A 57,050-nucleotide genomic window follows, 5' to 3' on the forward strand; every position below is an offset into this window, starting at 1 on the left:
CAGGCCGGCTCGTCGGGGATCAGCGCCGATTCCATCCGGGCGATGCAGTCCTTGAGTCGCAGCTTGCGCTTCTTCATCCGCTTGACCGCCAGTTCGTCCATGGCGATGTCGGCCTGCAGGCGCGCGATCGCAACGTCCAGGTCGCGGTGTTCCTGCCGCAACATGGCCAGGCGGCCGGGCAGATCGGGATCCAGCGGCTCCATGCGCGGAGCATACATCCGCCCGCGGACGGCCGGAAACGGCCCGCTCCGGCATCGTGACAACGTCCGATCGGACCAGCGCGTGCACCGCGTCCACGTGCGGACGCACACGACATGTGGTGAACGTCGGCACATCGACGCTGCATCGATCCAACACGGATGCGCCCGACGCTGCCGGTACACTAGCGATCCGATGAGCACCGTCCTGCCCCTGCCCGAACCGGTCCTGCGCCGCCGCGAACGCGATCCGCGTGCGCAACGCCATGAAGCCAACCGGCTTGCCAAGCGCCTGCGCCACCAGGTCGGCCGTGCGATCGCCGACTTCGCGATGATCGAGGACGGCGACCGGGTGATGGTGTGCCTGTCGGGCGGCAAGGACAGCTACACCCTGCTCAACATCCTGCTGCAGCTGCAGAAGAAGGCGCCGGTGTCGTTCTCGCTCACCGCGGTCAACCTCGACCAGAAGCAGCCCGGCTTCCCGGAGCACGTGCTACCGGAATACCTGCGTTCGATCGGCGTGGACTTCCACATCATCGAGCAGGACACCTATTCGGTGGTGTCGCGCGTGGTGCCGGAGGGCAAGACGATGTGCTCCTTGTGCTCGCGGCTGCGCCGTGGCGCGCTGTACACCTACGCGGCCGAGCACGGCTACACGAAGATCGCGCTCGGCCACCACCGCGACGACATGGTGGCCACGTTCTTCCTCAACATGTTCTTCCACGCAAAGCTCAGCGGCATGCCGCCGAAGCTGCTGTCGGACGACGGCCACCACGTCGTGATCCGCCCATTGGCCTATGTGCGCGAGGACGACATCGCCGCCTATGCGCAGGCAAAGGAGTTCCCGATCATCCCCTGCAACCTGTGCGGCTCGCAGGAGAACCTGCAGCGCAAGCAGGTGCAGAAGATGATGCGCGAGTGGGAACACGAGTTCCCCGGCCGCATCGAAACCATCGCCCGTGCGCTGGGCGACATCCGCCCGTCGCAGCTGGCCGACCCGTCGCTGTTCGACTTCCTCTCACTCGGACGCGCAGGACGCGCCGCGCCGACCGATGCCCGCGCATGGCTGGCCGACCCCGGACCCATGGACGACGCCGGCGACAGCGCCTGAGCGCGGTGCCCGCCCGCCCGGCGTGTCCATGTCCGCGGATGCACGACCCGTCGCCGCCATCGTGCGCGTGACGCCCCCCCTCTTCTTCCGGTAATGCTTCCCGATGTTCTTTCGCAATATCACCCTGTTCCGCTTCCCCGTCTCGCTTGATATGGGCACCCTCGACGCGGGCCTGGCCGAAGCCGCGCTCAAGCCGGTCGGCCCGCTCGAACTGTCCTCGCGCGGGTTCGTGCCGCCGTTCGGCCGCGAGGCCGAGGCGCTGTCGCACCGTGTCGACGAGGCACTGTGGCTCACCGTCGGTGGCGAGGACCGCCTGCTGCCGGGCGCCGTGGTCAACGACATGCTCGCGCAGAAGATCGAGGAGATCGAAGCGCGCGAAGGCCGCAAGCCGGGCGGCCGCCGTCGCAAGCAGCTCAAGGACGATCTGGTCCATGAACTGCTGCCGCGCGCGTTCGTGAAGCCATCGCGCACCGATGCACTGGTGGACCTCAAGCTCGGTGTGTGCGCGGTCGACACCTCCAGCCGCAAGACCGGCGAGAACGTCGTCTCGGAGATCCGCCGCGCGCTGGGCAGCTTCCCGGCACTGCCGCTCAACGCCGAGGTCGCGCCGCGTTCGGTGCTGACCGGCTGGATCGCCGGCGAGGCGCTGCCCGACGGCCTGTCGCTGGGCGAGGAATGCGAGCTCAAGGATCCGGCCGACAATGGCGCGATCGTGAAGTGCCAGCGCCAGGACCTCAGCTCCGACGAGATCGCCCGTCACCTGGAATCCGGCAAGCAGGTGACGAAACTCGCGCTGGTGCTCGACGACCATGTGTCGTTCGTGCTCGGCGATGACCTGGTGGTGCGCAAGTTCAAGTTGCTCGACGGCGCCGTCGACCAGCTCGAGCACACCGAGGCCGACGACATCGCCGCCGAACTCGATGCGCGCTTCGCGCTGATGAGCGGCGAGTTCCGCCGGCTGTTCGCCGTGCTCGAGCCCGCGCTGAAGTTCAGTCGCGCCGAGGCCTGAAGACCCTCGCCGGCGCCGCCTGCTGGACGCACCCATGTCCCCGTCCCTGCGTCGTCTGCTCGGACCCCGCCTCGCGTGCACGCCGGTGCAGCGCGACACGATCCCGCTCGCCTGCGACGACGGCCGGGTGATCGACGTGCTGCGCGTGCGTGATCCGCGCGCCAAGCGCATGCGCCTGTCGGTGGCAGAACGCGGCGCGCGCCTGACCCTGCCGCCTGCCGCGAGTGATCTCGCCGGCGAACGCTTCCTCCATGAGCACCGCGCTTGGCTGGTGGCGCAGCTCGACGCCCAGCGCGGCGACGGCATCGAGCCGCTGGTGGCGCATGCCAGCACCCGGCTGCCGCTGCGTGGCTCGATGCATGCGCTGGCCTGGGGCGAAGGCCGCTATGCGCGCATCGAACACGATGGCGACGTGCTGCGCTTCAGCGTGCCGGCGCGCGCCACCGCGGCCACGCTGCGCCGTGCGCTGCGCGACTTCTACGAGACCGAGGCGCGTGCCGATGTCGGCCGCTGGCTGCCACGCTACCTGCCCGGCCTTCCGTCCGCGCCGGCGCGCATCCGCATCCGCCCGATGTCGTCGCAGTGGGGCTCACTGGCGCCGAATGGCGTGCTCGCGCTCGACCTTGCCCTGGTGCTCGGTCGCCCAGCGGCATTCGAGTACGTGCTGGTGCACGAGCTCTGCCACCTGATCCACGCCGACCATTCCAAGGCGTTCTGGCGCGAGGTCGAAGCGCGCTTCCCGGCATGGCGCGAGGAGCGCGACTATTTCCACGCCGAGGGCCGCCGGCTCAAGACCGCGCTGCACCTGCTGCTGGCCGGCTGAGGCCGACAACGGCGTTTTCGGAGGCAGGTGCTTCCGGACTCCGCCATGCGTCGAAGCTGCATCCTTGCGATCTGCCTGTGCCTGGCCGCTGCCGGCTGCCAGCGTGGCCTCGACGGCACCGGACCGGCACCCGGACCGGTCGCGGCGTCGCTGGCCGTCCCGGCCCCGCAACCGCTGACGCTGCCCGAGGATTTCCCCGCCGATCTCTACCTGCCGCCGGGCTACGAGCTGCGCAGCATGATGGATGTCGATGGCACCCGCGTGGTCGGCATGCAGCTCGACGGCGACATGGCGACGCTGTTCGCCGATGCCCGCGCGGGCATGCAGGCCCTGGGCTGGCGGCAGACGCTGGCGCTGCAACGCGCCCCGGACGGCGCGATGCTGTCGTTCGAGAAGGGCCCGCGTGCGGCGGTGCTGTGGCTGCGTCCGGTGTCGCCGGACACGGTGCAGCTGCAACTGCAGCTGCGCGAGGACATGCGCGTGGCGACGCGGTAGGCCTGCCGTAGTAACCGGCCAGGTCCGACGGTCGGCCAGTCGCGTCCCACCTCGGGTACGTCAGCCGTGGAAGAAGCGCCCGATCGCTTCGGCCACCGCCTGCGGCGTTTCCATATGCAGGTGATGTCCACCCGGCAGCACCACCAGCTCGGCCTGCGGCAGCAGGCGCGCGCGGCGGCTGCGGTCGGGCTCGGGCAGATAGGGCTGCGGCGGATCGGCGTAGATCACCCGGGTCGGGCATTCGATACCGGCGACGAGGTCGTCCACCTGCGCATCGGTCATGCGCACCATCGTCGGCACCGTGAGGCGCGGGTCGCTGCTCCAGGTGTGGCCGCCCTCGACATCGGCCAGCCCGCGCTCGACCAGCAGCCGCGCGACCGGCTCCGACAGCGCATTGGCATGCATGCGTGCACGCACCGCGGGCTGCGGGTCGACGAACACGCGCAGTGCCTTGCCGCGCAGCGCGCGCGTCGCCGACACCGACTCGCGCAGGCGCGCGGTGGTGCGTTCGGCCGTCTCCGGCAATGCGCCGAGTGCCTCGATCGCCACCAGCCGCTCCACCCGCTGCGGGCATGCCGCCGCCACCAGGCTGGCGATGCCCGCCCCCATCGAATGGCCGAGCAGCGCGAAGCGCTCCCAGCCCAGCGCATCGGCGATGTCGAGCACGTTGTGCAGTGCCCCAGGGAAGGTGTATTCGACGCCCGGCGGCAGGTGGTCGCTGCGTCCGTGACCGGGCAGGTCCACGGCGACCAGGTCGATGTCGCCCAGGTACGGCGCCAGCGGCACGAAGCTCGCCGCGTTGTCGAGCCAGCCATGCAGGGCCAGCACCTTCGGGCCGTTGCCGCCATTGCGCAGGCCGCGGATGCAGCCGGCGGCGATCTGCAGTTCGAATTCCCGCATGGTCAGCGCGCGTCCATCGTCCAGCCGTCGAGCTCGCGCGCCACCAGCGCGGCGAGCGCATCGGCATGGCCGGGATCGGCATTGAGGCAGGGGATATAGCGCAACGTCTCGCCGCCATGTTCGCGGAACAGCTCGGCGTTCTGCAGCGCGATCTCCTCCAGCGTTTCCAGGCAGTCGACGGCGAAGCCCGGGCAGACCACGTCGATGCGCTTGACCCCGCTGTCGCCCAGCGCGCGCATGGTGGCGTCGGTATAGGGCTGCAGCCACTTCTCGCGGCCGAAACGCGACTGGAAGGTCAGCATGATGCCGTCGTCGGCAAGCCCCAGCGCACGTGCGATGGCGACGGTGCTGGCGCGGCACTGCAACTCGTAGGGATCGCCGGCATCCACCACCCGCTGCGGGATGCCGTGGAACGAGAACAGCAGCTTCTCGCCGCGAGGCTGCACCTGCCAGGCCGCGCGGATCGAAGCAGCCACCGCTTCCACCCAGCCCGGGTCGAGGTGGTAGTCCTGCACGACGTGCACCGGCAACGCGGCACGTCGTGCAACGTCGTCGACGGAAGCCGTGGTGGTGGTCGAGTACTGCGGATACAGCGGCAGCACCAGCACCCGGCGCGCGCCCTCGTCCTGCAGCCGCTCGAGCTCGCGGGCCAGCGACGGCGTGCCGTAACGCATCGCGTGCGCCACGCGGATGCCCGGCATGCGCTCGGCGACGCGTTCGGCCAGGCCGCGCGTATGGACCAGCAGCGGCGAGCCGCCCTCCATCCAGATATCGGCGTACAGCGCGGCCACGCGCTTGCAGCGCAAGGGCAGCACCGCACCGCGCAGGATCGGCTGCCACAGCAGCGGCGGCAGCGACACCACCCGGCGGTCCGAAAGGAACTCGAGCAGGTAGCGGCGCACCGCATCGGGCGTCGGCGCTTCCGGCGTGCCGAGATTGACCAGCAGGACCGCGTCGTGGGCGCGGGAAGACGGTGGCGTCGTGGCGGACGCGGAGCTTGGCTGCGACATGCGCATAGGATGACAGCTTCATCCACGGCGGACGTTCCAGCCGCGGATCGCAGCGGTCACCCGGGACAGCGATCGAAGGGCCATACCGCGGACGTTGCATCCGCCGCTCCGGCGGAGCCCGGGAATCCTCAGACCCGATTCATTTCTGCGATCCTACCTTCACGTGTCGCGGAACCCCGGTTCCGCCCGCCAACGCACCCGGAGCTTCCCGATGACCCAGTCCCGCCGTCCCGTCCGCCTGCTGCTTGCCGCCACCCTCGCGCTGTCGCTGGCGGCCACGGCCGCCCATGCCGGCCCGCGGGAGGACGAGCGCGCGCTCAACGCGGTGCGCGTGCTGACCGAAGTGCAGGCGATCCCGGAAAACGCGATTCCCGACAAGCTGCTCGACGAGGCCCGCGCGATCGTCGTGGTGCCCGACACCATCAAGGCCGGGCTGGTGATCGGCGGCCGCCGCGGCCATGGCGTGATGGCGGTGAAGTCCCCCGACGGCACCTGGTCGCAACCGGCCTTCGTCACCCTGACCGGCGGCAGCATCGGCTTCCAGGCCGGCGTGCAGTCCGCCGACGTGGTGCTGGTGTTCCGCAACGACCGCAGCCTCGACAGCATCGTCAACGGCAAGATCACCCTGGGCGCCGATGCCGGCGTCGCCGCCGGGCCGATGGGCCGCAACGCCGCCACCGCCACCGACGGCCAGCTCAAGGCCGAGATCTGGTCGTGGTCGCGCGCGCGCGGGCTGTTCGCCGGTGTGGCGCTGGATGGCGCCGTGCTCAGCATCGACGACCAGGCCAACCAGGCCGTCTACGGCGGCGGCACCACGCCGCGGATGATCTTCGAGAACCGCACCCCCAACCGCGCCGCGGGCCCGGTGGTGGACTTCCGCGACCGCCTCGAGGAAGCCACCGCCATCGCCCGCGCCAACCGTGGCACCGAAGGTGCAGGCCAGGTCGCCTCGCAGCGCGCGCGCGCGCCCGCGCCGGCGCCCGTGCAGGACACCGCGACGCAGGCACAGCCGCAGGCGCTGGATCCGGCCCGCACGGAACCCGCGCCGTCCGCATTCGAGCCGGTCGGCGAGAGCGAGATCCGCGCCGAACCGCTCGACGGCACCTGGTAGCCGCGCGACTGAACGCGGCCACCCGCAACCGGCAACGCAGCCATGCGATGGCTGCTATCCTGCAGCCCAATACGTATCAGGCAGGCGCGTCATGGGTAGTTTCAGCATCTGGCACTGGATCATCGTCGCCCTCGTCGTGCTGCTGGTGTTCGGCACCAAGAAGCTGCGCGGCGCCGGGCGCGATCTCGGCGAAGCCATCAAGGGCTTCAAGCAGGGCATGAGCGACGACGACACACCGTCGGCCCGCATCGAACAGCGTCGCACGGAGACCGTCGCCGACGGCGACCGCAAGCGCGACCGGGACGACGCCGCTCGCTGACCGCGCGCGTCGCGCCGCCCCATGTTCGACCTCAGCTTCGCCGAAATCCTGGTGATCGCCGTCATCGCCCTGGTGGTACTGGGGCCCGAGCGGCTGCCGCGCGCCGCGCGTTTCACCGGCCTGTGGGTGCGCCGTGCGCGCGGCCAGTGGCAGTCGGTGCGTTCCGAGTTCGAGCGCGAGCTGGCCGCCGAGGAGCTCAAGCGCAACCTCGACCAGGCACGCAGCGCGATGCGCGACGCCGACCGCGACATGCGCGGCGCCGAAGCCGCGGTGCGCCGCGAAGCGCAGGAGCTGCGCGACGGCCTGACCCCGGGCACGGCCACGACCGCAGCGAAGCCTTCCGACGCCGGCACCGCATCGACGGCACCCGACGTGGCATCACCCACGGTCGCGACGGCCGTGGACAGCGCCAGCGGCACGGTGGCCGAGCCGTCCACTCACCCCAGCGAAACGACCGCGACCGATGGCCAACGACGCTGAGTCATCGGCCGACGCCAGCCTGCTCGACCACCTGATCGAGTTGCGTTCGCGGCTGCTGCGCGCGATCGCCGGCCTGATGCTGGTGTTCGTCTGCCTGCTGCCGTTCGCCAACCGGCTGTATGCCTGGCTGGCGCAGCCGCTGCTCGACAAGCTGCCGGAAGGCGCGACCCTGATCGCGGTGGAAGTCGCATCACCGTTCTTCGCGCCGTTGAAACTCGCGTTCTTCGTCGCCCTGATCACCACCATGCCGTGGCTGCTGTACCAGCTGTGGGCCTTCGTCGCGCCCGGGCTGTACCGGCGCGAGAAGCGCCTGGCGATGCCGCTGCTGGCCTCCGCACTGCTGCTGTTCTATGCCGGCTGCGCGTTCGCGTTCTTCCTGGTGCTGCCGGTGGTGTTCGGCTTCCTCACCGCGGTTACCCCCGACGGGGTGGCGATGATGACCGACATCCACGCCTACCTGAATTTCGTGCTCGTGATCTTCCTCGCCTTCGGCCTCAGCTTCGAGCTGCCGGTGGCGATGGTGATCCTGGTGCTGATGGGCTGGGTCACGCCCAACCAGCTGCGCGAGTCCCGCGGCTACGCCATCGTCGGCGTGTTCGTGATCGCCGCCGTGGTCACCCCGCCCGACGTGGTCTCGCAGCTGATGCTGGCGATCCCGATGTGCCTGCTCTACGAGGCAGGGCTTATCGCCGCGCGCATGCTGGTGCCGGCCGACGGGCGCGCCGCCGAGGAATCGTGACCGCCGCGCGGCCACCGATGCCCGCGCCGATACCCGCCACTGCCGTTCCTGCTCACCCGGCGCCGCTGCTGCATCGCTGGGCCGCATGGTCGCTGGATGCGTCGCTGGTGGCGGCGGTTTCACTGGCGCTGGTCGCCACGCCGCTGGCTGCGCGCGTAGGCGTGCTGGACACGGCGCTCGCGGTCCTGCTCGACGCGATGCTGCAGCCGATGCTCGCCGCACTGCCCGGCCTGCCGACGCCGGCACAGCTGCTGGCGGATGACGCCATCCGCGTCGCCGTCAGCCAGCTCGCCTCGGCGCTTGGCAGCGTGCTGCTGCTACCGCTTGCCGCGTTTGTGCCGCTGTTCTGGCTCTACGCCAGCGCCTTCGAATGCCGGCATGCAGCGACGCCCGGCAAGCGCGCACTGCGATTGCGGGTGGTCGATGCGCAGCGCGTCGGTCCGGTGCGTTGCCGCCGCCACGCACTCCGACAGGCCGCCGGCCTGCTGTCGTGGCTGAGCGTCAACCTCGGCCACCTGATGGCGGTGCTGCCGCCGCGCCACCAGGCGATGCATGACCGCATTGCCGGGCTGCGCGTGGTGACAGAGACGGATGCGGCGCTGTCGCGCTGGGCACAGGCATGGCTGTGGCTGCAGGCGGCGCTCGTCTGCGCCGTACTGGCCATGTCGATCGTCGCGCTTCAGGCGCGGGTCGATGCGGCGCTGGTCCGCGCGCTGGGTTGACGCACGGCGGCACTGCGGCCGCCACCTGCAATCAGAGTTCGATGCCGGAACTCGCGGTGCTGCGGTCGATGGCGCCACCGGCGCCCGGGGCCAGCATCTGCGACCAGGCGGTGTAGATCGAGCCGATCACCACCGGCATCAGCACCGCCATCAGCGCGATCTGCCCGATCAGTGCGCCGACCAGCACGCCGCCGACCAGCCCGAACAGGGCGCCGACGACCTGCGCGGCCACGCTCATCAGCACCGCCACCACGAGCGTCAGCAGGATGAACACCAGCATCGCCGGCAGGTTGCGCAGGCAGGCGCGGAAGCTGCGCGCCATCGCCGCGAACGCGGGGCGGCCCTCGAGCATGATCTGCGGCGAGGCGACGAAGGTGTAGAAGTACACCGCGATCACCAGCGCGATCACCAGCAGCATCCACAGCAGCAGGCGCCCGGCCGGCAGGCCGGCGAACACCTCGGGGTCGGGATTGGCCTGGCCCTGCGCGGCCTCCATTGCCGCCGCCAGCGTCTGCAGCTGGTCGATGCCGACCATCAGCACCAGCAGCAACACCGCGGCGATGCCGAATGCGATCTGCGGCACCAGCTGCGCCATCAGCGGCAGGGTGCGGCCGTTGCGGAAACCTTCCAGCAGGTGCGCGGGCGACGCGGCGCCATCGCGGTCGACCTGGTGCATGGCGAAGACGAACCCGCCCAGCAGCACCGGCGTGAGCAGCATGATCAACGCCTGCAGGCCCAGGAACATGCCCGGTGCGGCCTCCGCCAGCAGCAGCGGCAGCCCGGTCACCAGCCCGAGCACGGCGCCGGTTGCCAGCAGCCCGGCCGGTGCCTTGCGCAGCAGCCCGAAACCGCCCAGCAGCCATTCCGCGCCGGCCCCTGCGGACACCTTGCGCACGTCACTCATCGCCTGTTGCTCCCTATCGTCCGCCTGGCACCGTGCCGGCACGACCGCGCACAGTGTACGCGTGGCGCACGAACCGACGCAGCACATCGCGCGCATGCGGCGCGGCCGACACCGACTGCGCCAGCACAACCGGATCGGTACCTTCCGCGCGCAACGCATCGGCACGCGCACGGATGTAGCCGCGCATGTGCATGGCGGAGAATTCCGGATGGAACTGCACGCCCCAGGCCTGGTCGCCGAAGCGGAAGGCGTAGTTCGGGTCGTGCGCAGCGGTGGCCAGGCACTGCGCACCCTCGGGCAGGCGGCGCACGCTCTGCAGGTGGGTCGCCTGCGCGGCGAACGGCGACGGCAGGCCGGCGAACAGCGGGTCCGTGGCGGCGCCTCCGGTGGTTTTCACCTGCACCGTGCCCATGCCGCGCCCTGCCGGGTTGTCGGTGACCTCGCCGCCCAGCGCATGCGCCAGCAGCTGGTGGCCGTAGCAGATGCCGAACACCGGGACGCCCAAGTCCACTGCGTCCTTCAACCACTGCGCGGCGCGTTCGCTCCACGGTTCGCGGTCGCTGACCATCGCCCCGGAGCCGGTGACGATCACGCCGATGCGATCGGCAGGATTGGGCAGGGTGGCACCGGATTGCGCATCCACGGTGTCCACCGCACTGGCACGCAGGCCGGCGGCCACGCGGATCCAGTGGTCGAAGCCGCCATGGCGGCGCATGGACGCGATCGGACGTCCGGTCTCGAGGATCAGGAAGGAGGCGGTCATGTGCGCCGCATGATACTGGCGCCCCATGATGCGATTGCATGGTGTGCGGGGACGCTGCGATCGCGTCTGCGGAACGTAGCCGTTGATGACCTTCAAGAAAGCGCTGATGCATCCGGCGGTGGCATCGGTGGAGGCGAGCAGTCGCGTGGTGGCGCCCCGCCGGGTATTTCCCCGGGCCGACCGCGTTCGTCGGCGTCAGACCCGGTTCCTCTCCACCTCCAGTCGTGATGGGGACAGCCGGACTATCCGGGCGCTCGTGGAGGGCTTCGTTGATGTTGCGCGCTGCCCGTCTCGCGCACCGCGGCGTGTGCTCCCCCGGCCGGAGTCCGCGTCCAGCTACCACGGCCGGCCGCCGGCCATCCATGGCCGGCTGGGAGCACACGCCGCGGTGCACGCGACGGGCTCCGACGCTCGTCGGCTTCGGTGTGGAGGGCAGCAGCGGTGCCGCTCACGAGGCCGTGGCACGGGCGGCGGCCGGCCCAGCCGCCGGTTCCGGTTGTGACCGCCTGTGCTCGTGCCTCCAACAATTGCGGATGGAGATGGACAACGGCTCAGCCGAAGTCGTCGGTTGCCATGGCGACCTGACGTTCTTTGACGTTCTACGACGTTCTTCGCTGTTGCTCTTCGTCCCGACGCGACGACAGCTTGGAGCCCGCCGCGGACGCAGGGGGATGTCCAGAGCCGGCCATGGATGGCCGGCGGCCGGATGTGGGAGCTGGACGCGGAGATATCCGGCTGGGCATCCCCCTGTGGCCGCGGCGGGCAGCCGGGACTCTCGACGAGCCGCATCTCGATCGGCGAAGAACCACGCACTGCAGGCGCTTGGAAGGACCGTCAGGCTCTGATCGCGAACGGGAGGCCCCGGACATCCCCTCACCCGCCTGCGGCGCAACCTCTCCCGCGCGCGGGAGAGGGGTACGGCGCCTATTCCCGCGGCGGCAGCACCGTCAGCACTTCCTCGACCGTGGTCAGCCCCTGCGCGACCTTTTCCGCGCCGGCACGGCGCAGCGTTCGCAGCCCGCCGCCAACCGCTGTACGGGCGAACGTGGCCAGTTCCATGTCGGGACGGATCATCGCGCGCAGCTGCGGGGTGACCGGCATCAGCTCGTACAGGCCGACCCGGCCCTGGTAGCCGGTGTTGCGGCACTCCAGGCAACCCACCGGCACGTGTGGCTGGCCTGGCGGCACCGGCTCGCCGGGATCGAGCAGCGCCATCCAGCCGCCTTCGGGCACCTCGCCCGGGCGTTTGCAGTGCGCGCACAGCGTGCGCACCAGCCGCTGCGCGAGCACGCCATTGAGGGTGGAAGCGATGAGGTAATGCGGCAGGCCGAGGTCGAGCAGGCGGGTGACCGCGGAGGGCGCGTCGTTGGTGTGCAACGTCGACAGCACCAGGTGGCCGGTCAGCGAGGCCTGCACCGCCATCTGCGCGGTATCGAGGTCGCGGATCTCGCCGATCATGATGATGTCCGGGTCCTGCCGCAGCAGCGTGCGCACGCCCTGCGCGAAGGTCAGGTCGATCGCCGCATGCACCTGGGTCTGGTTGAGTTCGGGCGCAACCATTTCGATCGGGTCTTCGACGGTGCAGACGTTGACGTCCGGCGTCGACAGCCGTCGCAGCGTGGAATACAGCGTGGTGGTCTTGCCCGAACCGGTGGGCCCGGTGACCAGCACGATACCGTGCGGGCGCTGCACCAGTTCCTCCCACGCCGTCGCCTCGCCGGCGTCGAAGCCCAGCTGCCCGATCGGCTTGAACGCGGTGTCCGGGTCGAAGATGCGCATCACGCACTTCTCGCCGAATGCGGTCGGCATGGTGGACAGCCGCATCTCCACCTCGCGCCCACCCGGCGAACGGGTCTTGATGCGGCCGTCCTGCGGGCGCCGGCGCTCGGCCAGGTCCATGCGGCCGAGCACCTTGATCCGTGACACCACCGCGGTCATCACCGGTGGCGGCATCTCGAACACCTTGTGCAGCACACCGTCGATGCGGAAACGCACGCGGCCGAGGTCGCGCCGTGGCTCGAGGTGGATATCGGAGGCGCGCTGTTCGTAGGCGTACTGCAGCAGCCAGTCGACGATATGGACGATGTGGTGGTCGTCGGCATTGACGTCGCCGGACTTGCCCAGCTCCACCAGCTGCTCGAAGCTCGGCGCCTCGCCACCGCCAGCTGCGCCGTCGCGCTGCTCGCGCGCGCCGCGCAGCGAGCGGGTGACGCCGAAGAACTCCATCGTGTAGCGGTTGAGGTCGAGCGGGCTGGCGACCTCGAGGGTGATGTCGCGGCGGAGCAGGCGCTGCAGGTCCGGCAGCCAGTCCAGTGCCAGCGGTTCGCTGGTGGCGATCAGCGCGCGATCGGGGCCGACTTCCAGCGGCAGGATGCGGTGGCGCCGCGCGTACGCATGCGAGATCAGATCGGTGACGCCGGCGACATCCAGCCGGGTCGGGTCGATGCGGCGGTAGCTCAGCCCGGTGCGCGCGGCCAGCCATTCGGTCAGTGCCTCCAGCCCCAGCTCGGTGCCGGCACGACGGGCCGAGGCCAGCTTGAGATTGGCCAGCAGCACCAGCGGATGCACGGTGTCCACGCCGCGCAGGTGACGGCTGCCGGCATGCGCGCGCGCGGCTTCCTCGGCGCCGATCAGTCCATCCGCCGCAAGCGCATCGATCAGCGGCGCGATCGCCAGCCGTCCGGGCGGCAGCGCCGCGGGGGCCTGGGGGCGTTCGGTGCGTGCTTCGCTCAAGGACCGGCTGCCGGGAGTGCGGAGGGTGCGCCGTATACTAGCGCGCCCCATTCGCGAGCCTGCCGACGATGTCCGCACCCACGTTCCAGGAGCTGATCCGGCGCCTCAACGCCTACTGGGCGGACCAGGGCTGCGTGCTGATCCAGCCACTGGACCTCGAGGTCGGCGCCGGCACCTTCCACCCGGCCACCTTCCTGCGCTCGCTGGGGCCCGAGCCGTGGAACGCCGCCTACGTGCAGCCCTGCCGCCGCCCCACCGACGGCCGCTACGGCGAGAACCCCAACCGCCTGCAGCGCTACTACCAGTACCAGGTGGCGATGAAGCCCAGCCCCGACAACATCGTCGAGCTGTATTTCGAATCGCTCAAAAGCCTTGGCATCGACCCGCAGGTGCACGACCTGCGCCTGGTCGAGGACAACTGGGAATCGCCGACGCTCGGCGCCTGGGGCCTGGGCTGGGAGGTCTGGCTCAACGGCATGGAAGTGACCCAGTTCACCTGGTTCCAGCAGGCCGGCGGCCTCGAGTGCAAGCCGGTGCTGGGCGAGATCACCTACGGTCTCGAGCGGCTGTGCATGTACCTGCAGAACTGCGACAACGTCTACGACCTGGTGTGGACCCATGGCCCCGACGGCGCGCCGGTGCACTACGGCGACGTCTACCACCAGAACGAGGTCGAGCAGAGCCGCTACAACTTCGAGGTCGCCGACGTGCCGGAGCTGTTCCACCGCTTCGACGCCTGCGAGGCCGAGGCGCTGAAGCTGGTGGAGCTCGACCTGCCGCTGCCGGCCTACGAGCAGGTGATGAAGGCCAGCCACAGCTTCAACATGCTCGACGCACGCCGGGCGATCTCGGTCACCGAACGCCAGCGCTACATCCTGCGCGTGCGCCGGCTGTCGCAGGCGGTGGCGCAGGCCTACTTCGCCCAGCGCGAGAAGCTGGGGTTTCCGGGGCTGAAGCAACCGCGGGCGGCCGCAGCCTAGACGATTCTTGACCCTTCTCCCGCCTGCGGGAGAAGGTGCCCGAAGGGCGGATGAGGGCAGCCCCCGGCCCAGGCCGGCACACCGGCACGCCACATCCGCGCCCTCATCCGGCGCTGCGCGCCACCTTCTCCCTCCCGCGGGAGAAGGGTCCAGACACGAATGCGAAGGCTCCATACATGACCGACATGCGACCCCTGCTTATCGAACTCGGCACCGAGGAACTGCCGGTCAAGGCGCTGCCCGGCCTGGCGCAGGCGTTCTTCGATGGCGTGGTCGGCGCGCTGGAAAAGCGCGGCATCGCGGTCGAGCGTGGCGATGCGAAGCCGCTGTACACGCCGCGGCGGCTTGCCGTGCTGCTGCCGGGCGTGGCCACCACCCAGCCCGAGCAGCGCTCGGAAGTGCTGGGGCCGTACCTCAACATCGCGCTGGATGCCGAGGGCCAGCCCACGCGCGCGCTGCAGGGCTTCGCGCAGAAGGCCGGGGTCGAGTGGACCGCGCTCGAGCGCACCAGCGACCAGAAAGGCGAGCGCTTCGTGCACCGCGCGGTGAGCCCGGGCGCACGCACCGCGGCACTGCTGCCGGCGGTGCTGGCCGAGGCGATCGACGCGATCCCGGTGCCCAAGCCGATGCGCTGGGGTGCACACGGGTGGGCGTTCGCACGCCCGGTGCACTGGCTGGTGCTGCTGCTGGGCGACGAGGTCATCGCGGCCGATGCGTTCGGCTGCACGGCCGGCCGCGACAGCCGCGGCCACCGCTTCATGCATGACGGCGCGGTCGTGATCGCGCGCCCGGACGACTATGTCGATGCCCTGCGCGCGGCAAGCGTGCTGGTGGATCCCGACGAACGCCGTGCGCGCATCGTCGACGAGGTGACGGCCGCCGCCACTGCTGCCGGTGGCACTGCGCGCATTGATGCCGACAACCTCGCCCAGGTCGAGTGCCTGGTGGAGTGGCCGAAGGCCGTGGCCTGCTCGTTCGAGCCGCAGTTCCTCGCGGTGCCGCAGGAGGCGCTGGTCGCCACCATGGAGGCCAACCAGAAGTTCTTCCCGGTGCTGGGCGCCGACGGCCGGCTGATGGAGCATTTCATCGGCATCGCCAACGTCGAATCCACCGACGTGGCCGAAGTGCGCAAGGGCTACGAGCGCGTCATCCGGCCGCGCTTTGCCGACGCGCAGTTCTTCTTCGCCGAGGACATCCGCCAGGGCCTGCCGTCGATGAACGCAGGGCTGGCCACGGTCACCTACCAGGCGAAGCTCGGCACGCTTGCCGACAAGGTGACGCGGGTGGCCGCGCTGGCCGAGGCGATCGCGCCGCGGGTGGGCGTGGACGCCACCCTCGCGCGCCGCGCCGCGGAGCTGTCCAAGGCCGACCTGCAGTCGCGGCTGGTCAACGAATTCCCCGAACTGCAGGGCATCGCCGGGCGCTACTACGCGCTGCAGGATCCGTCGCTCGATGACCTCGCCATCGAGGACCGCAGCGCACTGGCCAACGCCATCGACGAGGCCTGGAAGCCGCGCGGCGCCGGTGACGACATCGCGCTGTCGCCGCTGGGCAAGGTGCTGGCGATTGCCGAGCGCCTCGACACGCTGGCCGGTGGCTTCGCCGCGGGCCTGAAGCCGACCGGAAACAAGGATCCGTTCGCACTGCGCCGCAATGCGCTGGGGCTGGCGCGCACGATCATTGAGAGCGGTTTCGAGCTCGAGCTGCCTGCGTGCTTCGCGATGGCCTGCAACCAGCTGCGCGATCCGAAGGGCATCGAGGACCGGTTCGAAAAGTCCATACCACAGACGGTCCAGGAACTGTACGACTTCATCCTCGACCGCCTGCGCGGCTACTACGAGGACCGTGGCGTGCCGCCGCAGCACTTCGCCGCGGTCGCCGCGCTCAAGCCCGCGTCGCTGTACGACTTCGACCGCCGCATCGATGCCATCGGAAGCTTCGCCGCACTGCCCGAAGCCGAGGCACTGGCCGCGGCCGACAAGCGCATCCGCAATATCCTGCGCAAGGCCGATATCGAGGTACCGGCGCAGGTGGACCCCGGGCTGTTCACCGAACCCGCCGAGCGCGCGCTGGCCGAGGCGGTGGAAGCCGTCTATGGCGAGACCACGCAGGCGCTCGCGGACGGCGACTACGTCGACGCACTCGCGCGGCTGGCGCGGCTGCGCCCGCAGGTGGACGCATTTTTCGACGCGGTGATGGTCAATGCCGACGACATGGCGGTGCGTGCCAACCGGCTGGCGCTGCTGAAGCGGCTGGGCGGGCGGCTGGGCAGCGTGGCCGCGATCGAGCAGCTGTCGGGCTGAACCCGCAGCCGCCTCGAGACGTCAACCGGGCATCGCATCCGCTTCGGTATGCTGCCGCGCATGCGTGCCCCACAACGCGTCACCCCGCCCCGCCCGCGCCCCGCCATCCTCCGTGCCGTTGCCCTCGCCGCGCTGCTGTCGCCGGCGCTGGCGCAGGCGATCGAGGTCGGTGAGGTCAGGATCATCGGCCTCGACGAGGAGATGGCCGAGAACGTGCGTGTCTCGCTGTCGCTCGAGCAGGCACAGGGGCGCGATGTCTCGTTCCGCCGCCTCGCCTACATGCTGCGCGAGGCCGAGGACGAGACCCGCGAGGCGCTGGAGCCGTTCGGCTTCTATTCGCCCACGATCACGGTCGAACGCGAGCCCGGCAACGGCAATGGCGGCGGCACCGGGGACCCGCGGCGCGGCCCGGTCACGGTGACCATCACCGTCGATCCCGGCGAGCCGGTGCGCATCCGCCATTCCAGCATCGCGATCCTCGGCGAGGGCGCGGGCGACCGTTATCTCGCCGAGGAACTCGACGCCTTCGCCCCGGCGCCCGGCGCGATCCTCGACCACCCGGTCTACGAGGCCAGCAAGAACCGCATCAGCCGCCGGCTCGCCCAGCGCGGCTATTTCGATGCCGACTTCAGCGCGCGCCGCGTCGAGGTCACCCGCGCCGATCATGCCGCCGACATCGAGCTGGTGTGGACCAGTGGCGAGCGTTACGACATGGGCGCCACCACGTTCACGCAGACGCCGGACGAGATCATCGACCCGGGCCTGCTGGAGCGGCTGGTGTACTGGGAACAGGGCGAGTACTACCACCAGGGCCGCCTGGACCGCCTGCGCACCTCGCTGCAGCGCCTCGACTACTTCAGCACCATCAGCATCAACCCGCAGCCCGAGGAGGCGGTCGACCGCCAGGTGCCGGTGCAGGTCACGCTGACCCCGGCGCCGCGCAAGGTGCAGACCGCCGGCCTGTCCTATGGCACCGACAGCGGCGCCGGTTTCCGGCTGGGCGAGGAGCGCCGCTACGTCAACCGCCGCGGCCACAAGGCGCTGGTGCAGCTGGACTGGGCGCAGCGCCGCAAGACCGCCACGCTGCAGTACCGCATCCCCGCGTTCGCCTGGCTCGACGGCTGGTATGCGATCAGCCTGCAGGGTGCCGACGAACAGACCCGTTACATCGACAGCCGCCGGGTCGAGCTGGTCGGCAGCCGCACCGGCCAGTACAGCCGCACCCTCAACCTGGTGGCCTCGCTGCATGCGTTGCGCGAGCGCTGGGGCTATGTGGTGGACGACGGTGACGACGCCACCGAGGAGCCGCCGCTCGATTACCGCTACGCCACCTTCCTGTATCCATCGCTGCGCGCGGAGTACGTGGACGTCGACGACCGCCTGTTCCCGCGCGAGGGCATCGGCGGCAGCCTGGTGCTGCGCGGCGGCGTCGAAGGCGTGGGTTCGGATGCGAGCTTCGCCCAGCTGCACGCACGCGCCACCTGGTACCGCGGCATCGGCGAGCGCAACCGGCTGATCGTGCGCGGCGAGCTCGGCACCACGTCCACCGGCGCACTCACCGACATGCCGCCCAGCCTGCGCTTCTATGCCGGCGGCGACCGCAGCATCCGCGGCTACGACTGGCGCGAGGTCGGCCCGCGCATCGGCGACTTCGCGATCGGCGGCAAGCACGTCACCACCGCCAGCGTGGAGTTCGAGCATTACTTCGCCAATAGCTTCGGCTTCGCGGTGTTCGCCGATTCCGGCAGCGCCTATGACGACCGCCCCGACTGGCGCACCGGCGTCGGCGTGGGCGTGCGCTGGGCCTCGCCGGTGGGGCCGCTGCGCTTCGACATCGCCCGCGGCCTCGACGATCCCGATTCCCCGTTCACCCTGCACCTCGATATCGGGACCTCGTTCTGATGGCGGTCTTCGAAAGCCAGCGCGACGGCGAGGCCGCGGCCGCGCGCGAGGCGCGCATCGCCGAACTGCGGGCGCGCCGACGCAAGCGGCTGCGCTGGCTGGCGGTGCGTTCGGGCATCGTCATCGGCGTGCTCGGGCTGCTCGCGGTCGGGCTGGTGTACTGGCTGCTGACCACGCTGGGCGGGCGCGACTTCCTTCTGGCGCAGATCCAGGCGCGGCTGCCGGCCGGCACGGTGTTCGAATGGCGCGCGGCCGAAGGCCCGGCGAGCGGGCCGCTGACCCTGCACGACGTGCGCTTCGTCTACCAGGCCTGCCCCGACCGCGACGAGGAGCCGGTGCCGTTCGGCGACTGCGACGAGCCGCTGACCCTGTCGTTCGAGGCCGCGCGGGTGATGCTCGATCCGGACATCCGCCCGCTGTTCGGTCGCCGCCTGCGGCTGGACGCGCTGGAAGTCGACGACGCCCGCCTGCTGCTGCCGCCCGGCAGCGACGAGCCTTTCGAACTGCCGCGCTGGCCGGACTCGCTGCCACAGATCGGCCCGCTGCCGCTGGCGCTGCAGGCCGACCGGATCGCCATCCGCAACTTCGAAGTGGTCGGCGCGGAGGGCCCGATCATCGATGTGCACCGCGCCACCGGCGCGCTCGATGCCAGCAACGGCGCGCTGCGTGTCGACGACCTGGTGGTCGACAGTGACCGTGGTGCCTTCCGCGTGCATGGCGAGTACCTGCCCGACCAGGACTACCGCATGGACCTGGTCGCCAGTGCGCTGCTGCCGGCGCCCGCCGGACGCACGCGGCCACGGCTGGGGCTGGTCGCCCGGGGTGACGTCAACGACCTGACGATCGCCCTGCGCGGCCACGCGCCGGCACCGGTGGCCGTCGACCTCACCCTGCGTGGCGGCGAGCGCCCCGGCTGGCGCCTGGGCGTGGATGCGGAATCGCTCGACCCCGGCCTGCTGGCCGGTGGCGAACCCGGCGCCACCCCGCTCCGGGTGCTGCTGGCCGCCGACGGCGTGGGCGGCGAGGCCAACCTGCAGGGCCGGATCGGCTTCGGCGAAATCGAAGCCGTCATCCACCCGTCGGTGGTGCAGCTCGAGGAGCAGGTGCTGGAACTGCGCCCGTTGCGCGTGGATGCGCTGGATGGCCGCATCAGCCTGCGTGGCCGCGCCGACTTCAGCGACCGCGGGCGGCCACAGGGCCGGTTCTCGCTGTCGGCGCGTGACGTGCAGTGGCGCGGCAGCGCCGACGAAGCCACCGGCGAGGCGCCACCGGCGGTGATCGCCGATGCCGACCTCGGCCTGGCCGGCGCGCTGGACGCGTGGGCGGTGATCGGCAACGCCCGCGTCGCCCGCGGCGCGCAGCAGGCCGATGTGGAACTCGACGGCCGCGGCAATGCCGACGGCATGCAACTGCGCACGCTGCGCGCGACCATGCCGGAGGGGCGGCTCGACGGCCGCGGCAGCGTGGCCTGGGCGCCGACGCTCGAATGGCGACTGGATGCCGAACTGGCCGGTTTCGACCCCGGCTATTTCCTCCCGGACTGGAACGGCCGTATCGACGGCACCCTCGCCAGCACCGGCGACACCCGCGAGGACGGCGGTCTCGACATCCTTGTCGACGCGCCACGTCTTGCCGGCACCCTGCGCGGCCGCCGCCTGGCAGGACGCGCGCAGGTGGAGCTGCACGGGCCGGCGCAGGCCGCCGCGCCGGATGCCGGTTTCGACTTCGCCGGCGACATCGACCTGCGCCTGGGCAACAGCCATGTCGTGGCCCGCGGCGAAATGGCCGAACGGATCGACGTCGAGGCGCGCCTGGCGCCGCTGCAGCTCGACGACCTGCTGCCCGGCGCCGGTGGCCGCATCGAGGGAACACTGCAGCTGGCGGGCCCGCGCGCCGCGCCCGGCATCGAGGCCGACCTCACTGGCCGTGACCTGCGCTGGGGCGAGTACACCGCCGGTTCGCTGCGGTTGCTGGGTGACCTGCCCGGCGGGCGCGGCAACGGCCGGCTCACGCTGGCCGCGCAGGCGGTACAGGCGGGGGTGCTGCTCGACAGCGTCGGGATCGAGGCCCGCGGCCGCATCGACGCGCTGGAGGCCAGCGCGCGCGCGCGCGGCGACATCGGCGCGCTCGACCTCACCGGCAGCCTGCAGCGTGCGGGCCCGGGCTGGCGTGGCGCGCTCGATGCACTGCGGCTGGCGCCCTCGCGTGGTGCCGTCTGGAACCTGCAGTCGCCGGCACGTTTCGCGCTGGGCGGTGGGCGCTGGCAGGTCGACGAGTCGTGTTTTCTCGGCACCGATGGCGGTTCCCTGTGCGTGGCCGCCGACTGGCCGCGCAACGGGCTGACCGCCAGCGGCCGGCAGTTGCCGCTGGCGCTGGTGGAGCCGTGGCTGCCGCCGCGCGAGGACGGCACGCCATGGGCGCTGCGTGGCCAGGTCGCCATCGATGCGCGGCTGCGCCCGGTGGGCAACGGTTTCGCTGGCAACGTGGCACTGACCTCCACCGATGGCGGCCTGCGCTTCAGCCCGCGCGCGCGCCGCGACGTGGTCTCGTATTCCGACCTCGCCCTCGACGCGACCTTCGACGCCAACAGCCTCGAGGCGACGCTTGCCACCGGCATCGACGACACCGGCCGGGTGCGCGCCGAGCTGCGCACCGGCTGGGATGCCTATGCACCGCTGTCCGGACGCCTGGACGCGGACATCGACAACCTCACCTGGGTGGAGCTGTTCTCGCCCGACATCGTCGAGCCGCAGGGCCAGCTGGTGGCCCGGGTCACTCTGGGCGGCACCCGTGCGGCCCCGCAGATCGGCGGCCAGGCGGAGCTCACCGGCTTCAGCACCGAGATCCCGTCGCTGGCGATCGCCCCCAGCGACGGCAACCTGCGCCTGGATGCCGGCGCCGACGGCAGCGCGCGCCTGGCCGGCAGCCTGCGCTCCGGCGAGGGCACGCTGCGCATCGACGGCAGCCTGGGCCTGACCGGCCAGGCGCCGATCGTGCTCAACCTGCGCGGCAGCAACGTGCTGGTCTCCGACACCCGCGACCTGCGCGCGGTCGCCGATCCCGACCTGGTGGTGCGCATCGCCCCGGGGCAGCCGATCAGCGTCACCGGCGAGGTCACGGTGCCCGAGGCGCGGCTTGACCTGGAGCGCCTGAGCGAAGGCGTGTCGACCTCGCCCGACGTGGTGGTGCTCGATCCCGTCGACCCCGAGCAGGGCCCGCCCAGCGGCCTCGGCCTCGACCTGGTGGTGGTGCTGGGCGACGACGTCGAGCTCAACGGCTTCGGCCTGACCGGCGAGCTCGGCGGCCGCCTGCGCATCCGCCAGGTGCCGGGCCGCGAAATCATCGGTCTGGGCGCGCTCGATGCCAGCGGCCGCTACGAGGCCTACGGGCAGGAACTGCAGATCACCCGCGGCGCGTTCACCTGGAGCAACGACCCGATCGCCGACCCGGTGATCAACCTGCGCGCCGAACGCCGGATCGAGGCCGAGGAGCTGACCGCGGGGATCGACGTGACCGGCCGGGTGTCGTCGCCTTCGGTCGAGGTGTGGACCGATCCCAGCCGCGACCAGTCGGAAGCGCTGGCCTACCTGGCGCTCGGACGGTCACTGACCACGGTCACCGGCGCCGAGGGCGAGCAGCTGGACGCCGCCAGCGCCGCGCTGTCGGCGGGCGGCGGCATCATCGCCTCGCAGCTGGGCAGCCGGCTCGGCCTCGACAGCGCCGGCGTGGGCCAGTCGCGGGCGCTGGGCGGCAGCGTGCTCGGGATCGGCAAGCAGCTCTCGCCGCGGCTGTACGTCGGCTTCGGCGTGTCGCTGCTGGGCACCGGCCAGGTGCTGACCCTGAAATACCTGCTGGGCCGCGGCTTCGACGTCGAGATCGAGTCCAGCACCCTGGAAAGCCGCGGCTCGCTCAACTGGCGACGCGAGCGGGACTGACCAGCAAAAAGGCTCTTCCCCGCTCCCAGGGAGTTCCCTCCGGGTGCCCGGGACCGGGAAGCCCGGAGCCGAGCCAGAGCCGGCTGGAACCAGCGCCAGGTCGGACGAGGGCGTGCGTGGGGCGAGGGCACAGGCCGGACCAGTCGCCGCCGGTGGCGAGGTGACGGGCATCATCCGAAGCACCTGGTCGCCGGGCGACGGCGCTTGCGGCGGCTCGCGCGCGGGTGGGCGAGGACGAGAGTGCGCGTCGGCGAGGGCGCGGGTGGTCCACCGCGGCCACAGGCGGATGCCCAGCCGGATATCTCCGCGTCCTGCTCCCACATCCGGCCGCCGGCCATCCATGGCCGGCTCTGGACATCCGCCTGCGGCCGCGGCGGGCCCCGAGCCATCATCGCGTTCGGGAAGAAGGTCAACAGCGAAGAAGGTCGGGCCCTCGCGGCAGTCACGATTTCGGCTGCCGCCGTTGCCTCCGCCGGTCCTGACGAATGAAGGACGGGAGACTGTGACCGCTGAAGGCACGAGCGTGGCCCGGTTGGAGACGACATCGGGAGTAACGCTGTGCTCCCCGTGCCGAGCCGGCGAATGCAGGAGCCCCGTCGCGTGGAGAAGCGAGGACAACGCCCCCGTGCACGATGGACAGCGGGCGCGCAACGAACCAGGAACACGGTGGCCCTAAGGCACCGTCAGCCGTACGACATCGCCCGGAGTCGGGCGAGGGCCCAATAAAAAGCCCCGCAGGCAGGGGGGGCCGGCGGGGCTCGGGGAACGCGGGCTCGGGGAGAAGCCTGGTGCGTTCCGGGATCACTCCAGGGGAAGGGAGAGATCTGCGACGGACGTTGCATCCGTCGCGGCCTATATGACCACTCCATACATGGATGGTTCGTGAAGATTCCGCTTGGAATCCGCAAATAATTCAGGCTGGGTTTACGCTCCCGGATAGCAAGCCGCGTCATGGATCGCAGGCAGGGTACGCATCCGCTCTCCGCGAGCCCGTTCACCCCGGGGTCCACCCGGCGGCTGCTCGATATCGCCCGGGACCCCAGTGCCCGTCGCGGTGGTCCAAGCGGGGACGGTCCTCTGCATGCGCCCGGTCGCAGCGCCGACTCTCAGTGCGCCTCGTCCCAGTTCATGCCGACGCCGCAATCCACCACCAGCGGCACATCCAGCGAGGCCGCAGCGGTCATCCGCGCGGTGACCCCGGCCAGGAGCGCATCGACGTCGCCCTCCGCCACCTCGAACACCAGTTCGTCGTGCACCTGCAGGATCATCCTGGCGTCCGGCATCGCATCGGCAAGCCACGCATCGATGGTCAGCATCGCGCGCTTGATGATGTCGGCCGCGGTGCCCTGCATCGGCGCGTTGATCGCCGCGCGCTCGGCGCCGGCACGCAGCCCGGCATTGCGCGCGTTGATATTCTCCAGGTACAGCCGGCGGCCGAACACGGTTTCCACATAGCCCTGCTCGTGCGCCTGCTGGCGGGTGCGGTCCATGTAGTCGCGCACGCCCGGGTAGCGCGAGAAGTACAGCGCGATGTAGTCCTGCGCCTCGCCACGGCCCACGCCGAGGTTGCGCGCCAGGCCGAAGGCGCCCATGCCGTACATCAGGCCGAAGTTGATCGCCTTGGCCGCGCGGCGTTCGTTCGAGGTGACCTCGTCGAGCGGGCGGCCGAACACCTCCGCGGCGGTCGCGCGGTGGATGTCGACGCCCGACGCGAACGCCTGCAGCAGGCCCGGGTCCTGCGACAGGTGGGCCATGATCCTCAGTTCGATCTGCGAATAGTCGCAGGCCACGATCCTGCGCCCGGGCGGCGCCACGAAGGCGGTGCGGATGCGGCGGCCGTCGTCGGTGCGGATCGGGATGTTCTGCAGGTTGGGATCGCTCGACGCCAAGCGCCCGGTGGCGGCACCGGCCTGGTGGTAGCTGGTGTGCAGGCGGCCGGTCTCGGGATTGATCATCTCCGGCAGCTTGTCGGTGTAGGTGCCGCGCAGCTTCGCCAGCCCGCGGTATTCCAGGATCACCCGCGGCAGCTCGTGCAGCTCGGCGATCGCCTCCAGCGCCTCCTCGTTGACCGAGGGTTGCCCCTTCGGCGTCTTCACCAGGGTCGGCAGCGCCAGCTCGTCGTAGAGCAGCGCGCACAGCTGCTTGGTGGAATCGAGGTTGAAGCTGCGCCCGGCAAGCTCGGTGGCCTTCTGCTGCGCGGCCAGCATGCGCCGCCCGAGATCCGCACTCTGCCGGCGGAGCTCGTCGGCATCGACCATCACCCCGTTGGCCTCGATGCGCGCCAGCACCTGCACCAGCGGGATCTCGATCTCGCGGTACACGCGTTCCAGCGCCGGCTCGGCGGCCAGCTGGGGGGCGAGCACGCGGTGCAGGCGCAGGGTGACGTCGGCATCCTCGGCTGAGTAGCGGGTGGCGTCGTCGAGGGCGACCTGCGCGAACGCGATGCGCTTGGCACCCTTGCCGGTGACGTCGTCGTAGGCGACCGTGCCGATGCCGAGGTAGCGACGCGCCAGCGAGTCCATGTCGTGGCGGCTGGCGGTGGCGTTGTGGACGAAGCTCTCGAGCATGGTGTCGTCGGCGTAGCCGGCCACGTCGATGCCGTGCCGGCGCATGACGTGGATGTCGTACTTGCCGTGGTGGCCCAGCTTGCGGCGTGCGGGGTCGGCCAGCAGCGGACGCAGTGCGTCGAGCACATGCGCGCGCTCGAGCTGCGGCGGCGCACCGGGGTAGTCGTGCGCCAGCGGGATATAGCAGGCGCGGCCGGGTTCCACGCTCAGGCTGATGCCGACCAGGTTGGCGCGCAGGGCATCGAGCGAATCGGTCTCGACGTCGAAGGCGAATTCCTCCGCCGCTTCCAGCCTGCAGATCCACGCGGCCAGGCCGGCCTCGTCGGTGATGGTCTCGTACTCGCCGGGCCCGGTCAGCGCCGGATCCACCGGTGCGGCCGGTGCCGCGGCGGCGCCACTGCGGGCGAAGCCGGCTTCGGTCGCACGCAGGCTCACCGGGCCATCGCCCGCCGCCGGCGCTGCGCCGCCATCGAGGTCGCGCAGCGCCTGGGTGAAGCCATAGCGCTGGTAGAGCACGCGCAGGGTGTCGGCGTCGCGCCCGCGCAGGGGCAGTTCGCGCGGGCCGCGATCGAGTTCGACGTCGGTGCGGATGCTGACCAGTTCGCGGTTGAGCGGCAGGCGGTCGAGCGCGGCGCGCAGGTTGTCGCCGATCTTGCCCTTGATCGAGGCGGCATTGGCGATCACCCCATCCAGCGTGCCGTATTCGCCCAGCCACTTGGCCGCGGTCTTCGGCCCGCACTTGTCGACGCCAGGCACGTTGTCGATCGTGTCGCCCATCAGCGCCAGCAGGTCGACGATCTGGTCGGCGCGCACGCCGTACTTGTCGACCACCGCCTGGTCGCTGTCGATGCGGCTGCCGCTCATGGTGTTCACCAGGGCGATGCCGGGCCGCACCAGCTGGGCGAAATCCTTGTCACTGGTGGAGATGGTGACGTCGATACCGTCGGCCGCCGCGGCCACTGCCAGCGTGCCGATGACGTCGTCGGCCTCGACGCCGTCGATGCGCAGGATCGGCACCCCGAGCGCCTCGACGATGTCGCACATCGGTTGCAGCTGCGCGCGCAGGTCCTCGGGCATCGGCGGCCGGTTGGCCTTGTAGTCGGCATAGAGGTCGTCGCGGAAGGTCTTTCCTGGCGCGTCGACCACGAAGGCGATGTAGTCGGGTTGTTCCTTCAGCGTGGCGCGCAGCATGTTGACCACGCCGAACAGCGCGCCGGTGGGCTCGCCCTGGGCGTTGGTCAGTGGCGGCAGCGCGTGGAAGGCGCGATAGAGGTACGACGAACCGTCGATGAGGACCAGGCGAGGCATCGGGCGATTCTACCGTGCGGCCCGTGGACGGCCCTGAAGGCCCGCCGGCTCACGGGGCCATGTCGGCGCGCGGCGCATACTTCACGGCCATCCGCCCGTGGAGCACGCGATGAACATCCGATCGACCGCCGGCCTGTGGTCCCTGTCCCTGCTGCTGGCCTTGGGGCTTGCGGCCTGTGCCAGCACGCCCGGCGCCAACGGGCCCGACGGGCTGCCCGCCGACGCGATGGAAACCACCCGCACCGAAGCCAATGGCGACGTCATCACCGAATACCGCATCGCCGGCCAGCTGCGCGCGGTGCGCGTGCAGCCCTCGCGCGGGCCGGTGTACTACCTCTACGACCGCGACGGCGACGGCAGCATCGACAACCGCGAGGGCGACAACCCGCCGGTGACCTACTTCAGGCTGTTCGAATGGGAGTGATGTTCGAATGGCAGTGAGCTGACCGCGGCGCCCGCTCAGGGATCGGTCTCGCCGCGCTCCGGCACGCCGTGGCCACCGAACGCGCCGCGCAGCGAGGCCAGCAGGCGGTCGGCAAAGGCATCGTCGTCGCGCGAACGCAGGCGCGCAATCAGCGCATGGGTGATCACCGGCGCAGGCACGTCCAGCGCGATTGCCTCAGCCACTGTCCAGCGCCCTTCACCGGAATCGGCGACCTGCGGCGCAATGCCGGCAAGCGACGGGTTGCCGCGCAGCGATTCCGCGGAGAGATCGAGCAGCCAGCTGCGGATCACGCTGCCCTGGCGCCAGATATCGGCCAGCGCGGCGAGGTCGAAGCCGAATTCCTCCTTGTGGTGGAGGATCGCGAAGCCCTCGGCGAACGCCTGCATCAGCCCGTACTCGATGCCGTTGTGGACCATCTTGGCGTAGTGGCCGGCACCGGCCGGACCGACCCGGCCCCAGCCACGCCCTTGCGACGGTGCCAGCGTGGCGAACAGCGGCTGCAGGCGTTCGACCGGTGCCGCCTCGCCACCGATGGTCATGCTGTAGCCGGCATCGATGCCACGGATGCCGCCGCTGGTGCCGACGTCCAGCCAGCCGATGTCGTGCTCCGCCAGCCACGCGGCGCGGCGCTGGCTGTCGGCGTAATGGCTGTTGCCGCCCTCGATCACGGTGTCACCGGGCGCGAGCAGCGGCTGCAGCACCTCGAGGGTGGATTCCACCGCGGCGCCGGCCGGCACCATCAGCCATAGCGCGCGTGGCGGCGCGAGCGCCGCGACCAGGGCATCCAGCGACTCCACCGTCTCGATGCCCTCGACCGCGACCGCAGCGGCGGCATCCACATCCGGGTCGTAGCCGACCACCCGGTGGCCACCGCGGCGCAGCCGCAAGGCCATGCCGGCACCCATCCGGCCCAATCCGATCATGCCCAGGTCCATCATCGCGCTCCGTGTCGGGAGAAGCGCATGAGCATGGCGACCGGCGTGTCGACGCGATGGCAGGGCACGTTCAAGACGCCGGATGGAGAGCCCTTCGCGCGGTCAGCGCTCAACCATGTCCGAGGCCGTCACCGCTAGTGCCGCCCACAGGAGCAACCGATCCGGCCGTGTCGCGGGCAGGCTGCCGCCAGGGTCCGAGCGCTCTGTCCACAGCCTGCATGCGTCGTCGCGGATCGGGTGACCTTCCAGACCATGCCGATATGTGGCGCTTTCAGGCAGGTGTGGCTCGCTCAGCCGCCCGCACCCAGCCGCGCGCCGCGCAGCTGCGGCCTGCCGTCGACGACCTCGGTCCACACCAGGTGGGCGATGCCATTGCTGACCGCGAGCTTCGGGAAGCCGGTGCCGCGGCCGTTACCCTGCAGCGTGGCCACCATCGTGCGCTCCAGTTCGCGTGACAGGTCCGGCGTGTAGCGCGCCAGCAGCAGGGTCTGTACGCCGGTTTCCTCGCGCAGCCAGGCGACGTGGACCTGCTGCGTGTCCAGCGCCACCGCCACCCGCCCCTGCACCGCGTCGCCCTCGTCGAGCACCAGCGGGTCGCCGAAGCTGTCACCGCTGTCGGAGCTGCGGGCAAGCCGCACCTGCGGCACGTCGCCCGGCGCGGTGTACCAGGCCACCACCACGTGCTCGCCGTCGGCGGCGATCGCCGGGCCGTTCACCGGGCAGGCCGGCATGTGCCAGTCATCGGCATGCACGCGCCGCGGCGCGGTCCACACGTTGCCTTCCAGCCGGGTCACCAGCACGTCGCGGATCTCGTCGGGGCTGCGTCCGCGGTAGACCAGCAGCGGGCCCTTCGAAGTCACCGCGACATCGGTCTGGCAGCAGTCGCAGACGCGGGTATCCAGGGTGGATTCGAGCACCGGCTGCATCGCGCCATCGAACAGCGCCGCGCGCAGCGACATCGCCCCGTCGCCCGGCGCGGAGGCGGCGTGCCCGCCCTGGTGGCCGGCATGCGCATCGCGCGCCTGGGCGTCGCCCGCACCCGCGGTGGCGCGGCCATCGAGCCAGGCGATGCCCAGCAGCGAATCACCCTGCGGCCACATCGACACGAAGCCGTGCTCGGTGCGGGTGTTGTCGTCGTGCACCACCACCGGTGGCGTCCAGCTGGCACCGCCGTCGCGCGAGCGCGCCAGCGCCACGTCGTAGGCGTACGGTTCCGCGCCACTCTTCTGCAGCCAGTGCGCCCACACCGCGCCATCGGGCGTGGCGAGGATGTGGGGGGTATCGGCCCAGTTGACGAACATGCGGTTGCCCAGCGCGATGGTCTTGGGCGCCACATCCCAGCGCGCGTCGCCCGGCCACCAGTTGGAGAACCGGAACAGGTGCCGGCGCCCGGGTTGCGAGTCGATCCACGACAGCATCACCCGGCCATCCGCGGCCACCGCGAGATCCGGCGCCGAGGTGCCTTCCGCGGCCGGCAGCAGCCAGGGTTCGATGCGCACCGGTGCATCCAGCGTCGCGGCATCGACAGCCTGCAGGCGTGGGGTCTCGCCGCCGCAGGCGGCCAGCAGGGCACAGGACAGCAGCAGGACGGTGGTACGCAGGCGCATGGCGGCAACCGGTTCGACGTGTCGCGGCCAGTATCGCCGACATGGCGGGATGCGCACATTGCACGTTCCGCCGGACAGGGCCAGGGCCGCATCCGGGACGGCGCCGGTTGGCATCGCGAGGCACGACCCGGCAGCACCGCGGGCGCGGATGCGCTTCGCCTGCCCGGCCTTCGGACGATGGCGACATGCGGCACGGACGCGTTGTCGGCGGCACGATGCACGACCGCCGCCGCAGGTCCCGCATGCTTGGCCCTTCGCCGGTCCGAGCCACCGGCTGGCGTAGGCTGTCGGCATGGACATCATCCTCGCCAGCTACACCGATCCGCTGGAAGCACAGATCGCACTGGGCCGGCTGCATGCGGAGGGCATCGACGCACGCCTCGACGATGCCCACAGCGTGCTGGCCAACTGGGAATGGCGGCTGGCGATCGGCGGCGCCAAGCTGCGGGTGCCCGAGGCGCAGGCCGCGCAGGCGCGCGAGGTGCTGGCGGCGATCGAGGCCGGCGCGTTCGCACTCGACGACGGCACGGACGACGGAGGACCGCTGCGTGTTCCCGACCGCGAGAGCCTGTCGGGACGCATCGCGTGGCTGGTGCTGATGCTGTTCAACATCCCGCTGCCCTGGCGGCGCCGACGCGACGACAGCGCGGGACGCGAGTTCTAGGCACCGTGGAAGCGGCGCCTGCGGCGGCGCCCATGGAAGCGTGCTTGCACGCGCCAGGCGGATACGCATCCTGCCCGAAGCCAACGCGGCCCGGCCCGCCCCGCAGCCCGCCCGGACACGCCACGCCATGCCGCGGCGCGACGCTCCCGCAGGAGCTCGATCGACAACCGCTGCGCGGCGCCTGTCAACGGGTTCCGCCGACCTGCCACGACGGCGACAATCCCGGTCCCGGGGCGGTTGCCCCTGCCTGCCGGATCCACCCAGCCGATGTCCGCTTCCTCCGCGCTCGCGCGCAAGATCGCCCAGACCATTGCCGGGGAAATCGGCGCCCAGCCCTCCCAGGTGCAGGCCGCCGTCGGCCTGCTCGACGAGGGCGCGACGGTGCCGTTCATCGCGCGCTACCGCAAGGAAGTGACCGAGGGCCTGGACGACACCCAGCTGCGCACGCTGGAAGTGCGCCTGACCTATCTGCGCGAGCTCGAGGACCGCCGCGCCGCGATCCTGTCCAGCATCGACGAGCAGGGCAAGCTCAGCGACGGGCTGCGCGCCGAGATCGAGGGCGCCGACAGCAAGGCGCGCCTCGAAGACCTGTACCTGCCGTACAAGCCCAAGCGCCGCACCCGCGCGCAGATCGCCCGCGAGGCCGGCCTGGAACCGCTGGCCGATGGCCTGCTGGCCGATCCCTCGCAGGTGCCCGAAACGCTTGCCGCCGGCTTCGTCGATGCCGAACGCGGCGTGGCCGACGCGAAGGCCGCGCTGGAAGGCGCGCGCGCGATCCTGATGGAGCGCTGGAGCGAGGATGCGGGGCTGATCGGCGACCTGCGCGGCTGGCTGGAGGACTGCGGCGTGATCCGCGCCCGCGTCGTCGAAGGCAAGGAGGCCGCCGGCGAGAAGTTCCGCGACTATTTCGACCATGCCGAGGCGCTGGCGAAGATCCCCTCGCACCGCATGCTGGCGCTGCTGCGCGGGCGCCGCGAGGAGGTGCTGCAGCTCGACCTCGACCCCGGCAGCGATGCCGAGGCTGGCCATGCGCAGGCGGAATCGAGGATCGCCCTGCATGCCGGCATCCACGACCGCGGCCGCCCCGCCGATGCCTGGCTGCGCAACGCCTGCCGGCTGACCTGGCGCGCCAAGCTGCACCTGCACCTGCTGATCGACCTGTTCAACCAGGCGCGCGAGAAGGCCGAGGCCGAGGCGATCGCGGTGTTCGGCGACAACCTCAAGGACCTGCTGCTGGCGGCACCCGCGGGGCCGAAGGCGGTGCTGGGCCTCGACCCGGGCCTGCGCACCGGCGTCAAGGTCGCGGTGGTCGATGCCACCGGCAAGCTGGTCGCCACCGACACCATCTACCCGCACGAGCCCCGCCGGCAGTGGGACCAGTCGCTGGCCACGCTGAAGAAGCTCTGCACCGCGCATGGCGTGCAGCTGATCGCGATCGGCAACGGCACCGCCTCGCGCGAGACCGACCGCCTGGCCGGCGACGTGCTGAAGCTGGCGCCGGAACTGAAGATGCAGAAGATCGTCGTCAGCGAGGCCGGCGCGTCGGTGTACTCGGCCTCGGAACTGGCGGCGAAGGAATTCCCCGGCCTCGACGTCTCGCTGCGCGGCGCGGTGTCGATCGCGCGCCGGCTGCAGGACCCGCTGGCGGAACTGGTGAAGATCGAGCCCAAGGCGATCGGCGTCGGCCAGTACCAGCACGACGTCGACCAGTACAAGCTGGCGCGCGCGCTCGATGCGCGCGTCGAGGACTGCGTGAACGCGGTCGGCGTGCACGTCAACACCGCCTCCGCGCCGCTGCTGGCACGGGTGTCGGGGCTGTCGTCGACGGTGGCCGAGAACATCGTCGCCCACCGCGATGCCAACGGTCCGTTCAAGCGCCGCAAGGACCTGCTGAAGGTGGCGCGGCTTGGCGACAAGACCTTCGAGCAGTGCGCCGGCTTCCTGCGCATCGCCGATGGCGACGAGCCGCTGGACGCGTCCGCGGTGCACCCGGAGGCGTATCCGGTGGTCGAGCGCATCGTCGCCGCCACCGGCAAGCCGATCCGCGCGCTGGTCGGCGATGCCGCGTTCGTGCGCACGCTCAAGGCCCGCGAGTTCACCGACGAGCGCTTCGGCGAACCGACCGTGCGCGACATCCTCGCCGAGCTCGAGAAACCGGGCCGCGACCCACGCCCGGGCTTCCAGGCCGCGCAGTTCGCCGACGGCGTCGAGGACATCAAGGACCTGCGCGAAGGCATGATCCTGGAGGGCGTGGTCTCGAACGTTGCCGCCTTCGGTGCCTTCGTCGACATCGGCGTGCACCAGGACGGGCTGATCCACATCTCCGCGCTGGCCGACCGCTACGTCAAGGATCCGCGCGAGGTGGTCAAGGCCGGCGACATCGTCAAGGTGAAGGTGCTGGAGGTCGACGTGGCGCGCAAGCGCATCGCGCTGACCCGGCGCCTCGACGACACCCCGGCGCCGCGCGAGGCGCGCGCCGAGCCGCGGCGCGACGCCGGCAGCCGCGACAGCCGGGGCCCCGGCGCGCGTGGCGCACGAGCCGCCGGCGCGCCGAAACCGGCAGCCGCGCCCGCCAACAACGCGATGGCCGAAGCCCTGCTGCGCGCACGTTCCGGGCGCTGAGCGCGCGGCGTCCACGACAACGGCCCGGTGCCATCATTCGTGGCCCAACGGAGATCCACCATGCTTCCGCTGACCACACTGCACCGCCACCTGCGCTGGATCGCGCTCGCCGGGATCGTCATCAGCATCGTGACGTGGACGCTCGACCTCACCGGGCTGGTCTACACCTGCCCGTACTGCCGCGTGCAGCGTAGCGTGATCGGCCTGCTCGGCCTGGTGATGCTGTGGCCGGACCCGCGCGCCTGGCCGGTGCGCTGGCTGGCCAGCGCGCTCGGCGTGCTGGGTGCAGTGGTCGCGGCCACCCAGCACTTCGGCGGCTGGCGGCGGCTCAGTGCGGGCGAGTTCAAGCTCGCCACGCCATGGGTGGTCGACCCGTTCCTGCTGTCGGGCGCGGCGATGCTGATCATCACCGGGCTGGTGCTGCTGCTGTGGTCGTGGCGGCCGGCGCCGCCGCGCTGACCGGTCAGGCGCCCGCCGCCTTCAGCTCCTCGCGGTAGCGACGGCTGCACGGCACCACGGTGCCGTCGTGAAGGTGGTGGGTCGCGGCCGAGGCCGCTTCCACGAGCCATGCGCATTGCGCGCCAGCACCTCCCGCGCTGGAAGTGCACTCGCGCGCAATATTCGGGCGGGCACCTCGCCGCCGAGCCACTCCCGCACCGGCCTTCAGGCCCGCATGTCTGCCGCCTGTGCGCAGGCGTCGCGCGCGGTGCCAGCACCACGGCGTGCCCGCTCGAGATGCACCAGCAACAGCGAGACCGCCGCCGGGGTCATGCCGGGGATGCGCTGCGCCTGGCCGATCGACAGCGGGCGCACCGTCTCCAGCTTCTGCCGCACCTCCGCCGACAGCCCACGCACCTGCGCGTAGTCGAAACCGGCCGGCACCGGCGTGTCCTCGTGGCGCTGCTGGCGTTCGATCTCGGCGCGCTGGCGTTCGAGGTAGCCGGCGTACTTGGTTTCGATCTCCACCTGCTCGGCGACGTCGGCCGGCAACGGCTGCGGCGGCGCCAGCGCCGGCACCGCGACCAGCGCGGCGTAGTCGAGCTCGGGCCGGCGCAGCAGGTCGAGTGCACTGGTCTCGCGGCGCAGCTCGATGCCCAGGTGGGCGACCGCGTCGCGCCCGGCGGCATTGTTCGGCGAGGCCCACAGCGTGCGCAGCCGCGCGGTTTCACCCTCCAGCGCCGCGCGCTTGGCTTCGAACCGCGACCAGCGCGCGTCGTCCACCAGCCCGTATTCGCGGCCCACCGGGGTCAGGCGCAGGTCGGCGTTGTCCTCGCGCAGCTGCAGCCGGTACTCGGCGCGGCTGGTGAACATCCGGTAGGGCTCGGTGGTGCCGTGGGTGATCAGGTCGTCGATCAGCACGCCGATATAGGCCTGGTCGCGGCGCGGCGACCAGCCGTCGAGTCCGCGCATCGCACGCGCGGCGTTGAGGCCCGCCACCAGCCCCTGCGCGGCGGCCTCCTCGTAGCCGGTGGTGCCGTTGATCTGGCCGGCGAAGTACAGGCCCACGACCTGGCGGGTCTCCAGCGTGGGCTTCAGGCCGCGCGGGTCGAAATAGTCGTATTCGATCGCGTAGCCCGGGCGGGTGATGTGGGCCTGTTCGAAACCGGTGATCGAGCGCACCAGTTCCAGCTGCACGTCGAACGGCAGCGAGGTGGAAATGCCGTTGGGGTAGATCTCGGTGACATCGAGGCCTTCGGGCTCGACGAAGATCTGGTGGCTGTCCTTTTCGGCGAAGCGCACCACCTTGTCCTCGATCGACGGGCAGTAACGCGGGCCGGTGCCCTCGATCTGCCCGGAGTACATCGGCGAGCGATGCAGCGCGCCGCGGATGATGTCGTGCGTGCGCGCGGTGGTGTGGGTGATCCAGCAGGGCACCTGGCGCGGATGGTCGGCGTGGCTGCCCATGAACGAGAACACCGGGCGCGGGTCGTCGCCGGGCTGCGGCTGCATCAGCGAATAGTCGAGGCTGCGGCCGTCGATGCGCGGCGGGGTGCCGGTCTTCAATCGCCCGACCGCGAACGGGCGCTCGCGCAGGCGCGCGGCCAGCGTGGTGGCCGGGGGATCGCCGGCACGACCGGCGTCGTACTGGGTTTCGCCCACGTGCACGCGGCCGGCGAGGAAGGTCCCCGCGGTCAGCACCACCGCGGGCGCCTCGAAACGCAGCCCGGTCTGGGTGAGGACGCCGCGCACCGCATCGCCATCGATCAGGAGGTCGTCGACCGCGGCCTGGAACACGGTGAGCCCGGGTTGCGATTCCACAGCGCGGCGCACGAACGCGCGGTACAGCGCACGGTCGGCCTGGCAGCGGGTGGCACGCACCGCCGGGCCCTTGCTCGCATTGAGCCGCCGCCACTGGATGCCGGCGGCATCCGCCGCGCGCGCCATCGCCCCGCCCAGGGCGTCGATCTCGCGCACCAGGTGGCCCTTGCCGATGCCGCCGATGGCGGGGTTGCAGCTCATCGCGCCCACGGTCTCGATGTTGTGGGTCAGCAGCAGGCAACGCGCACCGGCGCGTGCGGCCGCCAGCGCGGCCTCGGTGCCGGCATGGCCGCCGCCGATCACGATCACGTCGTAGCGGTAGAAGGAGTCGCTCATGCGGCAGGCGTCGGAAAGCCGTCGCGGGCGCCGGCAGCTGGCGCGATCGGGACGGGAATGGAGGGCCGGCTATTGTCGCATCCGCGCCGCAGCGCAGTTGGCACGCTTCGTGCGAACGGTATTCCTGCACCCGGCGAGGCAGCGCCAAGGGGGGCGTGGCTGAGATGGAACAGGGTCAGCCAAGCGCGGACCGGGGAAGCGAAGGGGCCGGATGTCGGGGGACATCCGGCCCCGTTTTTTTGTCCGCGGCGCCGCGCTGGGATGCGCATGGCCCCGGGACTGCGGAGGCGCCGACTCCCGGCGGGAGCGGAACAGGGGGGATCCGGAAGTCCCCCACCGGGAGTCGACATTGAACCGTCGAGGTGGACCTTTACGAAACCTTCACTGAAGGGCGCTTTGCGACGTTGTCCGTCAGTGCGTGGCTAGCTTGCGTCGCGTGGGCGCCCGGCGCAAGGCCCCGGACGACCGTTTATCGCTCCACATTGCGACTCACGTCTCCATCCGACGCTCTCATGACGCGTTCGGGCGCCCGTGGTGCCATCTGCCGGGTCGGCGAACGCACCGGGCGGCTGGAGCCGGCCGGGCGCGGCGCGGCATTGCCACGCTCGTTGCCACCTCGCCACGGCGCTGCGCCAGGGCGCGCCTGCGGTGCGCGCACGCCTTCCGGACGCGGAGCGCCCATCCTGGGCGGGGAAGTGACGCGCTGCGGCCGTTCGCGGTGCTCGACGCGGCGAACCGTGTTGCCGAGGTCTCGCCACGGCGGCCGGCCCGAGCTCTCCTGCGGCGGACGCTGCGGCTGATGGCCATGGCCGGGACGCGGATGGACCACCACCGGTGGGCGGTAGTAGTAGCCCGGGTGGTAGAGATAGCCCGGGCGGCCGTAGTAATACGGGGAGCCGTACCGCACGCCGCCACTCCAGCCACCGCCGTAACGCCCGTAACCGATGCTGCCGTAGGGCACGCCGTAACCGTGGTAGCCGGGATGCACGGCCGCGCCGCGACCGTAGTAGTAATCGCCGCTGCCGCCGCGATAGCCGTAGCTGGTGCAGCCACTGAGCAGCGCCACGGCGAGGGCCGCGGTGGCAAGTCCAAGAACGCGCAGCTTCATGTGACCGCCCCTGTCTGATCGGACCCCAGCTTCGGCGCCGGGCATTGAATCCGTGCTTAACCCTTCCGGCCATCATGCCGGCGCCGTTGCGATAGATGAACCCCACCCCGTCCGGTAGGCTTGCGCCGATGCAGCTGCCCACCTTCGACGACGTCCTCGACGCCGCCGCGCGGATCGCGCCGCACGCGCACGTCACGCCGGTCCTGCACGCACGTTCGATCGATGCGCTCGCCGGCTGCAGCCTGCACTTCAAGGCCGAGCACCTGCAGCGCGTGGGCGCGTTCAAGTTCCGTGGCGCCTGCAATGCGGTCTGGGCACTGGAGGACGCCGATGCCGCGCGCGGCGTGGTCACCCATTCGTCGGGCAACCACGGTGCGGCGCTCGCGCTGGCGGCACTGTCGCGCGGCATTCCCTGCCACGTGGTGACGCCGGCGAACGCGGTGCCCGCAAAGCTCGCCGCGATCGCCGGCTACGGCGCGGCGCTGCACCGCTGCGAAGCCACGCTGGCCGCGCGTGAGGCGGCATGCGACACGCTGCAGCGGCACACCGGCGCCACCCTGGTGCATCCCTACGAGGATGCCCGGGTGATCGCCGGCCAGGGCACCGCGGTGCTCGAGCTGCTGGCCACAAGCGGTCCGCTCGACACCGTGGTGGTGCCGGTCGGCGGCGGCGGGCTGGCCGCGGGCACCGCCATCGCCCTGGCCGGGCGTGCGCCGGGCACGCGGCTGGTGCTGGCCGAACCCGCCGGCGCCGACGATGCCGCGCGCTCGCTGGCCACGGGCCAGCGCGTCACCGACGTCGTCCCGGACACCGTCTGCGACGGCCTGCGCGCGGGGATCGGCCGGCCGAACTTCCGGATCCTGCAAGCTGCAGGCGTCGAGGTGGTGACCGTCGGCGACGACGCCGTAGTGGCGGCGATGCGGCTGGTGTGGCAGCGGATGAAGCAGCTGATCGAGCCATCCGCCGCGGTCGCGCTGGCGGCGGTGCTGGCCTCGCCGCAGCGGTTCGCCGGGCAACGCGTCGGCGTGATCCTCAGTGGCGGCAACGCCGACCTTGCCTCCCTCGTGCGCGCGGGTCGGGCGTGAGGCGTCGTCGGCGCGCAGGCCCGCTGCGCTGGCTGCTGCGGCTGGTGCTGCTCGCCGTGCTTTGGCTCGGCGCGGTCGCGGCACACATCCTCTATGTCGGTGGCCGCGACGACGCCGGCCCGGCCGACGCGATCATCGTGCTCGGTGCCGCCGCCTATGACGCGCGGCCGTCGCCGGTGTTCGAGGAGCGCATCCGCCATGGCCTGGACCTGTACGAACGCGGGCTGGCGCCGCGGCTGATCTTCACCGGCGGCTACGGCGGCATCGGCGCGCGCTTCTCGGAATCGCAGGTGGCGCGACGTTACGCGGTGCGCAACGGCGTGCCCGCGGACGTCATCCTGATCGAAAGCATCTCGCGCACCACCCACGACAACCTGCGCCAGGCCCGGCGGCTGATGCAGGACCACGGCCTGCACACCGCGATCGTGGTCAGCGACCCGCTGCACATGGCACGCGCGCTGCGGCTGGCGCGACGCGAAGGCATCCGCGCGCACGGTTCGGCCACGCCGACCACGCGGTTCCGCAGCTGGCAGACCAGCTGGCGCTTCCTGGCCCGCGAGGTCTACTTCTTCCACCGCGACCACTGGACCCGGCTGACCGGAAGCCACGCGCTACCATGAGCCGCCCGCACAACGGATCGCCGCCATGAAGATCGACGGCACGCGCCGCCATGACCGCGCCACCGAAGTGGTGCTGGCCTACTACGCCGCATTCAACCGCGGCGACTGGGACGGCATGCTGGCGCTGCTCACCGATGACGTCGTCCATGACCTCAACCAGGGGCGCCGCGAACAGGGCCGCGAGGCGTTCGCCGCGTTCCTTGTGCGGATGGACGCGCACTATTCGGAACGGCTGCACGACATCGTGGTGATGGCCTCGCCCGACGGCGAACGCGCCGCCGCGGAGTACGTGGTGCATGGCGAATACCGCGTCACCGATGAAGGCCTGCCGGAGGCCCGCGGCCAGCGCTACGTGTTGCCGGGCGGGGCGTTCTTCGCGATCCGCGACGGCCGCATCAGCCGGGTGACCAACCACTACAACCTGCAGGACTGGATCACGCAGGTGGGTGGCTGAGGCCGCGGACCACCCGTGCGCAGCTACAGCTCGCCGCCGTAGCGGGTCACGCCCTCACGCAGCAGGTGACGCGTCGCCAGCGCGCGCTGCTCGAGCGGAAAGTCCTGCATCACGTCGACCAGCTGGCGGAACGAGCGGCAGCGCGCGGCGCGGCTTGCGGCGTCGTTGCCGGTTGCGGCCATGCCGACCATGAAGCCGTCGTGCAGCATCATCGCCGTCACCCCCGCCTGGCGCAGCACCTGCTCCGCGGCCGCCGCGTCGTAGGGCTGCGGCGCGCCCTGGGTGCCGGACAGCGCCAGCGCCAGCACCGCATCGACGAAACGCTGCCGGCTGTCGACGCCCAGCGCGTTGGCCGCGCGCGACAGCCCCGGCAGGCTGCGGTCGGCATCGGCATCGAACAGCGCGCACAGCGCCTGCGCCTCGCGCTCGTTGCGCGACGCCGCGTGCACCGCCTGGTAGACGCGGTCGATGTCGCGATCGGGCGCGCGCAGCACGACGTCATCAACGCCCTGGATCACCAGTGACGGATCGAACGCCGACAGGTCGATCACGGTCGTCTGCTGCGCGGCGGAGGCGAACGGCAATGCAAGCAGGGCTGCAAGCAACCATCGGCGCGACAGGGGCTGCAATCGGTTCGGCATCGGCGTGCTCCGGGTGGACGGCTGGAGTCTAGGCGGCAGGCGCTGAATCATGCGCATCGTGCAGGCGCGTGGGAGAGGCCGCGGCCCCGATGCCACCTGGCATCTCGCACAACCATCGCGCGCGGGCACGCTCCCACAGTGATAGCCCCCGCAGGAGGGCATCGCGCGGAAAGCGCGCCGTGCGGGTCAGCGGCGGCGGATTGGAATGGCCTGCGCCGGGAAGCGCGCGATCTCCTCGCCGCCTTCGCGGATCGGGGCGCCATGGTCGGGCGCCCAGGCCATCGCGGTGATGATTTCCCAGCTCGACGGCAACGGCGCATCCGGTGCCGGGCGCAGGGTGTCGTAGGCCTCGGCGGCGCGTGCGAAGCGGCCGCGACCGGTGAGGGTGCGCCGGCGCTGCTGCAGGGCATTGGTCGCCCCCATGTTGCGCAGCGAACGCATCAGCGAGGCGAGATCGGTATGCGGCTGCTGCAGCAGGTCGCGCTCGACCACCGGGTTGCGGAAGCCGGCCTGCATCAGCGCATCGCCGAACTGGGCGATGGTGACGAACGGACTGACGTGCGGCTCGTCATCGGCCTGCGCGAACGCGTGGCGCAGCTCGTGCAGGGTGTCGTGGCCGAAGGTCGACACCAGCAGCAGCCCGCCCGGTCGCAGCACCCGGCGGAAGCCTGCGAACACCGCGGCGAGGTCGCCGGTCCACTGCAGGCAGAGGTTGGAGAACAGCACGTCGACGCTGTCGTCGGCGAGCGGCAATGCCGCGGCATCGGCACACACGCGGTCGACATCGCGCCCCAGCCCCAGCCCTGCCAGCAGGCCGCGCCCACGCGCCGGCGCCTGCGCGCGCAGCATCGGCAGCGCGGCGTCCAGGGCGACGATGCGCGCCTTCGGCCAGCGTTCGCGCATCGTGCGGGCCGCGCCGCCCAGCCCGCTGCCGACGTCGAGCACGGTATCGGGGACCCTGTCGTCGAGATACATCAGCGATTCCAGCAGCCAGCCTTCCACCTCGCGCTGCAGTGCGGAGGCATCGGCATAGCTGCGCGCGGCGCGGCCGAAGGCGTGGCGGACGTGGCGGCGGTCGAAGGGGTCGTTCATGGCAGGTCCTGGGCGCCCGCGCCGGCAGCGAATGCGCGTACGGCTTCGGCGACGGCGTCGGGATGGGTGAGGAACGGCGCGTGCCCGGCGCTGGCGAACACCTGCGCCCGTGCATCCGGCGCCAGCGCCGCGGCGGCCTCCATCGCGCGTGGGCTGACCAGGCGGTCGCGGCGGCCGGCCAGCCACAGGCCGGGCATGCGCAGCATCGGCAGCGCATCGCGCAGGTCGCTGCGCTCGAGCAGCCCGAGCCCGTCGGCCAGCACCTGCGCGGCCGGCTCGCCTCGTGCGAACACTTCGTCGCGCAATGCACGGATCTCGCCGCGGGCATCGTCGGAACCGAATGCCTCCAGCGCGATGAAGCGGTCCAGCGTGGCGCGATAGTCGTGGCGCAGGCCGTGGGCGAAGCCCTGGAAGATCTCCGCGGACATGCCATGCGGCCAGTCGTCACCGCGAACGAAGCGCGGACTGGACGCGAGCATCACCAGCGCGCGCACCTGCTGCGGATGGCGACGCGCGGCCTCGAGCGCGAACAGCCCGCCCAGCGACCAGCCCAGCCACGCCGCACGCGGCAGCCGGGCGGCCAGTGCATCGGCGACGGGTTCCAGCGCCAGCGGGAGGGTGGAGCCGCGGCTGTGGCCATGGCCGGGCAGGTCGACGACATGCACGGTGAAGTCGGCGCGCAGCGCGTCGACCAGTGGCGCGAACACGCCGCCGTGCATGGCCCAGCCGTGCAGCAGCACGAGGTCGGGGCCGGAGCCGGTGGTGTGGATGTACAGGTCGTCCATCGGTTCCGGATTCATTGAAGGCTGGCGGCGACGGCCGGTTCCGGCGCGCCCGCTTGTGCGCGATGTGTGCGCGCGCTGCGCTGCGAGATGCGATCGCGGCCGAGGCCACTCCCACAGGACAGGTCGCTCCCACCGGGTGGTGCATAGCGCGGCATCGCTCAGGTGCCCCTGTCGGTACGCAGGATGCGCGTCCTGCGGGTGTCGCCGGCGGCCGGCCGCGCGACCACCCAGGCGAAGCCGAGGATGCCCGCAAGCACCACCGCGGCACCCGCCAGCGAGGTGCCGCTGGGCGCGGCCTCGCCGAGCAGCAGCATGCCCAGCAGCACCGCGAACACAACCTCCGCGCCCTGCATCGCTTCGGCGGCGCCCAGCGCCAGCGGCTGGTCGCGCACCATGCCGGTGGCCTGGAAGAACAGGATCATCGCGATCACGCCCGCGGACAGCGCCACCCCTGCCGCCAGCCACACCTGCGCCAGCGTCGGCGCACCCGCGGTGCTGCCGGCGTACACCGCCACCACGAGCCATATGGGCTGGCTGGCAAGCGTCATGCCGAACACCCGCTGGGTGGCATTGAGGGCTTCGCCGCTGCGCTCCAGGTGCAGCAGCAGCATGCGGTTGCCGAGCGGGAAGGCGAACGCCGCCACCAGCAGGCACACCAGCGCGATCCAGCCGGCGCGGTCCAGCGCACCGCTGGCGTAACCGAACTGCATCAGCAGCACGCCGGCAAAGATCACCGCCGCCACCGCCAGTCCCGCGGGCGGGATGCGCCGGCGTGCATCGCGATAGAGCAGCGGCGCGCACAGCATGCCGGCGATCACGGTGAACTGGAACGTCCCGGCCACCAGCCAGGACGGCCCGCTGGAAGCGGCAAAGCTGAGCATGCAATAGAACAGCACGAAGCCCACGGCCCCGCTGCGCAGCCATGGCCAGGGCTGCGCGGCGATCGCGCGCAGCACCGGGCCTGCGCCACCCTGGAACGGCATCAGCACCAGCATCAGCGGCAGGGTGATCAGGTAGCGCAGCGCGGCCGTCCACGCCCAGTGCCCGCCATCGACCGCGCTGGCACGGTTGAGCACATAGGTCATGGAGAAGAACAGTGCCGACATCAGCGCCAGCGCCATCGCCGTCAGGGCGAGGCGCGCACCTGTCACCGGAGGACTCATGCCGCGCGCCCGTCATCCTGGCCGATGGCAACGGCGCCGAAGCGGTCGCGCACCCTCGCCAGCGCATCCAGCAGCATGTCCACCTGCGCCGGGTCATGCGCGGCGGTGAGGGTGATGCGCAGGCGCGCACGACCTTCGGGCACCGTCGGCGGACGGATCGCCGCGACCAGGAAGCCGGCCTGTTCGAGTGCCGCCGACCACGCCAGCGCGGTGGCATCGTCGCTGCACATCAGCGGCTGGATCGGCGTGTCCGACGGCAGCAGTTCGAAGCCGTGGCGCTGTGCGCGCACGCGCAGGTGCCGCACCAGTTCCTGCAGGCGCTCGCGACGCCAGTGCTCGCGGCGCGCGAGCTTCACCGCCGCCAGCGACGCGGCGGCCAGCGCCGGTGGCAGCGCAGTGGTGTAGATGTAGGGGCGCGCGAACGCGGCGAGATGGTCGACCAGGTCGGCATCGCCGACCACCAGCGCGCCGTAGCTGCCGAGCGCCTTGCCCAGGGTCACCAGCTGCAGTGGCTGCACCGACCGGTCGATGCGCGCGGCGGCCACGCTGCCACGCCCGTCTGGGCCGAGCACGCCGATGCCATGGGCATCGTCGACGTACAGCAGCGCGCGCTGCGCATGCGCCGCCAGCGCGAGCGCACGCAGCGGGGCGACGTCGCCGTCCATGCTGAAGACGCCGTCGGTGGCGAGCATCGCCGCACCGTCGGGCGATGCACGCAGCTGGCGCACGGCGCCTTCGGGATCGGCATGCGGGTAGCGGCGCAGTCTGCAGCCGGCCAGCCGCGCGGCATCGATCAGGCTTGCGTGGTTGAGGCGGTCCTGCACGCAGACATCGCCTTCGCCCAGCAGCGCCTGCAGCACCGCGAGATTGGCCATGTAGCCACTGGAGAACAGCAGTGCACGTGGCGCCTGCAGCCAGTCGGCGAGTTCGCGCTCGAGCGCATCGTGGTGGGCGTGGTGCCCGCACACCAGGTGCGAGGCCACGCCGCCGGCGCCTTCGCGGGCCGCCGCATCCTGCAGCGCGCCCGCCACCTGGAAGTGCTGGGCGAGGCCGAGGTAGTCGTTACCGCAGAAATTCAGCAGCCGGCGGCCGTCCACGTCGACATGCACGCCATCGCGATGGGTGACCGTGCGCCGGCTGCGCAGCCGTTGCCGTGCACGCGCCTCCTCGCGGCGCGCGATCGCACGCGCAACCAGGCTTTCGCGCTCAGGCATGTTGCTGCACCCACACCGCCAGCGCGCCCCAGGCGATGCCCGGCAGCACCACCAGGCGTGTCAGGCCCAGCCATGGCGGCGGTGCGGTGGTGCCATCGGCGCGACCGGCCCGCGCGGCCTGCGCATCCGCCACCGACTTGCGCGAGATCAGCAGGGCGGCGGCGAACAGCATGAGCATGTAGAGCACGCCGGCGCCGCCGCGATAGAACAGCACCACGCCGGCGCCGATCACGCCGACCGCGGCGAAACGCAGCAGCGCGCGCACCACGTCGACGCGCGTGCGCAGCTCGATGACGAGATGCAGGACGCCGACCGCCGCCAGCAGCAGCAGGTACAGCCAGGCGCCCCAGGGCATCACGCCGCGCAGCCCTGCCTGCAGTCGTGGACGATGTCGGCGTGCACGGTGCCGCCGTGGTCATGGCCCTCGGCATCCAGGGTGACCTGCATCGGCCGCAGGCCCAGGCGCTCGAACAGCGCGAGGTCGCGTTCGGTATCCGGGTTGCCGGTGGTCAGGAGCTTCTCGCCGTAGAAGATCGAGTTGGCACCGGCGCAGAAGCACAGGGCCTGCAGCTCGTCCGACATCTGTTCGCGGCCGGCCGACAGCCGCACCATCGACTTCGGCATCAGGATCCGCGCCACGGCAATCGTGCGCACGAACTCGAACGGATCCAGCTCGGCCACGGTGTTCTGGTCGGCCAGCGGGGTGCCGGCCACCTGCACCAGGCGGTTGATCGGCACCGAATCCGGATGCGCCGGCAGCGTGGCCAGCGTATGCAGCAGGCCCGCACGCTGCGCACGCGACTCGCCCATGCCGACGATACCGCCGCAGCAGGTCTTCATGCCGGCGTCGCGTACATGCGACAGCGTGTCGAGGCGATCCTGGATCTCGCGGGTGCGGATGATCGAGTCGTAGTACTCGGGATCGGTATCGATGTTGTGGTTGTAGTAGTCGAGCCCGGCGGCCTTGAGCGCCTGCGCCTGGCTGCCGCTGAGCATGCCCAGGGTCGCGCAGGTCTCCAGGCCCAGGGCCTTCACCTCGCGGATCATCTCCGCGACCTTGGGGATGTCGCGGTCCTTCGGCGAGCGCCATGCCGCGCCCATGCAGAAACGCGAGGCGCCGGCGGCACGGGCCTGGCGCGCCTTCGCCAGCACGTCCTCGGTGGACATCAGCTTGGTGGCATCCACCCCCGTGTTGTAGCGCTGCGCCTGCGGGCAGTAGGCGCAATCCTCCGGACAGCCGCCGGTCTTCACCGACAGCAGCGTGCTGACCTGCACCTCGGCCGGATCGAAATTCTCACGATGCACGCTGGCCGCCCGGTGCAGCAGTTCCGGGAACGGCAGCGCGAACAGCGCCTCCACCTCGCGGCGCGACCAGTCGTGGCGAAGGGCTACGGGCTGCGGGCCGACTTGCGGCCGGGCGGGACTGACAGCGGACATGGAGGTTTTCCGACAGACGCACGGCGGCGGACCGGGCAGTCTGGAAACCATGCCAGAGCCTGTCAACCGGATCGCCACCCCGAAGGTTGACGGCTGGGGCGCCCGCCTCGGCCGCCTGCTGTATCCCGCCCGCTGCCCGATCTGCCGGGAGGTGGCGGACGAGGCGTCCGGGTTGTGCACTGCCTGTGCCGCGCGCCTGCCGTGGCTGGGAGCAGCCTGCGAGCGTTGCGCGCTGCCGCTGATGGAGATGCAGCTGGCTGATGGCGCATGCGGGCACTGCCTGCAGCGCGCGCCGCCGTTGCGGTTCGTGCAGGCGAGCTTCCTTTACGGGTTTCCGCTCGACCGCCTGCTGCCGCGCTTCAAGTTCCATCGTGACCTGGCCTGTGGCCGACTGCTGTCGCAGTGGATGCTGCCTGCCTGCGCCGCGGCCCCGCGCCCGCATGCGCTGCTGCCGGTGCCGCTGCATGCCGCGCGCCTGCGCGAGCGCGGCTACGACCAGGCGCTGGAGCTGGCGCGGCCGCTGGCGCGCGCGCTGGACCTTCCGTTGCGGGCCGACCTGGTGCGGATGCGCGCCACCGCGGCGCAATCCAGCCTCGATGCCGGGGCGCGTAGGCGCAACCTGCGCGGCGCCTTCGCGGTGGATGCGCGCCGGCCATTGCCGGAACACGTGGCGCTCGTCGACGACGTCATGACCACCGGCGCCACCCTGCACGCGGCGGCGCGTGCGTTGCACGGAGCAGGCGTGGCACGGGTCGATGCCTGGGTCTGCGCGCGGGTGCCGTAAGGAGGCGCCGCGGGCCAGCATATTTCCCTCGAAGGCTGCGGCGGTGGCCGCTGTCTCCGCCGGGGCCTCGCCCCCACGTCCTCAGCGCAGGGCGAGGTCGATCGCGATGCCGGCGAAGATCGCGGTCCCCACCCAGTGGTTGTGCAGGAAGGCGCGGAAGCAGGCGTCGCGGTCACGATGACGCACGAGCATGAACTCCCAGATCACCAGCAGCGCCGCCACGCCGAGGCCGGCCCAGTACCACATGCCCAGTTCCGCCCGCCGGCCAACCAGCACCATGCCGAGGAAGAACAGCGTGTACAGCACGCCCTGGATCACCAGGTCGAGTTCGCCGAACAGGATCGCGGTGGACTTCGAGCCGACGCGGATGTCGTCGTCGCGGTCGACCATCGCGTACCAGGTGTCGTAGGCGGTGGTCCACAGGATGTTGGCGGCGTAGAGCACCCACGCCACCGCCGGCACCGTGCCCTGCACCGCGGCGAACGCCATCGGGATGCCCCAGCCGAACGACAGCCCCAGGTACACCTGCGGCAGGTGGGTATGGCGCTTCAGGTACGGATACGTGGCCGCCAGCAGCAGGCCGATGAAGCTCAGCGCGATGGTCAGGACGTTGAGCGTGAGCACCAGCGCGAAAGCCACCAGCATCAGCCCGGCAAACAGCAGCTTCGCCTCGCGGCCGGAGACGCGGCCGGTGGCCAGCGGCCGCTCGCGGGTGCGCTTCACATGCGGGTCGAGCCAGCGGTCGGCGTAGTCGTTGACCACGCAGCCGGCGCCGCGGGTCAGCCACACCCCGGCGGTGAACACGAACAGGATCCACAGCGGCGGCAGCCCGTCCGCCGCCAGCCACAGCGCCCACCACGTGGGCCACAGCAGCAGCAGCCAGCCGATCGGGCGGTCGGCGCGCATCAGGATCAGGTACTGGCCCAACCGCTCGCGCCAGCGCGGGACGACGGGCGGGGTGTGGCGTTCATGGTCGTGCATTGCCGGCATTATCGGCCACTACGCCGGGCGTGGCCCGGAGAGGGAAGGAGCCTCGCCCGGGCTGGACGGGCGGGCCTTCTCCCGCTGTCGGGAGAACGTGGGACGCTGGGGTCAGCGCGTGGCATAAGGCAGCCCTCACCCGCCCCTTCGAGGCACCCTTTCCCGCAGCCGGGAGAGGGGTCTTGCGATGCTCCGGGGTCGGCGGTCACCAACCGTGTCTCCCGCGCGCGGGAGACAACACGGCCTGCCGTGTTGCACGGCGAAGGCGTCCGGAGGCAAGCGCCATGGATGGCGCGACTGCAGGTGGCGCGTAGCGCCGGACGAGGCGGCAGCGCACGCTCACACCCGCCCGCCGGAGCACGGCGGCATAATCCGGCGCCCCGCACCTGCGCCAAGGAATGCCTCGATGCCGCATCCGTCGACCGGCCTTGCGACCAGCTCCCGCCTGACCCGGAGCACTGCGCCGTGACCCGCCGCGTGCTGGTCTGCGGCGGCGCCGGCTATATCGGCAGCCATATGGCGAAGTGGCTGGCCGCGCACGGCGTGGAGCCGGTGGTGCTCGACAACCTGTCCACCGGCCACCGCGAGGCGGTGCGCTTCGGGCCGCTGGTCGAGGCCGACCTGCTGGATCCGGCGTCGCTCGACGCCGCGTTCGCCGCCGGGCCGTTCGAGGCGGTGATGCACTTCTGCGCGCGCTCGCTGGTCAGCGAATCGGTGCAGCAGCCGCTGGCCTACTACGAAAACAACGTCGCCGGCACGCTCAACCTGCTGCAGGCCATGCGGCGCCATGGCGTCGACCGCATCGTGTTCTCGTCGACCGCAGCCGTGTTCGGCGAACCGGTGGCCGCGACCATCGACGAGGACCACCCGAAGACGCCGATCAACCCATACGGCGCCAGCAAGCTGATGGTCGAGCGCATGCTGGCCGATGCCGCGCAGGCCTACGGGCTGCGCTCGGTGACGCTGCGCTACTTCAATGCCGCCGGCGCCAGTGCCGATGGCGACATCGGCGAGGCGCACACGCCCGAGACCCACCTCATCCCCAACGTGCTGCGCGCGGCACTCGGCGACGGCAGCCGGCTCAAGGTGTTCGGCGACGACTGGCCCACGCCCGACGGCACCTGCGTGCGCGACTACATCCACGTCGACGACCTCGCCCAGGCGCACTGGCTGGCGCTCGACCATATGGCTGCCCACGGCGGCGCGCATGCGTTCAACCTCGGCAATGGCCGCGGCTTCTCGGTGCGCGAGGTGATCGCCGCGGCGGAAGCGGCGAGCGGGCGCACGGTGGCGTTCGACATCGCGCCGCGCCGTGCCGGCGACCCGGCGGTGCTGGTGGCGGCCAGCGATCGCGCCCGCGAAGTGCTGGGCTGGTCACCGCGGCACGCCGATCTTGCGGAGATCATCGACAGCGCCTGGCGCTGGCATTGCCGTCCCGCGTTCTGAGCCGCCGCGGCACGCGAACGCGATCGGGCTCGCACGAATGATGATTCTCGTGGAGAATACCGACGACGCGCCTGTAGCTCAGCCGGATAGAGTAGTGGCTTCCGAAGCCATTGGTCGGGGGTTCGAATCCCTCCAGGCGCGCCAGTTCCATGGGGGCCGTGCGCCGTGATCACCGGGGTTGCCTGCGGGCGGCTGCCACGTCGGGGCTTGGCCTATACTCCGCCGCTAGCTGTGGCCGCGGCCACGCGCCAAGGGATGTCTGCGTGCGCAATTACGATCTCGATTTCCTGAAGAAATTCTCTCTGGTGATCCTGTTCCTGATCGTGGTCACCGGCGGCCTGATCGGGCTGGCCTGGTCGCTGCACGGCACCATCGCACCCGAGGAACCGCAAGCCGTGACGCTGCAGCGCCTCGACCGCATCGCGCCGGTCGGCGACGTCTATGCCGGCTCGACCGGTGCGGCCGCCCAGGCGGCGGCGGCGTCCGCGGCAGCCGCGCAGGCGGCGTCGCAGGTCGCCTACGGCGGCACGCTCGACGGCTCGGTCATCTACAACAACCTCTGCGCGGGCTGCCACACCAGCGGCGCCGGCGGCGCGCCGACCCTGGCGCGGGCGCAGTGGACCGCGCGCCTGGCGCAGGGCACCGAAACCCTGCACCGCCATGCGATCGAGGGCTTCACCGGCGCGGCCGGCGTGATGCCCGCGCGCGGCGGCAACCCGGCGCTGAGCGACGAGCAGGTGATCGCCTCGGTCGACTGGATGATCGAAAACCTGCAGTAAGCCGCACCCTGCGCACGACCGACGCCGCCGCAAGGCGGCGTTCGCGTTTCTGGTCCGCTGTCGGAGCCACCCGGATGCCCTACCGTTCCTCCCCCTTCCGCCATGCCGTGCCGGCGGCAGTGGCGCTTGCGCTGTCCGCCTGTGCCGGCGTGACGACGCAGCCCCCGTCGTCCGCCGACACCCTCGCCATCGGCCAGGTGCAGGGCAGCGCGGCACGCAGCCCGCTGGAGGGCACGGCGGTGACGGTCGAGGGCGTGGTCACCGGCGCGTTCTCCGCCGGGCTCGGCGGCTGGTTCGTGCAGGACACGGGCGACGGCGATCCGCGTACCGCCGATGGCCTGTTCGTGCTCGATGGCGCGGACGTGGACGGCCTGCGCGCCGGTACACGGGTGCGCATCCATGGCGAGGTGGTGGAACACGGCGACGACGGCGGGCCGACGCTCACCGCACTCGCCCCGCGCGCGGTGGAACTGCTGGGCGAAGCGCCGCTGCCGCCGGCGTTGCGGCTGCAGGCACCACCAGCCGACTGGTCGCGGTACGAGGGCATGCGTGTACACATCGAGGTGCCGCTGACGGTCAGCGGCCACCACGACCTCGAGCGCCGCGGTGTGCTGCAGGCCGCCTTCGATGGCCGCCTGTATACGCCCACGGAAGTGGTCGCGCCGGGCGAGGCCGCGCGTGCGATGGCGGCCGACAACGCGCGCCGCGGCCTGCTGCTCGACGATGCCAGCGCCGAACGGCCGGCGAGCGTGTGGTACCTGCCCGCGCAGGCACAGGCGCCGCGCAGCGGCAGCCGGATCCACGCCGGCGCCGAGGGCATCGTCGACATGCGCTGGGGCGAGCCGCGGCTGCAGCTGACCGCACCGCTGCAGCTCGACCCGGCACCACGCCCGCAGCCGCCGCGCGTGGCCGGCGACCTGCGCCTGGCCGCGCTCAACCTCGAGAACCTGTTCAACGGCGATGGTGACGGCGGTGGCTTCCCCACCCCGCGCGGCGCGCGCACCCGGGCCGAATTCGAGGTGCAACTGGCGCGGCACGTCGCCACCATCCACGCGCTCGATGCCGACATCGTCGCGCTGATGGAACTGGAGAACGATGACGACGGCGCGCATTCCGCGGTCGCCGCGCTGGTGTCCGCACTCAATGCCGGGGGTGGCGCGTGGCGCTTTGTCGCCAACGCCGCGATCGCCGGCGGCGATGCCATCCGGGTCGGCATGCTCTACCGCGACGACCGCGTGCGCACGCATGGCGGTCCGGCAGCGCTCACCGACGGCCCGTTCGCCTATGGCAGCCGTCCGCCGCTGGCGCAGGCCTTCGTGCCGGCCACGGGCGGGCCGGTGCTGGTGGTGGTGGCCAACCACTTCAAGTCCAAGGGCTGCGGCAATGCCAGCGGTGCCGACGCCGACCACGGCGATGGGCAGTCGTGCTGGAACGCCACCCGGGGGGCGGCCGCGCGCGCCCTGCACGACTGGCTCGCCACCGACCCCACCGGCGCCGGCAGCGCGCTCACCGCGATCGTCGGCGATCTGAACGCCTATGCGCAGGAGGATCCGCTGCGGGTGCTGCATGAGGCTGGCTGGCAGGACGCCTTCGCGGTCGCCGGGGTCGAACGCCCCTACAGCTATGTGTACAACGGCCAGGCCGGGCGTCTCGACCACGCGCTGCTGAGCCCGGCCCTGGCCGCACGCCTGGCGGGTGCCGCCCACTGGCACGCCAACGCCGACGAGCCCGCCGCGCTCGGTTACCGCCACGATCCCGCCCGCACGCCATGGCGCAGTTCCGACCACGACCCGCTGCTGCTGGGCTTTCATCTGTCGCGACCCCACTAGCGTCGGCAACCCCCGCTGCGCCCTGCTGCCCGGTCCGGGTGGGCGCTGGCATGCATGCCATCGCCCGGCGCAGCACCGCGGCGCCGGTGGAATCGCACGGACGCAACGCCCCGCACCCACGGGATGCCAACGTCCACGCCGGTAAGATGCACGCCATGCAGACGCCAGAATTCCCCCACGATTCCGCCACCATCACCCTGCCAGGGCCCGCCGGCGCGCTCGAAGTGGCGGTCGACCCACCCGATGCCGACGCGCCCGCCCGCCCCCTGGTGGCAGTGGTCTGCCACCCGCTGCCCACGGAGGGCGGCACCATGCACAACAAGGTGGTCACGATCGCCGCGCGTGCGCTGCGCGAGCTCGGCGCGACCACGGTGCGCTTCAACTTCCGCGGCACCGGCGCGTCCGAAGGCGAGTTCGACCAGGGCACCGGCGAGCAGGACGACCTGCGTGCGGTGGTGGCCTGGGTGCGGGCGCAGCGCCCGGATGCGCAGCTGTGGCTGGCGGGTTTCAGCTTCGGCGCCTATGTGAGCCTGGCGATGGCCGCCGAGCTGCAGCCGGGGATGCTGGTCTCGATCGCGCCGCCGGCGGGGCGCTGGGATTTCGACTCGATCGAGCTGCCCAACTGCCCGTGGCTGGTAGTGCAGGGCGAGGCCGACGAGGTCGTCGATCCGCAGGCGGTGTACGACTGGCTGGAGAACTCCGGCGCCGAGGCCGAACTGGTGCGCATGCCCGACACCAGCCACTTCTTCCACCGCAAGCTGATGGACCTGCGCGGCGCGATCAAGCACGGGGTGCGCACGCACCTGCCCGATCCGGTTCCCGGCGCATGAGGCCGGCGACGGTCCGGCCGGTGCCCCGTGGGCCCGGCCATGCCACGCCATGCACGTGCCGGCACTGATGGAGACCGCGACACCCTCGCAGCGCTACGCCGCCGGCATCGCCCGCGGTGACTGGCAGGATGACCCCGCACAGCGCGCGGTGCTGGCGGAACTCGACCGCCTGCATGCGGCACTGTCGCAGCCGCCGGCGCGCACCGGCGCGCTGCGCCGGCTGTTCGGGGGCGGGGGCGACACGGCCACCGTGCCCGGACTGTACCTGTGGGGCGGGGTCGGCCGCGGCAAGACATTCCTGATCGACCTGTTCGCCGATGGCCTGCCCCTGGAAAACTTCCGGGCTGAAGGCCCGGCCGACATCCCTCTCCCGCCGGGCGGGAGAGGGCGGGACCGTTTGCAAACCAAGCGCCGCACCCACTTCCACCGTTTCATGCGCAGCGTGCACGACGAACTGCGCGAACAGAACGGCGAGCGCGATCCACTTGCGGCCATCGTGCGCGGCTGGCGCGCGCGCGGCCTGCGGGTGCTGGTGCTCGACGAGTTCTTCGTCACCGACATCGGCGATGCGATGGTGCTGGCGCGGCTGCTGGACCGCATGTTCGCCGAGGGCATCGTGCTGGTGACGACCTCCAACATCGAGCCCGCCGGGCTGTACCGCGACGGCCTGCAGCGCGTGCGCTTCCTGCCGGCGATCGCGCTGATCGAACAGCACTGCCACGTGCGCGAGATGGTCAGCGACACCGATTACCGCCTGCGCGCGCTGACCCGCTCGCCCGTCTACCGCGCGCCGCTCGACGCCGGTACGGACGGGTGGCTGGCCGGACGCTGGCACGCGCTCGGTGGCAGCGATCGCCATCGCGATTGCGGCATCGTCATCGACGGCCGCCGCATCGCCGTGCGCGGGCGTGACCCGGGCATGGTGTGGTTCGACTTCGAGGCGATTTGCGAAGGCCCGCGCGGCGCCAGCGACTACATCGAGATCGCGCGCGAATTCCACACCGTGCTGGTCGGCGACGTGCCGCTGTTCGACGGCAGCCGCGACGATGCCGCGCGCCGCTTCGTGACCATGGTCGACGAGCTCTACGACCGCCACGTCAACCTGGTCTGCACCGCGGCCGCGGAACCGCCGCTGCTCTACACCGGCGAACGCCTGGCCGCGACCTTCGAGCGCACCGCCTCGCGGCTGATCGAGATGCGCAGCGCCGAATACCTCGCCCGCGAGCACCGGGGCTGAGCGTGCTCGACGCCCTGTCGTCTCTGCTGGGGCTGGCGGTGTTCGCCTGGGGGCTGGCCACATTTCTCACCCGTGCCCGCCCGGCCACATCGGTACCGGCGTGGCTGCGCCCGCGCCACCACGCCTGGCGCAGCGGGAACGACCGCGCGCGGCTGTCGGTGGGGGTGCTGCTGTGCGGGGTGCTGCTGATGGCCGCCTCGCCGGTGCTGCTGCAGCTGGCCGCGGTCGCCGGCGTGATCGTGCTGCTGTTTTCCGCTGGCCCGCCCGGACGCGGTGACGCCTGAGCCGGCAAAGCCGGCGCCATGCCCGGCGGCTAACATGGCCGGGTTATCCACAGCCACGAGGACCGCCATGACCAGCCCCCGCATCGCCCACCCCGGACTCGCCGCACGCCGGACGGATGCAGCGCAGGCGGCGGAATGGATCCAGCCGGGCATGGCGGTCGGGATGAGCGGCTTCACCGGCGCCGGTTACCCGAAGGCGGTGCCGCAGGCGCTGGCCGCACGCATGGAGGCGGCACGCGAGCGTGGCGAGGCCTTCGCGCTGCGCGTCCTCACCGGTGCATCCACCGCGCCCGAACTCGATGGCGCGCTGGCGCGTGCCGGTGGCATCGATTTCCGCCTGCCTTACCAGTCCGACCCCGAACTGCGCGCGCGCATCAACCGCGGCGAGATCGAGTACATGGACATCCACCTCGGCCACGTCGCCCAGTACGCCTGGTTCGGCTTCCTCGGGAAGATCGACGTCGCGGTCATCGAGGTCGCCGGCATCCTGCCGGACGGCCGGCTGATCCCGTCGACCTCGGTGGGCAACAACAAGACCTGGCTGGACCTCGCCGACAAGGTCATCGTCGAGGTCAACCACCGCCAGCCGATCGGCCTCGATGGCATGCACGACATCTACTACGGCACCGCGCTGCCGCCGGCGCGCAGGCCGATCCCGCTGCTGCAGCCCGGCGACCGCATCGGCGAGCCCTACCTGCGCGTGGACCCGGAGAAGATCATCGCGGTGGTGGAGACCGACGCGCCGGACCGCCTCGGAAGCTTCGCCCCGCCGGATGCCACCTCCAAGGCGATCGCCGCCAACCTGGTGGAGTTCTTCCGCCACGAGATCCGCGCCGGGCGGCTTTCGGACCGGCTGCTGCCGCTGCAGTCGGGCGTGGGCAACATCGCCAACGCGGTGCTGGCGGGCCTGCAGGACGGCGGCTTCACCGGGCTCACCGCGTTCACCGAGGTCATCCAGGACGGCATGCTCGACCTGATCGAGGCCGGGGTGATCACCATGGCTTCGGCCACCGCGCTGTCGCTGAGCCCGGAGGCGGTGGAACGCTTCGCCGCCAATATCGGGCTGTTCCGCGAACGCATTGTGCTGCGCCCGCAGGAGATGTCCAACCACGCCGAGCTGGTGCGCCGCCTGGGCTGCATCGCGATGAACGGCATGGTCGAGGCCGACATCTACGGCAACGTCAATTCCACCCATGTCGCCGGCTCGACGATCATCAACGGTATCGGCGGCTCCGGCGACTTCGCCCGCAACGGCTTCCTGTCGTGCTTCGTCACCCCGAGTACCGCCAAGGGCGGGGCGATCTCGGCGATCGTGCCGATGGTCAGCCACGTCGACCACAACGAGCACGATGTCGATGTCATTGTCACCGAGCAGGGCCTGGCCGACCTGCGCGGGCTCTCGCCCAAGCAGCGCGCGCGCGCGGTGATCGCCAACTGCGCGCACCCGGACTACCGCGACTTGCTGCAGGACTACTTCGACCGTGCGCTCGCCGGCAGCAGCGGACGCCATACCCCGCACCTGCTGGGCGAGGCGCTGTCCTGGCACCAGCGCTACCTCGACACCGGCAGCATGCGCGGCTGACACCCCCGGGCGGGCGCGCCGCGCTGGTCGTATGCTCGCGATTCCACTCCCGGGGAATCGCCACATGCACCGCATCCTGCTCGCGTCCGCCATCACGCTTGCGCTGACCGCCTGCGCGGCCGCCACCGATACGCCTCGCGCCGGTGCGTTCGCCGCGCCGGCCACGATCGACGAGGTCCCGCTGATCCCGCGCGATGCGCTGTTCGGCAATCCCGAGCGTGCCAACGTGCAGCTGAGCCCCGACGGTCGCACCCTGAGCTGGGTGGCACCGGTGGACGGCACCCTCAACGTCTGGGTCGCCCCGGTGGACAACCCGGCCGATGCGCGCCCGGTGACGAAGGACACCGCGCGCGGCATCCGCAACTACTTCTGGACCTACCGCCCCGGCGTGCTCCTGTACCTGCGCGATGCCGGTGGCGACGAGGACTTCCACCTCTACGCGGTGGACGTGGCCAGTGGCGAGAGTCGCGACCTGACCCCGTTCGAGAAGACCACCGCGCAGGTAGTGGGGGTGAGCGATCGCCACCCGGACACCATCCTGGTCGGCATGAACGACCGCGACCCGGCCTGGCACGACCTGTACCGGGTCGACCTCGCCACCGGCGAGCGCACGCTGGTGGAGCGCAACGACGCCTCGATCGGCGAATACGTCGCCGATGCCGACTACAACCTGCGCTTCGCCTCGCGCTCGCGGCCCGACGGCGGCGTCGACGTGCTGCGCCGTGACGGCGACGGCTGGCAGGAGCACGACGCGATCCCGTTCGAGGACGGCATGACGACGGGACTCGCGGGGCTGACCAAGGACGGCCGTACCCTGTACATGCGCGATTCGCGCGAGCGCGACACCTCGGCACTGTTCGCGATCGACGCTGCCAGCGGAGAGCGCACCCTGCTGCACGCCGACCCGCGTGCCGACTTCGGCGGTGGCCTGATGGACCCGCGCACCGGAGAGGTGCAGGCGGTGTCGGTGAACTACCTGCGCGAGGAATGGGCGGTGCTCGACGACAGCATCCGCGCCGACCTCGACCGGCTGGCGGCGATCGGCCCCGGCGAGGCTTCGATCAACACCCGCACGCTCGACGACAGCAAGTGGATCGTGGCCTATTCGGCCGCGGAGTCGCCGCTGGAGTACTACCTCTACGACCGCGCCGACGGCGGCACGCTGACCCACCTGTTCTCCGGCCGCCCGGCACTGGCCGGGCAGCCGCTGGTGCCGATGTGGCCGCAGGAACTGACCTCGCGCGACGGCAAGACGCTGGTGAGCTACCTGACGCTGCCCGCGCATGCGGATCCGGATGGCGACGGCAAGGCGGACCAGCCGGTGCCGATGGTGCTGCTGGTGCATGGTGGCCCGTGGGCGCGCGACGTCTACGGCTACAGCAGTTATGACCAGTGGCTGGCCAACCGCGGCTATGCGGTGCTCAGCGTGAACTTCCGCGGCTCCACCGGCTTCGGCAAGGCGTTCACCAACGCCGGCGACGGCGAGTGGGCGGCGAAGATGCACGACGACCTCATCGACGCCGTGCAGTGGGCGGTCGGCGAGGGCGTCACCACCCAGGACAGGGTCGCGATCATGGGCGGCAGCTACGGTGGCTATGCAACGCTGGTGGGCCTGACCTTCACCCCGGACACCTTTGCCTGTGGCGTCGACATCGTCGGCCCCGCCAACCTCAACACCCTCCTGTCGACGGTGCCGCCGTACTGGGCGAGCTTCTACCAGCAGCTGGTGCGGCGCATGGGCGACCCGGAGACCGAGGAAGGCAAGGCCTGGTTGACCGAGCGTTCGCCGTTGTCGCGGGTGGATGCGATCCGCAAGCCGCTGCTGATCGGCCAGGGCGCCAACGATCCGCGGGTGAAGCAGGACGAGAGCGACCAGATCGTCAACGCGATGACCGAGAAGAACATCCCGGTCACGTACGTGCTGTTCCCCGACGAGGGCCACGGGTTCGCCCGCCCGGAGAACAACAAGGCCTTCAATGCGGTGGCGGAAGGTTTCCTGTCGCAGTGCCTGGGCGGCCGCGCGCAACCGATCGGCAACGACTTCGCCGGCTCCAGCATCACCGTGCCCACCGGGGCCGACGGTGTGCCGGGCCTGGCGGAGGCGATGCAGTCGCACACCCAGGACGTGCGCCGGTGATGGTCGGGGCGCGGAGCGGCATGCTCCGCGCCCCGACTCCGGATCCTTCGACATTTTGTATTGACCGGCGTTGCCGACCCCCATATCTTGTGCCGGGTCGGTTCCGCACGCTTTGCGTCGCGGATGAAAAGGGAAGCCCGGTGACGCCTCACGGCCACTCCGGCACTGCCCCGCAGCGGTAATCGGGAACGAACCCGCCACCAGCACTGGAGCACGGCTCCGGGAAGCGGCGGGCCAGGTGGAAGCCAGGCTTCCGTGCCCGTGAGTCCGAAGACCTGCCGACAGCCGCGCGCCTGCACGCCGCGCGGTGCCGGCCGCGGAATCTCCGGGGGGAGATGGCTGGTGGAGCAGGGTCCGGGCGCCGCCGCGCGTCCCCGGATCTG

At 71.3% G+C, this 57,050-nt stretch carries 48 protein-coding genes, 1 tRNA gene and 1 riboswitch (1 of these 50 only partly in view); of the genes, 30 read left to right on the forward strand and 19 right to left on the reverse strand.

From position 1 onward, the window contains the following. On the reverse strand, window positions 1-203 hold the 5' portion of the coding sequence (locus ERL55_RS14340; protein WP_129137033.1) for a YdcH family protein. Its footprint begins 1 nt before the window's first position; 203 of the gene's 204 nt are visible here — the first part of the coding sequence; its start codon is at window positions 201-203; only part of the stop codon is in view: it crosses the left edge, with 2 bases visible at window positions 1-2. A 190-nt stretch (window positions 204-393) separates the two neighbouring features. On the opposite strand from ERL55_RS14340, the gene ttcA reads away from it, so the two are divergent. The 4 genes from ttcA to ERL55_RS14360 all read left to right on the forward strand — a co-directional run bounded on the left by ttcA (window position 394) and on the right by ERL55_RS14360 (window position 3,635). After that, complete coding sequence (gene ttcA / locus ERL55_RS14345) at window positions 394-1,308, forward strand: tRNA 2-thiocytidine(32) synthetase TtcA (protein WP_129137034.1); 915 nt, start codon at window positions 394-396, stop codon at window positions 1,306-1,308. 103 nt (window positions 1,309-1,411) lie between these two features. Then, window positions 1,412-2,317, forward strand: coding sequence for a recombination-associated protein RdgC (locus ERL55_RS14350; protein ID WP_129137035.1), 906 nt, complete (start codon window positions 1,412-1,414; stop codon window positions 2,315-2,317). A 34-nt stretch (window positions 2,318-2,351) separates the two neighbouring features. After that, complete coding sequence (locus tag ERL55_RS14355) at window positions 2,352-3,140, forward strand: SprT family zinc-dependent metalloprotease (RefSeq protein ID WP_129137036.1); 789 nt, start codon at window positions 2,352-2,354, stop codon at window positions 3,138-3,140. A gap of 45 nt (window positions 3,141-3,185) precedes the next feature. After that, window positions 3,186-3,635, forward strand: coding sequence for a hypothetical protein (locus ERL55_RS14360; RefSeq protein WP_129137037.1), 450 nt, complete (start codon window positions 3,186-3,188; stop codon window positions 3,633-3,635). Between the two features lie 60 nt (window positions 3,636-3,695). Here ERL55_RS14360 and ERL55_RS14365 read toward each other — a convergent pair whose 3' ends face one another. After that, window positions 3,696-4,541 carry an alpha/beta hydrolase gene (locus ERL55_RS14365; RefSeq protein WP_206733421.1) on the reverse strand — a complete coding sequence of 282 codons (846 nt, stop codon included), beginning with the start codon at window positions 4,539-4,541 and terminating at the stop codon, window positions 3,696-3,698. Then, window positions 4,538-5,545 carry a ferrochelatase gene (hemH, locus tag ERL55_RS14370; RefSeq protein ID WP_129137039.1) on the reverse strand — a complete coding sequence of 336 codons (1,008 nt, stop codon included), beginning with the start codon at window positions 5,543-5,545 and terminating at the stop codon, window positions 4,538-4,540. Before hemH ends, ERL55_RS14365 begins: the two co-directional genes overlap by 4 nt. Window positions 5,546-5,756: 211 nt before the next feature. Here hemH and ERL55_RS14375 point away from each other — a divergent pair, with 211 nt between their 5' ends. From ERL55_RS14375 to ERL55_RS14395, 5 genes are all read left to right on the forward strand, one after another. Beyond that, on the forward strand, window positions 5,757-6,656 hold the full coding sequence (locus ERL55_RS14375) for a lipid-binding SYLF domain-containing protein (protein ID WP_129137040.1): 900 nt from the start codon (window positions 5,757-5,759) through the stop codon (window positions 6,654-6,656). A 91-nt stretch (window positions 6,657-6,747) separates the two neighbouring features. Beyond that, window positions 6,748-6,975 carry a Sec-independent protein translocase subunit TatA gene (gene tatA, locus ERL55_RS14380; protein ID WP_129137041.1) on the forward strand — a complete coding sequence of 76 codons (228 nt, stop codon included), beginning with the start codon at window positions 6,748-6,750 and terminating at the stop codon, window positions 6,973-6,975. A 21-nt stretch (window positions 6,976-6,996) separates the two neighbouring features. Further along, window positions 6,997-7,455: a Sec-independent protein translocase protein TatB gene (gene tatB / locus ERL55_RS14385; RefSeq protein WP_129137042.1), complete on the forward strand. Its 459-nt coding sequence runs from the start codon at window positions 6,997-6,999 to the stop codon at window positions 7,453-7,455. After that, on the forward strand, window positions 7,439-8,194 hold the full coding sequence (tatC, locus tag ERL55_RS14390; RefSeq protein ID WP_129137043.1) for a twin-arginine translocase subunit TatC: 756 nt from the start codon (window positions 7,439-7,441) through the stop codon (window positions 8,192-8,194). Before tatB ends, tatC begins: the two co-directional genes overlap by 17 nt. A gap of 17 nt (window positions 8,195-8,211) precedes the next feature. After that, complete coding sequence (locus ERL55_RS14395; protein WP_129137044.1) at window positions 8,212-8,916, forward strand: RDD family protein; 705 nt, start codon at window positions 8,212-8,214, stop codon at window positions 8,914-8,916. A 31-nt stretch (window positions 8,917-8,947) separates the two neighbouring features. Here ERL55_RS14395 and ERL55_RS14400 read toward each other — a convergent pair whose 3' ends face one another. The 3 genes from ERL55_RS14400 to ERL55_RS14410 all read right to left on the reverse strand — a co-directional run bounded on the left by ERL55_RS14400 (window position 8,948) and on the right by ERL55_RS14410 (window position 13,316). Further along, on the reverse strand, window positions 8,948-9,820 hold the full coding sequence (locus ERL55_RS14400) for a BPSS1780 family membrane protein (protein ID WP_129137045.1): 873 nt from the start codon (window positions 9,818-9,820) through the stop codon (window positions 8,948-8,950). A 13-nt stretch (window positions 9,821-9,833) separates the two neighbouring features. Next, a complete protein-coding gene (locus ERL55_RS14405) occupies window positions 9,834-10,583 on the reverse strand; it encodes a glutamine amidotransferase (protein WP_129137046.1) in 750 nt (249 codons plus the stop codon). A 924-nt stretch (window positions 10,584-11,507) separates the two neighbouring features. Further along, window positions 11,508-13,316: a GspE/PulE family protein gene (locus tag ERL55_RS14410; protein ID WP_241685786.1), complete on the reverse strand. Its 1,809-nt coding sequence runs from the start codon at window positions 13,314-13,316 to the stop codon at window positions 11,508-11,510. Between the two features lie 68 nt (window positions 13,317-13,384). Here ERL55_RS14410 and glyQ point away from each other — a divergent pair, with 68 nt between their 5' ends. The 4 genes from glyQ to ERL55_RS14430 all read left to right on the forward strand — a co-directional run bounded on the left by glyQ (window position 13,385) and on the right by ERL55_RS14430 (window position 22,436). Then, a complete protein-coding gene (glyQ, locus tag ERL55_RS14415; RefSeq protein WP_129137048.1) occupies window positions 13,385-14,296 on the forward strand; it encodes a glycine--tRNA ligase subunit alpha in 912 nt (303 codons plus the stop codon). 176 nt (window positions 14,297-14,472) lie between these two features. Continuing rightward, on the forward strand, window positions 14,473-16,599 hold the full coding sequence (glyS, locus tag ERL55_RS14420) for a glycine--tRNA ligase subunit beta (RefSeq protein WP_129137049.1): 2,127 nt from the start codon (window positions 14,473-14,475) through the stop codon (window positions 16,597-16,599). A 60-nt stretch (window positions 16,600-16,659) separates the two neighbouring features. Then, window positions 16,660-18,501 carry an autotransporter assembly complex family protein gene (locus ERL55_RS14425; RefSeq protein WP_241685787.1) on the forward strand — a complete coding sequence of 614 codons (1,842 nt, stop codon included), beginning with the start codon at window positions 16,660-16,662 and terminating at the stop codon, window positions 18,499-18,501. After that, window positions 18,501-22,436 carry a translocation/assembly module TamB domain-containing protein gene (locus ERL55_RS14430; RefSeq protein WP_129137051.1) on the forward strand — a complete coding sequence of 1,312 codons (3,936 nt, stop codon included), beginning with the start codon at window positions 18,501-18,503 and terminating at the stop codon, window positions 22,434-22,436. Before ERL55_RS14425 ends, ERL55_RS14430 begins: the two co-directional genes overlap by 1 nt. Window positions 22,437-23,542: 1,106 nt before the next feature. On the opposite strand, the gene polA is transcribed toward ERL55_RS14430, so the two are convergent. Then, complete coding sequence (polA, locus tag ERL55_RS14435; protein WP_129137052.1) at window positions 23,543-26,311, reverse strand: DNA polymerase I; 2,769 nt, start codon at window positions 26,309-26,311, stop codon at window positions 23,543-23,545. A gap of 109 nt (window positions 26,312-26,420) precedes the next feature. On the opposite strand from polA, the gene ERL55_RS14440 reads away from it, so the two are divergent. Beyond that, complete coding sequence (locus ERL55_RS14440) at window positions 26,421-26,735, forward strand: DUF2782 domain-containing protein (RefSeq protein ID WP_206733332.1); 315 nt, start codon at window positions 26,421-26,423, stop codon at window positions 26,733-26,735. Between the two features lie 35 nt (window positions 26,736-26,770). Here ERL55_RS14440 and gnd read toward each other — a convergent pair whose 3' ends face one another. Both gnd and ERL55_RS14450 read right to left on the reverse strand, forming a co-directional pair. Then, window positions 26,771-27,691: a phosphogluconate dehydrogenase (NAD(+)-dependent, decarboxylating) gene (gene gnd, locus ERL55_RS14445; protein WP_129137053.1), complete on the reverse strand. Its 921-nt coding sequence runs from the start codon at window positions 27,689-27,691 to the stop codon at window positions 26,771-26,773. 290 nt (window positions 27,692-27,981) lie between these two features. After that, window positions 27,982-29,298: a sialidase family protein gene (locus ERL55_RS14450; protein WP_129137054.1), complete on the reverse strand. Its 1,317-nt coding sequence runs from the start codon at window positions 29,296-29,298 to the stop codon at window positions 27,982-27,984. A gap of 292 nt (window positions 29,299-29,590) precedes the next feature. Here ERL55_RS14450 and ERL55_RS14455 point away from each other — a divergent pair, with 292 nt between their 5' ends. The 3 genes from ERL55_RS14455 to ERL55_RS14465 all read left to right on the forward strand — a co-directional run bounded on the left by ERL55_RS14455 (window position 29,591) and on the right by ERL55_RS14465 (window position 33,043). Continuing rightward, entirely contained in the window at window positions 29,591-29,962 is a 372-nt protein-coding gene (locus ERL55_RS14455; protein WP_129137055.1) for a DUF2007 domain-containing protein, read from the forward strand. Between the two features lie 267 nt (window positions 29,963-30,229). Then, entirely contained in the window at window positions 30,230-32,584 is a 2,355-nt protein-coding gene (locus ERL55_RS14460; protein WP_129137056.1) for a Tex family protein, read from the forward strand. A 60-nt stretch (window positions 32,585-32,644) separates the two neighbouring features. After that, window positions 32,645-33,043 (forward strand): hypothetical protein, encoded by a 399-nt coding sequence (locus ERL55_RS14465; protein ID WP_129137057.1) that lies wholly within the window; start codon window positions 32,645-32,647, stop codon window positions 33,041-33,043. 204 nt (window positions 33,044-33,247) lie between these two features. On the opposite strand, the gene mnmG is transcribed toward ERL55_RS14465, so the two are convergent. Together mnmG and ERL55_RS14475 are read right to left on the reverse strand one after the other, a co-directional pair. Further along, window positions 33,248-35,179 carry a tRNA uridine-5-carboxymethylaminomethyl(34) synthesis enzyme MnmG gene (gene mnmG / locus ERL55_RS14470; RefSeq protein ID WP_129137058.1) on the reverse strand — a complete coding sequence of 644 codons (1,932 nt, stop codon included), beginning with the start codon at window positions 35,177-35,179 and terminating at the stop codon, window positions 33,248-33,250. Between the two features lie 469 nt (window positions 35,180-35,648). After that, on the reverse strand, window positions 35,649-36,287 hold the full coding sequence (locus tag ERL55_RS14475; RefSeq protein ID WP_129137059.1) for a hypothetical protein: 639 nt from the start codon (window positions 36,285-36,287) through the stop codon (window positions 35,649-35,651). A 128-nt stretch (window positions 36,288-36,415) separates the two neighbouring features. On the opposite strand from ERL55_RS14475, the gene ERL55_RS14995 reads away from it, so the two are divergent. Genes ERL55_RS14995 through ERL55_RS14485 form a run of 3 tightly spaced genes read left to right on the forward strand, consistent with a single transcriptional unit; the run spans window position 36,416 to window position 38,446 of the window. Next, window positions 36,416-37,372 (forward strand): pyridoxal-phosphate dependent enzyme, encoded by a 957-nt coding sequence (locus ERL55_RS14995; protein ID WP_164972221.1) that lies wholly within the window; start codon window positions 36,416-36,418, stop codon window positions 37,370-37,372. Next, complete coding sequence (locus ERL55_RS15000) at window positions 37,369-37,992, forward strand: YdcF family protein (protein WP_164972222.1); 624 nt, start codon at window positions 37,369-37,371, stop codon at window positions 37,990-37,992. Before ERL55_RS14995 ends, ERL55_RS15000 begins: the two co-directional genes overlap by 4 nt. Before the next feature lie 25 nt (window positions 37,993-38,017). Then, window positions 38,018-38,446: a ketosteroid isomerase-related protein gene (locus ERL55_RS14485; RefSeq protein WP_129137061.1), complete on the forward strand. Its 429-nt coding sequence runs from the start codon at window positions 38,018-38,020 to the stop codon at window positions 38,444-38,446. A gap of 23 nt (window positions 38,447-38,469) precedes the next feature. Here the strand turns inward: ERL55_RS14485 and ERL55_RS14490 are convergent, their stop codons facing one another. From ERL55_RS14490 to bioB, 7 genes are all read right to left on the reverse strand, one after another. Beyond that, window positions 38,470-39,087, reverse strand: a complete 618-nt coding sequence (locus ERL55_RS14490) for a hypothetical protein (protein WP_129137062.1) — start codon at window positions 39,085-39,087, stop codon at window positions 38,470-38,472. A 186-nt stretch (window positions 39,088-39,273) separates the two neighbouring features. After that, on the reverse strand, window positions 39,274-40,179 hold the full coding sequence (gene bioC, locus ERL55_RS14495) for a malonyl-ACP O-methyltransferase BioC (protein WP_129137063.1): 906 nt from the start codon (window positions 40,177-40,179) through the stop codon (window positions 39,274-39,276). Next, the gene (bioH, locus tag ERL55_RS14500) at window positions 40,176-40,955 is read right to left on the reverse strand and encodes a pimeloyl-ACP methyl ester esterase BioH (protein ID WP_129137369.1); all 780 of its coding nucleotides are present in this window, start codon (window positions 40,953-40,955) and stop codon (window positions 40,176-40,178) included. The genes bioC and bioH overlap by 4 nt, the downstream gene beginning before the upstream one ends. A gap of 167 nt (window positions 40,956-41,122) precedes the next feature. Next, window positions 41,123-42,127 (reverse strand): multidrug resistance efflux transporter family protein, encoded by a 1,005-nt coding sequence (locus ERL55_RS14505; RefSeq protein ID WP_241685788.1) that lies wholly within the window; start codon window positions 42,125-42,127, stop codon window positions 41,123-41,125. Then, window positions 42,124-43,341 carry an 8-amino-7-oxononanoate synthase gene (gene bioF / locus ERL55_RS14510; protein WP_129137064.1) on the reverse strand — a complete coding sequence of 406 codons (1,218 nt, stop codon included), beginning with the start codon at window positions 43,339-43,341 and terminating at the stop codon, window positions 42,124-42,126. Before bioF ends, ERL55_RS14505 begins: the two co-directional genes overlap by 4 nt. Further along, on the reverse strand, window positions 43,334-43,699 hold the full coding sequence (locus tag ERL55_RS14515; RefSeq protein WP_129137065.1) for a hypothetical protein: 366 nt from the start codon (window positions 43,697-43,699) through the stop codon (window positions 43,334-43,336). Before ERL55_RS14515 ends, bioF begins: the two co-directional genes overlap by 8 nt. Next, entirely contained in the window at window positions 43,696-44,778 is a 1,083-nt protein-coding gene (bioB, locus tag ERL55_RS14520; protein ID WP_129137066.1) for a biotin synthase BioB, read from the reverse strand. Before bioB ends, ERL55_RS14515 begins: the two co-directional genes overlap by 4 nt. Before the next feature lie 49 nt (window positions 44,779-44,827). On the opposite strand from bioB, the gene ERL55_RS14525 reads away from it, so the two are divergent. Next, on the forward strand, window positions 44,828-45,562 hold the full coding sequence (locus ERL55_RS14525) for a ComF family protein (RefSeq protein WP_129137067.1): 735 nt from the start codon (window positions 44,828-44,830) through the stop codon (window positions 45,560-45,562). Window positions 45,563-45,643: 81 nt separating this feature from the next. Here ERL55_RS14525 and ubiA read toward each other — a convergent pair whose 3' ends face one another. After that, window positions 45,644-46,543 carry a 4-hydroxybenzoate octaprenyltransferase gene (ubiA, locus tag ERL55_RS14530; protein WP_129137068.1) on the reverse strand — a complete coding sequence of 300 codons (900 nt, stop codon included), beginning with the start codon at window positions 46,541-46,543 and terminating at the stop codon, window positions 45,644-45,646. 465 nt (window positions 46,544-47,008) lie between these two features. Between ubiA and galE the strand changes: the two genes are divergently transcribed. The 9 genes from galE to ERL55_RS14575 all read left to right on the forward strand — a co-directional run bounded on the left by galE (window position 47,009) and on the right by ERL55_RS14575 (window position 56,667). Then, complete coding sequence (gene galE, locus ERL55_RS14535) at window positions 47,009-47,989, forward strand: UDP-glucose 4-epimerase GalE (RefSeq protein WP_256386130.1); 981 nt, start codon at window positions 47,009-47,011, stop codon at window positions 47,987-47,989. 67 nt (window positions 47,990-48,056) lie between these two features. Further along, window positions 48,057-48,133 (forward strand) — tRNA-Arg (locus tag ERL55_RS14540). A 119-nt stretch (window positions 48,134-48,252) separates the two neighbouring features. Beyond that, entirely contained in the window at window positions 48,253-48,768 is a 516-nt protein-coding gene (locus ERL55_RS14545) for a c-type cytochrome (protein WP_129137070.1), read from the forward strand. Window positions 48,769-48,842: 74 nt separating this feature from the next. After that, entirely contained in the window at window positions 48,843-50,597 is a 1,755-nt protein-coding gene (locus ERL55_RS14550; protein ID WP_129137071.1) for an ExeM/NucH family extracellular endonuclease, read from the forward strand. Between the two features lie 155 nt (window positions 50,598-50,752). Continuing rightward, window positions 50,753-51,427: an alpha/beta hydrolase gene (locus ERL55_RS14555; protein ID WP_129137072.1), complete on the forward strand. Its 675-nt coding sequence runs from the start codon at window positions 50,753-50,755 to the stop codon at window positions 51,425-51,427. A 67-nt stretch (window positions 51,428-51,494) separates the two neighbouring features. Continuing rightward, window positions 51,495-52,664, forward strand: a complete 1,170-nt coding sequence (gene zapE, locus ERL55_RS14560) for a cell division protein ZapE (RefSeq protein WP_129137371.1) — start codon at window positions 51,495-51,497, stop codon at window positions 52,662-52,664. 2 nt (window positions 52,665-52,666) lie between these two features. Beyond that, complete coding sequence (locus tag ERL55_RS14565; RefSeq protein WP_129137073.1) at window positions 52,667-52,948, forward strand: hypothetical protein; 282 nt, start codon at window positions 52,667-52,669, stop codon at window positions 52,946-52,948. Window positions 52,949-53,015: 67 nt separating this feature from the next. Continuing rightward, complete coding sequence (locus tag ERL55_RS14570; RefSeq protein WP_129137074.1) at window positions 53,016-54,530, forward strand: acetyl-CoA hydrolase/transferase family protein; 1,515 nt, start codon at window positions 53,016-53,018, stop codon at window positions 54,528-54,530. 64 nt (window positions 54,531-54,594) lie between these two features. Continuing rightward, window positions 54,595-56,667 (forward strand): S9 family peptidase, encoded by a 2,073-nt coding sequence (locus ERL55_RS14575; RefSeq protein ID WP_129137075.1) that lies wholly within the window; start codon window positions 54,595-54,597, stop codon window positions 56,665-56,667. A gap of 81 nt (window positions 56,668-56,748) precedes the next feature. Next, a riboswitch (cobalamin riboswitch) is annotated at window positions 56,749-56,965 on the forward strand. Window positions 56,966-57,050: the final 85 nt, after the last annotated feature.

The organism is Luteimonas sp. YGD11-2, from assembly GCF_004118975.1.
Classification (GTDB): Bacteria; Pseudomonadota; Gammaproteobacteria; order Xanthomonadales; family Xanthomonadaceae; genus Luteimonas; species Luteimonas muca.

Bases quoted from the DNA above. Each gene is read 5' to 3' on its own strand.
- ERL55_RS14995 (WP_164972221.1), top strand. From the start codon at position 36,416: ATGCAGCTGCCCACCTTCGACGACGTCCTCGACGCCGCCGCGCGGATC.
- ERL55_RS14490 (WP_129137062.1), bottom strand. From the start codon at position 39,087: ATGCCGAACCGATTGCAGCCCCTGTCGCGCCGATGGTTGCTTGCAGCC.
- ERL55_RS14430 (WP_129137051.1), top strand. From the start codon at position 18,501: ATGGCGGTCTTCGAAAGCCAGCGCGACGGCGAGGCCGCGGCCGCGCGC.
- mnmG (WP_129137058.1), bottom strand. From the start codon at position 35,179: ATGAGCGACTCCTTCTACCGCTACGACGTGATCGTGATCGGCGGCGGC.
- ERL55_RS14450 (WP_129137054.1), bottom strand. From the start codon at position 29,298: ATGCGCCTGCGTACCACCGTCCTGCTGCTGTCCTGTGCCCTGCTGGCC.
- bioC (WP_129137063.1), bottom strand. From the start codon at position 40,179: ATGAACGACCCCTTCGACCGCCGCCACGTCCGCCACGCCTTCGGCCGC.
- ERL55_RS14465 (WP_129137057.1), top strand. From the start codon at position 32,645: ATGCTTCCGCTGACCACACTGCACCGCCACCTGCGCTGGATCGCGCTC.
- ERL55_RS14570 (WP_129137074.1), top strand. From the start codon at position 53,016: ATGACCAGCCCCCGCATCGCCCACCCCGGACTCGCCGCACGCCGGACG.
- ERL55_RS14350 (WP_129137035.1), top strand. From the start codon at position 1,412: ATGTTCTTTCGCAATATCACCCTGTTCCGCTTCCCCGTCTCGCTTGAT.
- zapE (WP_129137371.1), top strand. From the start codon at position 51,495: ATGGAGACCGCGACACCCTCGCAGCGCTACGCCGCCGGCATCGCCCGC.
- ERL55_RS14440 (WP_206733332.1), top strand. From the start codon at position 26,421: ATGAACATCCGATCGACCGCCGGCCTGTGGTCCCTGTCCCTGCTGCTG.
- ttcA (WP_129137034.1), top strand. From the start codon at position 394: ATGAGCACCGTCCTGCCCCTGCCCGAACCGGTCCTGCGCCGCCGCGAA.
- ERL55_RS14395 (WP_129137044.1), top strand. From the start codon at position 8,212: ATGCCCGCGCCGATACCCGCCACTGCCGTTCCTGCTCACCCGGCGCCG.
- glyQ (WP_129137048.1), top strand. From the start codon at position 13,385: ATGTCCGCACCCACGTTCCAGGAGCTGATCCGGCGCCTCAACGCCTAC.
- tatA (WP_129137041.1), top strand. From the start codon at position 6,748: ATGGGTAGTTTCAGCATCTGGCACTGGATCATCGTCGCCCTCGTCGTG.
- ERL55_RS14555 (WP_129137072.1), top strand. From the start codon at position 50,753: ATGCAGACGCCAGAATTCCCCCACGATTCCGCCACCATCACCCTGCCA.
- glyS (WP_129137049.1), top strand. From the start codon at position 14,473: ATGACCGACATGCGACCCCTGCTTATCGAACTCGGCACCGAGGAACTG.
- tatC (WP_129137043.1), top strand. From the start codon at position 7,439: ATGGCCAACGACGCTGAGTCATCGGCCGACGCCAGCCTGCTCGACCAC.
- ERL55_RS14550 (WP_129137071.1), top strand. From the start codon at position 48,843: ATGCCCTACCGTTCCTCCCCCTTCCGCCATGCCGTGCCGGCGGCAGTG.
- ERL55_RS14360 (WP_129137037.1), top strand. From the start codon at position 3,186: ATGCGTCGAAGCTGCATCCTTGCGATCTGCCTGTGCCTGGCCGCTGCC.
- ERL55_RS14355 (WP_129137036.1), top strand. From the start codon at position 2,352: ATGTCCCCGTCCCTGCGTCGTCTGCTCGGACCCCGCCTCGCGTGCACG.
- polA (WP_129137052.1), bottom strand. From the start codon at position 26,311: ATGCCTCGCCTGGTCCTCATCGACGGTTCGTCGTACCTCTATCGCGCC.
- ERL55_RS14460 (WP_129137056.1), top strand. From the start codon at position 30,230: ATGTCCGCTTCCTCCGCGCTCGCGCGCAAGATCGCCCAGACCATTGCC.
- tatB (WP_129137042.1), top strand. From the start codon at position 6,997: ATGTTCGACCTCAGCTTCGCCGAAATCCTGGTGATCGCCGTCATCGCC.
- ubiA (WP_129137068.1), bottom strand. From the start codon at position 46,543: ATGCACGACCATGAACGCCACACCCCGCCCGTCGTCCCGCGCTGGCGC.
- hemH (WP_129137039.1), bottom strand. From the start codon at position 5,545: ATGTCGCAGCCAAGCTCCGCGTCCGCCACGACGCCACCGTCTTCCCGC.
- ERL55_RS14485 (WP_129137061.1), top strand. From the start codon at position 38,018: ATGAAGATCGACGGCACGCGCCGCCATGACCGCGCCACCGAAGTGGTG.
- ERL55_RS14405 (WP_129137046.1), bottom strand. From the start codon at position 10,583: ATGACCGCCTCCTTCCTGATCCTCGAGACCGGACGTCCGATCGCGTCC.
- ERL55_RS14425 (WP_241685787.1), top strand. From the start codon at position 16,660: ATGCGTGCCCCACAACGCGTCACCCCGCCCCGCCCGCGCCCCGCCATC.
- ERL55_RS14525 (WP_129137067.1), top strand. From the start codon at position 44,828: ATGCCAGAGCCTGTCAACCGGATCGCCACCCCGAAGGTTGACGGCTGG.
- ERL55_RS14375 (WP_129137040.1), top strand. From the start codon at position 5,757: ATGACCCAGTCCCGCCGTCCCGTCCGCCTGCTGCTTGCCGCCACCCTC.
- ERL55_RS14400 (WP_129137045.1), bottom strand. From the start codon at position 9,820: ATGAGTGACGTGCGCAAGGTGTCCGCAGGGGCCGGCGCGGAATGGCTG.
- gnd (WP_129137053.1), bottom strand. From the start codon at position 27,691: ATGGACCTGGGCATGATCGGATTGGGCCGGATGGGTGCCGGCATGGCC.
- ERL55_RS14575 (WP_129137075.1), top strand. From the start codon at position 54,595: ATGCACCGCATCCTGCTCGCGTCCGCCATCACGCTTGCGCTGACCGCC.
- bioF (WP_129137064.1), bottom strand. From the start codon at position 43,341: ATGCCTGAGCGCGAAAGCCTGGTTGCGCGTGCGATCGCGCGCCGCGAG.
- ERL55_RS14475 (WP_129137059.1), bottom strand. From the start codon at position 36,287: ATGAAGCTGCGCGTTCTTGGACTTGCCACCGCGGCCCTCGCCGTGGCG.
- bioB (WP_129137066.1), bottom strand. From the start codon at position 44,778: ATGTCCGCTGTCAGTCCCGCCCGGCCGCAAGTCGGCCCGCAGCCCGTA.
- ERL55_RS14455 (WP_129137055.1), top strand. From the start codon at position 29,591: ATGGACATCATCCTCGCCAGCTACACCGATCCGCTGGAAGCACAGATC.
- ERL55_RS14505 (WP_241685788.1), bottom strand. From the start codon at position 42,127: ATGAGTCCTCCGGTGACAGGTGCGCGCCTCGCCCTGACGGCGATGGCG.